This window comes from Pseudomonas amygdali (assembly GCF_002699855.1).
Lineage (GTDB): Bacteria > Pseudomonadota > Gammaproteobacteria > Pseudomonadales > Pseudomonadaceae > Aquipseudomonas > Aquipseudomonas amygdali.
The window spans coordinates 1-57,671 of the sequence record NZ_LKBW01000057.1; the positions used below are offsets into that span (position 1 = coordinate 1).

At 59.6% G+C, this 57,671-nt stretch carries 45 protein-coding genes, 1 tRNA gene, 8 pseudogenes and 1 riboswitch (1 of these 55 running past the window's edge); of the genes and pseudogenes, 28 read left to right on the forward strand and 26 right to left on the reverse strand.

The features are described 5' to 3' along the window. Positions 1 to 104: 104 nt before the first annotated feature. Together AO277_RS06110 and AO277_RS06115 are read left to right on the forward strand one after the other, a co-directional pair. A complete protein-coding gene (locus tag AO277_RS06110) occupies positions 105 to 794 on the forward strand; it encodes a response regulator (RefSeq protein WP_044317914.1) in 690 nt (229 codons plus the stop codon). Between the two features lie 5 nt (positions 795 to 799). Next, positions 800 to 1,965: pseudogene (locus tag AO277_RS06115) on the forward strand (sensor histidine kinase). Positions 1,966 to 1,988: 23 nt separating this feature from the next. Here the strand turns inward: AO277_RS06115 and AO277_RS06120 are convergent. Beyond that, complete coding sequence (locus AO277_RS06120) at positions 1,989 to 3,476, reverse strand: SulP family inorganic anion transporter (RefSeq protein ID WP_044317915.1); 1,488 nt, start codon at positions 3,474 to 3,476, stop codon at positions 1,989 to 1,991. 391 nt (positions 3,477 to 3,867) lie between these two features. Between AO277_RS06120 and mapR the strand changes: the two are divergent. Together mapR and AO277_RS29600 are read left to right on the forward strand one after the other, a co-directional pair. Further along, positions 3,868 to 5,277 (forward strand): annotated as a pseudogene (gene mapR, locus AO277_RS06125) (GntR family transcriptional regulator MpaR). Positions 5,278 to 5,843: 566 nt separating this feature from the next. Continuing rightward, positions 5,844 to 6,107, forward strand: coding sequence for a helix-turn-helix domain-containing protein (locus AO277_RS29600; RefSeq protein WP_371411868.1), 264 nt, complete (start codon positions 5,844 to 5,846; stop codon positions 6,105 to 6,107). A gap of 167 nt (positions 6,108 to 6,274) precedes the next feature. Here the strand turns inward: AO277_RS29600 and AO277_RS06140 are convergent. Next, positions 6,275 to 6,350, reverse strand: a tRNA-Asn gene (locus AO277_RS06140). Positions 6,351 to 6,862: 512 nt separating this feature from the next. Here AO277_RS06140 and AO277_RS29605 point away from each other — a divergent pair. Together AO277_RS29605 and AO277_RS29610 are read left to right on the forward strand one after the other, a co-directional pair. Further along, positions 6,863 to 7,732, forward strand: a pseudogene (locus tag AO277_RS29605) (HAMP domain-containing protein); the annotation flags it as partial. Between the two features lie 318 nt (positions 7,733 to 8,050). Next, positions 8,051 to 8,593: pseudogene (locus AO277_RS29610) on the forward strand (methyl-accepting chemotaxis protein); the annotation flags it as partial. 41 nt (positions 8,594 to 8,634) lie between these two features. Here AO277_RS29610 and AO277_RS06150 read toward each other — a convergent pair. From AO277_RS06150 to AO277_RS06170, 5 genes are read right to left on the reverse strand one after another with little or no spacing between them, the layout of a single operon-like run. Further along, positions 8,635 to 9,477 (reverse strand): energy transducer TonB, encoded by an 843-nt coding sequence (locus AO277_RS06150; protein WP_044317917.1) that lies wholly within the window; start codon positions 9,475 to 9,477, stop codon positions 8,635 to 8,637. After that, positions 9,474 to 9,920 carry a protein TolR gene (gene tolR, locus AO277_RS06155; protein WP_044317918.1) on the reverse strand — a complete coding sequence of 149 codons (447 nt, stop codon included), beginning with the start codon at positions 9,918 to 9,920 and terminating at the stop codon, positions 9,474 to 9,476. Before tolR ends, AO277_RS06150 begins: the two co-directional genes overlap by 4 nt. Before the next feature lie 9 nt (positions 9,921 to 9,929). Then, positions 9,930 to 10,640, reverse strand: coding sequence for a protein TolQ (tolQ, locus tag AO277_RS06160; RefSeq protein WP_044317919.1), 711 nt, complete (start codon positions 10,638 to 10,640; stop codon positions 9,930 to 9,932). A 55-nt stretch (positions 10,641 to 10,695) separates the two neighbouring features. After that, on the reverse strand, positions 10,696 to 12,624 hold the full coding sequence (locus tag AO277_RS06165) for a phytase (protein WP_044317920.1): 1,929 nt from the start codon (positions 12,622 to 12,624) through the stop codon (positions 10,696 to 10,698). Between the two features lie 37 nt (positions 12,625 to 12,661). After that, the gene (locus AO277_RS06170) at positions 12,662 to 15,178 is read right to left on the reverse strand and encodes a TonB-dependent receptor (protein WP_044317921.1); all 2,517 of its coding nucleotides are present in this window, start codon (positions 15,176 to 15,178) and stop codon (positions 12,662 to 12,664) included. A 523-nt stretch (positions 15,179 to 15,701) separates the two neighbouring features. On the opposite strand from AO277_RS06170, the gene AO277_RS06175 reads away from it, so the two are divergent. Continuing rightward, positions 15,702 to 16,616 carry a GGDEF domain-containing protein gene (locus AO277_RS06175; RefSeq protein WP_044317922.1) on the forward strand — a complete coding sequence of 305 codons (915 nt, stop codon included), beginning with the start codon at positions 15,702 to 15,704 and terminating at the stop codon, positions 16,614 to 16,616. 9 nt (positions 16,617 to 16,625) lie between these two features. After that, entirely contained in the window at positions 16,626 to 17,663 is a 1,038-nt protein-coding gene (locus AO277_RS06180; protein WP_031596678.1) for an AraC family transcriptional regulator, read from the forward strand. A gap of 7 nt (positions 17,664 to 17,670) precedes the next feature. Here AO277_RS06180 and AO277_RS06185 read toward each other — a convergent pair whose 3' ends face one another. Genes AO277_RS06185 through pmrG form a run of 3 tightly spaced genes read right to left on the reverse strand, consistent with a single transcriptional unit; the run spans position 17,671 to position 19,929 of the window. Then, entirely contained in the window at positions 17,671 to 18,345 is a 675-nt protein-coding gene (locus tag AO277_RS06185; RefSeq protein ID WP_004665622.1) for a response regulator transcription factor, read from the reverse strand. A 19-nt stretch (positions 18,346 to 18,364) separates the two neighbouring features. Beyond that, positions 18,365 to 19,234 carry a phosphatase PAP2 family protein gene (locus AO277_RS06190; protein WP_005731974.1) on the reverse strand — a complete coding sequence of 290 codons (870 nt, stop codon included), beginning with the start codon at positions 19,232 to 19,234 and terminating at the stop codon, positions 18,365 to 18,367. Beyond that, a complete protein-coding gene (gene pmrG, locus AO277_RS06195) occupies positions 19,234 to 19,929 on the reverse strand; it encodes a lipopolysaccharide core heptose(II)-phosphate phosphatase PmrG (RefSeq protein WP_044317923.1) in 696 nt (231 codons plus the stop codon). Before pmrG ends, AO277_RS06190 begins: the two co-directional genes overlap by 1 nt. 519 nt (positions 19,930 to 20,448) lie before the next feature. On the opposite strand from pmrG, the gene AO277_RS06200 reads away from it, so the two are divergent. From AO277_RS06200 to AO277_RS06230, 7 genes are all read left to right on the forward strand, one after another. Continuing rightward, positions 20,449 to 21,603, forward strand: a complete 1,155-nt coding sequence (locus AO277_RS06200; protein ID WP_044317924.1) for a mandelate racemase family protein — start codon at positions 20,449 to 20,451, stop codon at positions 21,601 to 21,603. Positions 21,604 to 21,689: 86 nt separating this feature from the next. Then, positions 21,690 to 23,312: an ABC transporter substrate-binding protein gene (locus tag AO277_RS06205; RefSeq protein ID WP_044317925.1), complete on the forward strand. Its 1,623-nt coding sequence runs from the start codon at positions 21,690 to 21,692 to the stop codon at positions 23,310 to 23,312. A gap of 40 nt (positions 23,313 to 23,352) precedes the next feature. Next, a complete protein-coding gene (locus AO277_RS06210; protein ID WP_044317926.1) occupies positions 23,353 to 24,390 on the forward strand; it encodes an ABC transporter permease in 1,038 nt (345 codons plus the stop codon). Further along, on the forward strand, positions 24,390 to 25,295 hold the full coding sequence (locus tag AO277_RS06215; RefSeq protein WP_044317927.1) for an ABC transporter permease: 906 nt from the start codon (positions 24,390 to 24,392) through the stop codon (positions 25,293 to 25,295). The genes AO277_RS06210 and AO277_RS06215 overlap by 1 nt, the downstream gene beginning before the upstream one ends. Positions 25,296 to 25,344: 49 nt before the next feature. Next, positions 25,345 to 26,184: an ABC transporter ATP-binding protein gene (locus AO277_RS06220; RefSeq protein ID WP_044317949.1), complete on the forward strand. Its 840-nt coding sequence runs from the start codon at positions 25,345 to 25,347 to the stop codon at positions 26,182 to 26,184. Positions 26,185 to 26,194: 10 nt separating this feature from the next. After that, positions 26,195 to 26,959: an ABC transporter ATP-binding protein gene (locus tag AO277_RS06225; protein WP_044317928.1), complete on the forward strand. Its 765-nt coding sequence runs from the start codon at positions 26,195 to 26,197 to the stop codon at positions 26,957 to 26,959. Positions 26,960 to 27,094: 135 nt separating this feature from the next. Then, positions 27,095 to 27,817 carry an oligogalacturonate-specific porin KdgM family protein gene (locus AO277_RS06230; protein ID WP_044317929.1) on the forward strand — a complete coding sequence of 241 codons (723 nt, stop codon included), beginning with the start codon at positions 27,095 to 27,097 and terminating at the stop codon, positions 27,815 to 27,817. Between the two features lie 392 nt (positions 27,818 to 28,209). Here the strand turns inward: AO277_RS06230 and AO277_RS06240 are convergent, their stop codons facing one another. After that, positions 28,210 to 28,944 (reverse strand): FadR/GntR family transcriptional regulator, encoded by a 735-nt coding sequence (locus tag AO277_RS06240; protein ID WP_005755744.1) that lies wholly within the window; start codon positions 28,942 to 28,944, stop codon positions 28,210 to 28,212. A 108-nt stretch (positions 28,945 to 29,052) separates the two neighbouring features. Between AO277_RS06240 and AO277_RS06245 the strand changes: the two genes are divergently transcribed. From AO277_RS06245 to AO277_RS06265, 5 genes are all read left to right on the forward strand, one after another. Then, positions 29,053 to 29,769 carry a FadR/GntR family transcriptional regulator gene (locus AO277_RS06245; RefSeq protein ID WP_005731963.1) on the forward strand — a complete coding sequence of 239 codons (717 nt, stop codon included), beginning with the start codon at positions 29,053 to 29,055 and terminating at the stop codon, positions 29,767 to 29,769. 18 nt (positions 29,770 to 29,787) lie between these two features. Then, positions 29,788 to 29,987, forward strand: a riboswitch (cobalamin riboswitch). Between the two features lie 130 nt (positions 29,988 to 30,117). Beyond that, on the forward strand, positions 30,118 to 31,131 hold the full coding sequence (locus AO277_RS06250) for an ABC transporter substrate-binding protein (protein ID WP_044317930.1): 1,014 nt from the start codon (positions 30,118 to 30,120) through the stop codon (positions 31,129 to 31,131). Further along, positions 31,128 to 32,150, forward strand: coding sequence for a FecCD family ABC transporter permease (locus tag AO277_RS06255; protein ID WP_010216912.1), 1,023 nt, complete (start codon positions 31,128 to 31,130; stop codon positions 32,148 to 32,150). Before AO277_RS06250 ends, AO277_RS06255 begins: the two co-directional genes overlap by 4 nt. After that, on the forward strand, positions 32,147 to 32,938 hold the full coding sequence (locus AO277_RS06260; protein ID WP_002553911.1) for an ABC transporter ATP-binding protein: 792 nt from the start codon (positions 32,147 to 32,149) through the stop codon (positions 32,936 to 32,938). The genes AO277_RS06255 and AO277_RS06260 overlap by 4 nt, the downstream gene beginning before the upstream one ends. A gap of 106 nt (positions 32,939 to 33,044) precedes the next feature. Next, on the forward strand, positions 33,045 to 35,051 hold the full coding sequence (locus AO277_RS06265; RefSeq protein ID WP_044317931.1) for a peptidase U32 family protein: 2,007 nt from the start codon (positions 33,045 to 33,047) through the stop codon (positions 35,049 to 35,051). Positions 35,052 to 35,109: 58 nt separating this feature from the next. On the opposite strand, the gene AO277_RS06270 is transcribed toward AO277_RS06265, so the two are convergent. Together AO277_RS06270 and AO277_RS27945 are read right to left on the reverse strand one after the other, a co-directional pair. Continuing rightward, the gene (locus AO277_RS06270) at positions 35,110 to 35,604 is read right to left on the reverse strand and encodes a GNAT family N-acetyltransferase (protein ID WP_044317932.1); all 495 of its coding nucleotides are present in this window, start codon (positions 35,602 to 35,604) and stop codon (positions 35,110 to 35,112) included. A gap of 231 nt (positions 35,605 to 35,835) precedes the next feature. Then, positions 35,836 to 36,066 (reverse strand): hypothetical protein, encoded by a 231-nt coding sequence (locus AO277_RS27945; protein WP_141234608.1) that lies wholly within the window; start codon positions 36,064 to 36,066, stop codon positions 35,836 to 35,838. A 139-nt stretch (positions 36,067 to 36,205) separates the two neighbouring features. Between AO277_RS27945 and nirB the strand changes: the two are divergent. Together nirB and nirD are read left to right on the forward strand one after the other, a co-directional pair. After that, positions 36,206 to 38,765, forward strand: a pseudogene (gene nirB / locus AO277_RS06275) (nitrite reductase large subunit NirB). After that, the gene (gene nirD / locus AO277_RS06280) at positions 38,765 to 39,151 is read left to right on the forward strand and encodes a nitrite reductase small subunit NirD (protein ID WP_002553915.1); all 387 of its coding nucleotides are present in this window, start codon (positions 38,765 to 38,767) and stop codon (positions 39,149 to 39,151) included. Before nirB ends, nirD begins: the two are co-directional and overlap by 1 nt. A gap of 68 nt (positions 39,152 to 39,219) precedes the next feature. On the opposite strand, the gene AO277_RS06285 is transcribed toward nirD, so the two are convergent. Further along, positions 39,220 to 40,218 (reverse strand): alpha/beta fold hydrolase, encoded by a 999-nt coding sequence (locus AO277_RS06285; protein WP_044317933.1) that lies wholly within the window; start codon positions 40,216 to 40,218, stop codon positions 39,220 to 39,222. A 151-nt stretch (positions 40,219 to 40,369) separates the two neighbouring features. Here AO277_RS06285 and AO277_RS06290 point away from each other — a divergent pair. Continuing rightward, positions 40,370 to 40,819: pseudogene (locus AO277_RS06290) on the forward strand (LysR substrate-binding domain-containing protein); the annotation flags it as partial. On the opposite strand, the gene pstB reads toward AO277_RS06290, so the two are convergent. From pstB to pstS, 4 genes are all read right to left on the reverse strand, one after another. Then, on the reverse strand, positions 40,820 to 41,599 hold the full coding sequence (gene pstB, locus AO277_RS06295; RefSeq protein ID WP_044317934.1) for a phosphate ABC transporter ATP-binding protein PstB: 780 nt from the start codon (positions 41,597 to 41,599) through the stop codon (positions 40,820 to 40,822). Beyond that, a complete protein-coding gene (gene pstA, locus AO277_RS06300; protein WP_002553919.1) occupies positions 41,599 to 42,483 on the reverse strand; it encodes a phosphate ABC transporter permease PstA in 885 nt (294 codons plus the stop codon). The genes pstB and pstA overlap by 1 nt, the downstream gene beginning before the upstream one ends. Then, positions 42,480 to 43,475 (reverse strand): phosphate ABC transporter permease subunit PstC, encoded by a 996-nt coding sequence (gene pstC / locus AO277_RS06305; protein ID WP_044317935.1) that lies wholly within the window; start codon positions 43,473 to 43,475, stop codon positions 42,480 to 42,482. Before pstC ends, pstA begins: the two co-directional genes overlap by 4 nt. An 81-nt stretch (positions 43,476 to 43,556) precedes the next feature. Further along, a complete protein-coding gene (gene pstS, locus AO277_RS06310; RefSeq protein WP_044317936.1) occupies positions 43,557 to 44,576 on the reverse strand; it encodes a phosphate ABC transporter substrate-binding protein PstS in 1,020 nt (339 codons plus the stop codon). Between the two features lie 531 nt (positions 44,577 to 45,107). Between pstS and AO277_RS06315 the strand changes: the two genes are divergently transcribed. Together AO277_RS06315 and AO277_RS06320 are read left to right on the forward strand one after the other, a co-directional pair. Then, entirely contained in the window at positions 45,108 to 45,392 is a 285-nt protein-coding gene (locus tag AO277_RS06315; RefSeq protein WP_044317937.1) for a hypothetical protein, read from the forward strand. Between the two features lie 99 nt (positions 45,393 to 45,491). Then, entirely contained in the window at positions 45,492 to 45,794 is a 303-nt protein-coding gene (locus AO277_RS06320; RefSeq protein ID WP_031594938.1) for a hypothetical protein, read from the forward strand. Here AO277_RS06320 and AO277_RS06325 read toward each other — a convergent pair. Further along, complete coding sequence (locus AO277_RS06325; protein WP_044317938.1) at positions 45,770 to 47,473, reverse strand: VRR-NUC domain-containing protein; 1,704 nt, start codon at positions 47,471 to 47,473, stop codon at positions 45,770 to 45,772. The genes AO277_RS06320 and AO277_RS06325 overlap by 25 nt on opposite strands. Positions 47,474 to 47,641: 168 nt before the next feature. On the opposite strand from AO277_RS06325, the gene AO277_RS06330 reads away from it, so the two are divergent. Continuing rightward, positions 47,642 to 48,157 carry a nucleoside 2-deoxyribosyltransferase gene (locus AO277_RS06330; RefSeq protein WP_044317939.1) on the forward strand — a complete coding sequence of 172 codons (516 nt, stop codon included), beginning with the start codon at positions 47,642 to 47,644 and terminating at the stop codon, positions 48,155 to 48,157. Positions 48,158 to 48,171: 14 nt separating this feature from the next. Here the strand turns inward: AO277_RS06330 and AO277_RS06335 are convergent, their stop codons facing one another. Continuing rightward, positions 48,172 to 49,074 (reverse strand): LysR family transcriptional regulator, encoded by a 903-nt coding sequence (locus tag AO277_RS06335; RefSeq protein ID WP_002553925.1) that lies wholly within the window; start codon positions 49,072 to 49,074, stop codon positions 48,172 to 48,174. 106 nt (positions 49,075 to 49,180) lie between these two features. On the opposite strand from AO277_RS06335, the gene AO277_RS06340 reads away from it, so the two are divergent. Continuing rightward, positions 49,181 to 50,269 carry an AbrB family transcriptional regulator gene (locus tag AO277_RS06340; RefSeq protein ID WP_044317940.1) on the forward strand — a complete coding sequence of 363 codons (1,089 nt, stop codon included), beginning with the start codon at positions 49,181 to 49,183 and terminating at the stop codon, positions 50,267 to 50,269. A gap of 23 nt (positions 50,270 to 50,292) precedes the next feature. Here AO277_RS06340 and AO277_RS06345 read toward each other — a convergent pair whose 3' ends face one another. The 5 genes and pseudogenes from AO277_RS06345 to AO277_RS06360 form a co-directional block, all read right to left on the reverse strand. Continuing rightward, the gene (locus AO277_RS06345; protein ID WP_002553927.1) at positions 50,293 to 51,537 is read right to left on the reverse strand and encodes a D-mannose isomerase; all 1,245 of its coding nucleotides are present in this window, start codon (positions 51,535 to 51,537) and stop codon (positions 50,293 to 50,295) included. Positions 51,538 to 51,662: 125 nt separating this feature from the next. Next, positions 51,663 to 52,532, reverse strand: a complete 870-nt coding sequence (locus AO277_RS29615; protein ID WP_371411869.1) for a methyl-accepting chemotaxis protein — start codon at positions 52,530 to 52,532, stop codon at positions 51,663 to 51,665. Then, a pseudogene (locus tag AO277_RS29620) lies at positions 52,521 to 53,291 on the reverse strand (MCP four helix bundle domain-containing protein); the annotation flags it as partial. The gene AO277_RS29615 and the pseudogene AO277_RS29620, both read right to left, overlap by 12 nt. A 180-nt stretch (positions 53,292 to 53,471) precedes the next feature. Further along, complete coding sequence (locus AO277_RS06355) at positions 53,472 to 54,611, reverse strand: glycerate kinase (protein ID WP_044317942.1); 1,140 nt, start codon at positions 54,609 to 54,611, stop codon at positions 53,472 to 53,474. Positions 54,612 to 54,722: 111 nt separating this feature from the next. Continuing rightward, positions 54,723 to 55,674 (reverse strand): annotated as a pseudogene (locus tag AO277_RS06360) (sugar diacid recognition domain-containing protein). A 227-nt stretch (positions 55,675 to 55,901) separates the two neighbouring features. On the opposite strand from AO277_RS06360, the gene AO277_RS06365 reads away from it, so the two are divergent. Further along, on the forward strand, positions 55,902 to 56,993 hold the full coding sequence (locus AO277_RS06365; RefSeq protein WP_044317943.1) for an alpha/beta hydrolase: 1,092 nt from the start codon (positions 55,902 to 55,904) through the stop codon (positions 56,991 to 56,993). Positions 56,994 to 57,006: 13 nt separating this feature from the next. Here AO277_RS06365 and AO277_RS06370 read toward each other — a convergent pair whose 3' ends face one another. Further along, positions 57,007 to 57,671, reverse strand: the 3' portion of a protein-coding gene (locus AO277_RS06370) for a FadR/GntR family transcriptional regulator (RefSeq protein ID WP_044317944.1). It continues 49 nt past the right edge of the window; the window shows 665 of its 714 coding nt (coding positions 50–714); its start codon lies off the right edge, out of view — the gene reads right to left on this strand; the stop codon is at positions 57,007 to 57,009.

A 57,671-nucleotide genomic window follows, 5' to 3' on the forward strand; every position in this document is an offset into this window, starting at 1 on the left:
TCGGCGAAGGTCATTTGATTCATCATCGAAAAGCTCGGCGATTGGTGCCCGGAGATTTTGCCAAATCAGGAAGTCTTTTTCAGGATTTCCCAAGAGGCATTCTTGTGTCAGGAAAACGCATTCTGATCGTCGAAGACGATGCCGACAGCGCCAGCATTCTCGAGGCTTATCTGCGTCGTGACGGGTTCAGCGTAGGGCTGGCCGAAAACGGGCAGCGCGGTATCGACATGCATCGCCAGTGGAAACCCGACCTGATTCTGCTGGACGTCATGCTGCCGCTGGTCAGTGGTACGGACGTGCTGTCGGCGGTGCGCCGTTGCAGCGACACACCGGTGATCATGGTCACGGCCATGGGCGACGAACCGGAAAAGCTCGGCGCATTGCGCTACGGGGCTGACGATTACGTGGTCAAACCCTACAACCCCAAGGAAGTGGTGGCCCGTGTGCACGCGGTGCTGCGGCGCTCCCAGCAGAACGCCAGTAATGACCGCCATTTGCGTTACCAGAACCTGCTGGTGGACCTGAATGCAGTCACCGCCATCATTGAAGGACACGACGGCACAGACACACTGCTCGACCTGACACCCACCGAGTTCAAGATCCTTTCGACCTTGCTGAAAACACCCTACAAAGCCTTCACCCGCGAAGAATTGCTGGAAATCTGCCTGCCCGACAGCGAGGCGCTGGCCAGGGTTGTCGATGCGCACGTGCACAATCTGCGTCGCAAACTCGAAATTCACGGCGTGGATAATGTGCTGGTGACTGTCCGCTCTGTCGGCTATCGATTCAGGTGAGCCTCATGCGACGTTTCTTCAGACACCGGCAGAAACCTTTATGGCACTGGGTCGGCATGCGCATGAGCATGCTGGCCGTCGGCGCAGTCATCGTGATCGCGTTCTGCATGTGGCTGCACGTCACGGTGTCTGACTGGCTCACATTGCAGGCAATGCCAGCCGATGTGCGCACGGAGTTCATACGATTGCAGGCCGAACCTGCCATGGACATGGTCAAGCTTCGCGAGCTGTTCTTCGAGTATTACCCGATCGAAAACCTGCTGCCGGGCATCGCCAACAAGGAATGGTGGGTATTGGCAGCGCTGGTGATGATGGCCATCCCTATCATCATCTTTTTCGGCTTTTTGTTCTCCCGCCCGCTTTCCAGCCAGTTCTCTTCGATTGCCAGAGGCGCACGTCAGGTCGCCCAGGGCGACTTCAAGACGCGCCTGCCAATGAGCGACAAAGACCCGGACGAGCTACAGGCGCTGGTCAGCGACTTCAATACCATGACCACCCAGCTGGGCCGTTACGAACTGGAGGTCAGCGAGTCCAGCGCTATGATCGCCCATGAACTGCGCACGCCACTGAACGCGGCCATGGGGCGCATTCAGGGCATGATCGACGAAGTGTTCCCCCGCGATCTGGCACAACTGGAAATGGTCCACCGCCAGCTCAACCAGTTGAACAAACTGGTGAGCGATCTGCACCTTCTCTCGCTGGCCAGCTCACCCTGGACAAGACGGTATTTTCCCTTGAGAAACTGGTGGCCGAACGCCTGAGCTGGTTTGCCGCACAGCTCGATGAAGCGGGCGTTGTCGTGACGATCGACATCCCTCAACAACTGACCGTCAACGCCGACCGTGACCGGATCGGCCAGGTAGTCAATATTCTCGTCGATAATGTGCTGCGCTACTCGGCGATGGGCGGTGAACTGCTGATTGTCGGCAGGGCCCACGCACGGAGCATGGAACTGACCGTCTCCGACCGCGGGCCCGGCTTCGGCTCGGAAAACCTTGAGCAGGTGTTCGACCGTTTCTGGCGCGCCGAACGTTCGCGGGCGCGCTATTCGGGAGGCAGCGGCCTTGGCCTGTCCATCGCCCGGGCTATTTGCCTCGAGCATGACGGCACTATCGGGGTGCACAACAGGCCTGGCGGCAGGTCGGTGATCCGCCTGGAAATCCCGGCCTGATCCTGCTGACCCGAACCTGCGGATCAATGCCCCATCAACGAATCGATAGCGTCCGGTTTGTCGTGCACGCCAAACCGATCCACCAGCGTGGCCGTCGCCCGGTTCATACCTACAACGTCCACACTGATACCCGCCCTCCTCAGCTTGAGCACCACCTTGTCCAGCGCGGCAACCGCAGTGATGTCCCAGAAATGCGCCTCGCGCAGATCAATGGCGAGTGTTTCGACGTTTTCGCGCAGGTCGAAGGACGCCATGAAGCGCTCGGCAGAAGCAAAAAACACCTGACCGGTCACGTAATAAGTGCGGTGGCTGTGCTCGGGGTCGCGTTGCGAAGTGACGTCGAGATAACGGGCGATCTTGCTGGCAAAGAACATCGCGGCCAGCAGGGACCCCACCAGCACGCCATAGGCGAGGTTATGGGTGGCTACCACCATGATCACCGTCACGACCATCACGATATTGGTCGAGAGCGGGTACTGTTTAAGGTTGCGGATCGACTCCCAGCTGAACGTACTTATCGACACCATGATCATCACCGCCACCAGCGCCGCCATCGGAATACGCGCCAGCCAGTCGCCCAGAAACAGCATCATGATCAACAGCAGCAAGCCCGCGCTGAGGGTCGAGAGTCGTGTTCTGCCCCCCGACTTCACGTTGATCATTGATTGGCCGATCATCGCGCAACCGGCCATGCCACCGATCAGGCCACTGGCAATATTGGCAATGCCCTGCCCTCTGCACTCACGATTCCTGTCGCTGGTGGTATCGGTCAGATCGTCGACAATGGTTGCGGTCATCATCGACTCAAGCAGGCCCACCACCGCCAAAGCCGCGGAGTACGGCAGGATGATCAACAGCGTGTCGAGATTCAGCGCAACGTCCGGCCACATGAACACCGGCAGACTGTCAGGCATCGCGCCCATATCACCAACTGTTCGTACATCAAGGCCCATGTAAATGGACATTGCCGTGAGCAGCAGAATGCACACCAGCGGCGACGGCAGCAGCTTGCGCAGCAACGGCACGCACGGGAACAGATAGATAATTGCCAGGCCCGCCGCCGTCATGGCATAGACCGGCCAGGTCGCATGGGTCAGTTCTGGCAGTTGGGCCATGAAAATCAGAATCGCCAGCGCGTTCACAAAGCCGGTCACCACTGATCGCGAAACAAAGCGCATCAGCTCTCCGAGGCGCAAGTACCCGGCGATGATCTGCAACACGCCGCACAACAAAGTGGCCGCCAGCAAATACTGAAGACCGTGCTCTTTCACCAGGTTCACCATCAGCAGTGCCATCGCACCTGTGGCGGCGGAAATCATCGCCGGGCGGCCGCCCACGAAAGCAATGACCACACAGATACAGAACGAGGCGTAAAGCCCGACTTTCGGGTCTACCCCCGTGATGATGGAGAACGCAATGGCCTCTGGAATCAGAGCCAATGCAACGACAAGCCCGGCCAGAACATCGGCCCGGACGCTGGAAAACCACGTAGCTTTTATTTTTTCGAGCATGGAAATACCTGTATCGAACACAGCGGGACGCGCAGCAGCGAATGCCGGACGTACGTGTGCATCGGTTTTCGAATGAGTAGTGATGGAGGTGGCGGCGACCGTCAAACGGACACAGCGACAGGCGACCGCAGTCAGTGGCAGTCAGGGTGTGGCGAGGGGGCGAAGCGCTAAGGCGGCGTAGGCAGCCAGCTGGAACGGGACAAAAGTGATTCCTTCGATGGGCCGCAGGACGTGAGCATCATAGACCCATACGTTTGAGGGGTTCAAGACGCAGAGGCTAGCCCGACAGCGACACAGCGCAGCTGATATGCTTTTTCCAGGATAACTTGCCCCTGTTTGCAAGGGCGGTTTTAACTCATGATGCAGGCATCATTTGCCCCCGATGCCTTCTATGAAACGCTACGAAAAATTCGCCGCCGACATTTCGGAAATGATTCGCAGCGGCGTGTTGCCAGCAGGCGAGAAAGTCCCCTCCGTCAGGGTTGCCAGTCGCACCTATTCGGTGAGCCCCGCCACCGTCTTCAAGGCGTATTACCTGCTGGAAGACAAAGGCCTGATTCAGGCTCGTGCACGCTCCGGGTATTACGTGCGCGAGCATGCTGCCAATGCGCTGACCGAGCCTGAACTGGTCAGGCACATCAGCGAAGGCACCGAGCTGGGCGTCAGCGACCTGATTTTTTCCGTGCTTGGCTCGCTCAAGAACCCGGACACCGTTCCTTTCGGCTCGGCATTTCCCAGCCCGCACCTTTACCCATTGCCGCGCCTGGCCAAGTCGATGTCTTCAGCGGTGCGGGCGATGACGCCAGCGGGCATTGTCAGCGACATGACCACCGGGAACTCCGAACTGCGCCGCCAGATTGCTCTGCGCTACATGATCAGCGGCGTGCGCCTGCCCGCCGATGAACTGGTAATCACCAACGGCGCGATGGAAGCCCTGAATCTGTGCCTGCAATGCGTTACCGAGCCCGGCGACCTGGTCGCCATCGAAGCACCTGCGTTCTATGCCTGCCTTCAGGTGCTGGAGCGGCTCAAGCTAAAAGCCGTCGAAATCCCCGTGCATCCGCGTGACGGCGTGGACCTGGACTCTTTGCAGGACAGCCTGACACGCCTGCCGATCAAAGCCTGCTGGTTCATGAGCAGCTTCCAGAACCCGCTGGGCGCGAGCATGACCCAGGCGAAAAAACTCAAGCTCTACAACCTGCTGGAACGACAGCAGATCCCGCTGATCGAGGACGATGTGTACGCCGAGCTGTATTACGGCGCCAATGCACCCCATCCGGTCAAAAGCCTGGATCACAGCGGGCTGGTGATGCACTGCAGCTCGTTTTCCAAGACCCTGGCCCCCGGCTACCGTGTCGGCTGGGTGGCAGGCGGGCGTTATACCGAACAGATCAATCGGCTGAAACTGATGACCACCATTTCACCCTCTGTCCCCGCCCAGGCAGCGATTGCCGACTACCTCAAACATGGCGGCTACGACCGGCACCTGCGCAAATTGCGCGACACCCTCGAACTGCAACAGGGCGCGATGCTGGCCGCTGCCGCTCGTTATTTCCCGGCAGCGACACGCGTCACCCGCCCCGCTGGCGGGTACTTTCTGTGGTTCGAATTCCCCGAGCAAGTGGACTCGCTGCAGGTGTTCCAGATGGCCCTGGCCCAAGGCATCAGCCTGGCACCCGGCCCGATCTTCTCGGCCTCGTAGCGCTTCAAGAATTGCGCACGCCTGAACTACGGCACGCCCTGGGATGAACGCAGCGAGCAGGCCATGGCGATGCTTGGACGAATCATCGCGTCGTTCTGAAGTGTTTACGTTCGGCCCACGTACAACTGATCCGTATTTTTAAGCTATTTCTGAATCTGTACCAGAATCTGCCTGCGCAGGATAATGGCCACGCATTAAAACGCGCAGGACAACCGTCATAGACCGGAACCTGCGACTCGTTACAGACAGATCGATCAGCAGGAGACGCTCATGGGCAAGCTCGGACTTTCATTGATAGGTTTTTTGTTGCTGGCGATAGCGGTGGGTTTGCTGGGGACTATTTCGCCGTATTGAGCATTGATTATCGCCGTGATACTCATCGCTCACGGTTATACACACGTCCTGATGACTATCGCGCCCATGCTGCGCATTGGCGCGATAGTCTGCTCCAGACTCGTTCAGCAGCCGATTAATTAGTTTTCTTCGTATACCCTCGCCGATTTACCCGTCTAGTCTTGCCACTGCCTCAACTGGTTTATGCACCCCGCGGTTTTATAAATAGTGCTGATCCGCTGCTTCTGGAAACCGAGCAAATCATTCGCCATGCCAGACCCGGGCTGACGGCTGAAGAGCTCGCCAAAATGTTGAATCTGAGCGAGCGGACAATGCATCGACGATTCAAGAAATTACCCAATGAGTCGCCTGAAGAGCTCATTACCCGAGTGAGGATAGAAACGGCTTGCGTCCTCCTCCAGACACCGGGAGCCAGCATTAAACAAGTGGCACTCAAGTGCGGCTACAACGAGGATACCTCGTTCCGACGGGCTTTCATTCAACTTACCGGGATGACGCCTGCGGATTACAAGCGCAGGTCTAAAGCGCAGTCCTCCGATGCGAGCGGATCAACGACGCGTTCGGTGCAGACGTAAGATTCATTTCTGGTACTGGAGGCGATTTAAAAACTACTCAAGGTGTTTTCTCTGCCAAGTCCATGAATTGTCGCGTTGCCAGTGCTCGGCGCCAAAACTAAAAAACCCGCCAGAAGGCGGGTTTTCGGTGTTTCAAAGATTTTTAAAGTCTTCTCTGAAACCTTGTCTGGCTCCACGACCTGGACTCGAACCAGGGACCCAGTGATTAACAGTCACTTGCTCTACCAACTGAGCTATCGCGGAATGAGCGCTATGTTACTGATTAGGAAAAGGAAGTCAAGCGAGGGACTGAAAAATTTTCTGCGTTGCGGCTTGCGCGATATCGGTTGTTCCTGATGACCCACGGGAGAATACCTCTAGTGCCTTGTGCGACGCTGGACGCAGCCGATCGTACTGAAGTTGGCACTTTTGTCACATCAAGAAATATCTATCCCGGTCGACACCTGAGTCAGGTAATTCCTTTCCTACGGATCAGGTATAACAAAAAAATGGCCTCGCTCAAGACAGTACAAGCTCGCTACACCGCAACCTTCGTAGGATTCATGGCGCTGGTCGTTGTTCTGACGGTTTATGGCATCGGTCAGTTCGTGTCCCCCAGGCTTACGGCCAACGATGAAAACATGCTGACCGCCAAGGCGGCAGACATCAGCGATGAGATCAAGACCGAGTTGGCGCGCGTACAGGCGCAGGCGCGGGTGATCACCGAGCTGGTGCCGCAGCTGTCCAGTGACGATATCGACCGCTTGCTGCCGTTCATGGTCAACCAGTACGGCGAAGCCAAGGTATTCGGCGGCGGGATCTGGCCTTTGCCGAACGTGCGCACGCCCGGTCGTGCCAAGCACAGCACCTTCTACCACCGCGATGCGTCGGGAAAATTGATCGTCAACACCCATTGGAACTCGCCTGAGTCGCTCAACTATTTCGAACAGGGCTGGCACAAAGGCGGCTTGAACTCCCCTGCTGGCCAATGCGCCTGGGCGCCCGCCTATCAGGATGCCGCCAGCCCGGAACCGCGCACCAACTGCGCCATGGCCATTACCAAGGACGGACAGCCTTGGGGCGTGTCGACCATCGACGTGACGCTGGGCTTCTTCAACAAGCTGGTTGAAGCCAAAGAGCAGGAAGTCCATGGCCGGATCATGATCATTGAGGCCGATGGCAAGATTCTGTCCAACGTGCCGGGCAGCAGCGACAAGATCGTGCTGCGCAACGTCTCCGAACTGGCGGCGCAATCGCCGTTCATCAATGGCATCAAGTCGGCACTCGCCGTCAAAGGTACTGGCACCTCGCGTCTGACTTACCAGAACAGCGATGGCGAGGAGTCAACCCTGTTTCTGATGCCGGTTGCTGGAACGCCCTGGTTGCTGGCCGTTTCGCAAAACACCGATCTGCTGAAAAGCCAGAGCGAAACCGTCCTAAAGACCCTGGCCTGGCTGCAGATCCCGATGGTTCTGGTGCTGCTGGTGCTGATGATCGTTGCGTTGCGCACGCTGATGAACCGTCTGGGCGTGCTCAAAACCAACATCGACACGCTGTCGGCCGGTGACGCCGATCTCACCCGGCGCATTGCCGTCAAAGGGCACGATGAAGTGGATCAGGTGGGTGAGTCGGTCAACAACTTCATTGCCTACCTGCAACGCATGATGCTCGACGTCAGCAGTTCCACCAGCGAGATTGCCAGCGGTATCGAACAACTGCGCAGTCAGGCGGGCGTTACCAGTGCCATTCTGATCCGTCACGCCAACGAAACCGATCAGGCCGTTACTGCGATCACCGAGATGTCCTCCACCGCGGACGAAGTGGCCCGCAGCGCGGCGCAGACCGCAAGCTTCACGCAGTCGGCCAACGAGAACGCTCAGGTATCGAAAACCGTTGTTGCGGACGCTTCTGACAGCGTGAATGCACTGATCAGCGAGGTCGATTCGGCCACCAGCAAAGTGCAGTCGATGGAGCAGGACGCCAAGCGCATCAACGCGGTGCTGGCGGTGATTGGCGAAATCGCCGGGCAGACCAACCTGCTCGCACTTAACGCCGCCATTGAAGCCGCGCGCGCCGGCGAACAGGGTCGTGGCTTTGCGGTCGTGGCCGATGAGGTGCGCGCCCTCGCCGCTCGCACCCAGGCCAGCACGTCGGAGATCAACGAAATGCTCGGCAGCCTGCAACAAGGCGTCAGCGCAGCAGTAGCCGCGATGGAAAAAACCCGCCAGAGTTGCCAGACCACGGCAGGCAAAACCACTGCCGTAACAAGCGGCCTGGACGACATGACTCGCTCGGTTCTGCAGATCAACGACCTGAGCACGCAAATCGCCACAGCGGCCGAGGAGCAAAGCGCGGTGTCAGAGGAAATCAGCCGTAACATCATTGCCGTTCGGCACATCGTCGAAGAGCTGGTCGAAGGCGGCTCCAGTAACGAACGCAGCACCGCTGCCCTTTCCGAGTCCAACACTCGCCTGATTGCGCTGGTACGGCGCTTCAAGGTCAGTTAAAACCTGTGCGGGCCTGCCGCAGCTTGCGTCAGGCCCGCTGTCTATTTGATCCGGTAGTGGAAAGTATTCTTCACCCCGGACACGGTCACTGCCCTGCCCTCGACAACCCGTGGCTGATAACGAAAGGTTTGCGCTGCGGCCAGTGACGGACGGATGAACAATGGATGGCACGCACCCTGCACTTGCGGGTTGACCACCGTGCCTTGCGGCGACACGTCGTAGACCACCGTGCAATCACCCTCGATGCCTTTGTCCAGAGCCCGTTCGGGATAGTCCGGAGCCTCCTTGCTGAGTGGCTGATACTGGCTGCTGTCAGCGGCGGCCTGCTGTTGTGCTGATTGCTGCGCCTGGCGGGCGCGCTCGGCAGACTGACGCGCCTGTTCGGCCTGACGTTGTTGCTCAACCTGCTGAAGTTGCTGCTCGGCCAGCCGCTGCTGTTCCTGGCGCTTTTGCTGCTCGGCTTCGTGCAGGCGCTGAACGCTCTGTTGCTGTTCACGCTCGCGCTTTTGCTCGTCAACGCGCTTGCGTGCCAACGCCGCCTGTTCGACCTGGCGCTGCGGCTCTGCCTGCGGTTTTGCAGCTTCTACCGGCTGGGTGATCGGCAGCGAGGCCGGTGCAGGTGGCGGCAGCTGAAAAGGCTCGACAACCGGCGCAGCGGCGACTGGAACCGGCTCAGGCGCTGGCGGCAAAATCACTAATTGCGTGGTCAGGGTTCTGCTCTGTGCGGGCGGTGCTTCGTGCGGGCTCCAGCCGAACATAAGACCGCCCAGCAGCACGCCATGCAATGCCAGCGCGATGGCAGCGGCCAGGCCATTGCTGCGCAGCCAGGGCCCATTCACCCATTCGCGGCGCGGCGGGTGGTAATCGAGGGCCAGGGTGTTCATTGCGGGGCCTCGGTCACCAAGCCCAATTGCGTTACGCCACTGCGTTGCAGCGCCGCCATGGCGGCGACTACCCGGCCATAATCAGCCTTGTCATCGGCACGGATGAACACTTGCGTGTCCTTGCGCTCGGCAACCAGTCGGGCGATGCGCTCCTGCATGTCTTCAAGGCTCGCAGCCTGATCGGTCTGCGTTTGAGTATCGACCGTGTCGCCCAGGTTCCAGTAGTAGCCGCCCTGCGCCTTGACGGACAGGGTCACGATGCGCTGCCGGGTATCGCTGGCGAGTGCTTCGCTGGCCACTTTGGGTAACTCGATTTTCACCCCTTGGGTCAGCATCGGTGCCGTGACCATGAAAATCACCAGCAGCACCAGCATCACGTCGATGTAGGGCACGACATTCATTTCGGCTTTCGGGCCATGTTTGCGTTGTGGTTTGACCAGCATGACAAGTCCTCAGGCCGCAGCGGCCATGTTGCGGGTCAGGCCTTGCAGGGTGCGGTTCAGGCGCACCTGCAGTTCATTGCCGAAGCTGTAGTAACGGGCCGTGAGCGTCTGGCCACGCGCGGCAAAACGGTTGTAGGCGATAACGGCAGGAATGGCGGCGAACAGGCCGATGGCCGTGGCAATCAAGGCTTCGGCAATACCCGGCGCGACCGTCGACAGTGTGGCCTGCTGCACTTGAGACAGGCCGATGAAGGAATTCATGATCCCCCAGACCGTGCCGAACAGGCCGATGTAGGGGCTGACCGAGCCGACCGTAGCGAGAAACTGCAGGCCTTTTTCCAGTTGCAGCTCCTGCTCGCTGATCGCGACCTGCAATGCGCGTTCGACGCCTGACAGCACTACGTCAGGCTCGATGCCGGGACGTGGCTTGAGTTGCACGTACTCGGCATAACCGGCGTTGAAGACGCGCTCGATACCGTCAGCGCCCTCTTGAGCCGAACGGCTGTCGGAGTACAGCGGTGCCAGCTCGGCTTCACCGCGAAAGCGCTGCTGAAACGCATCCAGTGTCCGCTCGTAATGGCCCAGCGCAAGACTGCGCTGGATGATCAGGTACCAGCTGACCAGCGAAGCGAGTAACAGAATCAGCATCACGGCCTTGACCAGCAGGCTGGCATCGCTGATCAGGCCCCAGATAGTCATGTGTTCGAGGGTGGCGTGCATCGTGGTAGTCCTCTGTAATGGAACGAATGATTAGCACCGCTTGATGACAAACGACTTACGGCAGCTTCAAGGTTTTCATCACCTCGGCCCACGGCACGAACTTGAAGTTCTGCGCCTGCTCGGGCATGCGTTTGCGCCCGTCCTGCACCACCAGCATGCCTTTGCTCCAGGGACCGCCGAGGTTCATGGAGGTCACTTCGATGCCGTCGGTTTCCGAGGTACCGTCAATCCCCGCGTTCGCGTTGAGACCGACCCGAAAAGCGCCGCGCAGTGCGTAAGGCGGCTCGGCATCGACCACCACGTAGCTGTCGTTGCCCTGACTGGAGATCACCAGATAGTCGTGCTTGTCACTCTGATACAGCGCCAGCCCCTCGACATCGGCATGCACCGCCTCGCCCACCTTGATCACACTGGAAAGCGTCGCAGGCTGATCCGCCCGCGCATCGACTTCCCAGACGCCAACGTCCTCTTCACCGAGAAACAGGCGTTGACGCTGGTCATCGGCCACGCAGCCTTCCGGCTGGGTGTCGACCTTGAAGCGGCGTACCAGCTCGCCTTTTGCCTTACCGTCGGACGCGCTGAGCCGATACTGGAGAAAGCTGCCGTCTTTACCGTTGGCGAAGGCGTACAGCTCGCCACTGGCAGGTTTGAACAGGCAGACGCCATAGATTTCCGCCAATGGTGTGGGGATCTCTCCCGCTTCACGAATGACGCCGCTGGTCCGGTCGATGCTGAACAGGCTCAGGCTGTTGTGATCCCGGTTACTGGCTACCGCCAGGTCGACAGTCTTCTTGCCGAGCATGAAGCCTGGGCGTAGATCGACGTTGTTCAGGCGGCCTACCGGTAATTCCTGCAGCTGCTTGCCAGTCAGGTCATAAGCCAGCAGGCCCTGCTTTTTGTTGGTGCCCAACACGCGACTGAGCGCCGGATTTTTCGGGTGGACCCAAATGGCCGGGTCGTCGGCGGCGTCACCCTGACGCCCGACCGGCTGGCTCTGACTCGCCGCCATGACAGTCGGCAACGGCTTGGCGTTATTCACCGGTTTGGGCGACCAGCTCAGTTCCCCCTGATACAGGCGCTCGCCGTCATTGTCGTTAACCAACACCTGCAAGCTGTTCTTGCTCTCACGCACAGAAAGCCCTTCCGGCTTTTTCAGGCTCATCAGCGACAGATCGGCCACCGGCGTCCAGTTCTCCAGCGATTCCTGCTGCTGATAGAGATGCAACGCCTTGCCTTTCGGGTCCAGCGCCAGCAAACCGCCCGGAACAATGGCCATTGCCCCCGCCGCCTGTTTCAAATCGCCAAACGGTTCGCGCAGAGCCACAGGCTGACGCGCGACCTCAGCCTCGGGGTGCGCCGGATAAGCCCACCAACCGATGTTTTGTTCATTGACGAACAACCTGTGCGCAGCGTCATCGACCTGACAAAACTCGGCTTTGGGTGGTAGCGGCAGGTTGCGCACCAGGCGTGGCGCGTCGTTCAGTCGATTATCTGCGCCAATCAGCCATTGTTCGCCCTTGCCCTCCTCGCCCACCAGAAACACAAACAGGTTGCTGGCGTCATCGCGGTACAGGCACAGACCGGCCACTGAATAATCGCGTGCGGGCAGATAAACCGGCTTTGACCAGTGTGCTCCGGTCGGATCGAGCTGGGTCAGCATGGCCTGCTGGCGGGCATTATCCAGCGTTGCAATGAGCACACTTGAGCCTGTAGTAAGGCTGTCGACCCCTTGGAACGACCCCGGCATTTTCGCCAGCTCGCGGCCCTGCTCATCCAGCAGCAACAGACCGGCCTTGACGCTCGCGGCCAGGCGGCGGGTGCCGTCACTGCCCGGCAGAAAGCTCGCCGATTGAGCCTTGAACGAAGCATTTTCAGCCCAGCGTGTCAGGTTCAGGTCCATCGGCGGCGAAGCGTGCGCAGCCCCGGCCGCAAGACAAAGCAGTAGCGCCAGGCACGCTGGCTTGGGTGATAACGAAATGATCATGAACGGTTGAATCCTTTGAATGAGCGCGTCAGGTAGATCAGAAGTGAGTGAAGGTCAGGCCGACTTTGTAGGTCGGGCCGTATTCTTCGTACTGGCCGTTGTAGGCGCGATGACCGCTGTAGACGAAATACGGCTGATCGGTGAGGTTCTGCGCCTCGAAGCTGACCTTGAGGTTCTTGGTCAGTGAATAGCGGGCGCTGAAATCGACGAAAGTCTGCGCATCCACGTACTGGTCGTGGTCCTTGTCGCCGATCGACGCCAACTCGTAGAGATAGGCCGATTTGTAGTTGGCGGACAGACGCAGACTCAGCTTGTCGTTCTCCCAGCCGAGCATGACGTTACCGACGGTTTTCGACTGGCTGGGCAGGTCGATGTCGCGCTTGCGGTTGGTGCCGGTGCTCTGGTCGAAACCGTTGATGCTCGCGTCGGAACGGCTCAACGTGGCGTTGGCGCCCAGCAGCAGACCGTTCCATGGCGATGGCAGCCAGTCGAGCTTTTGCGAATAGGCCAGTTCCAGGCCATAGAGCTTGGCCTTGTCGCCGTTGGCGTAGGTGTTGGCTTCGGAGAAGTTCGCCCACTGCCCGGTGCCCGCCAGGTCGGTGTTGTAGACGAAATTCTGGATGTCCTTGTAGAACACGAACGCCGACACCGTCCCCGCTCGGCCCATGAAGTGTTCGATGCCCAGGTCAAGGTTGCTCGACTCCAGCGGCTTCAGATTCGGGTTACCGAAAGAGGCTTCGTCATCGTCGATCACAAAGCCCGGCGCCAGTTGCCCGAACGTCGGGCGCACCACGGTTTTGGTCCAGGCGGCGCGTAACTGGGTGCTCTTGTCGATCTGATAACGGGCATGCAGACCTGGTAACCAGTGGTGATAGCGGCGGTTGGTGGTACTGGACTCGAATGCCCCATCGCGCACGCCAGTTCCTTTGGCGTCCATCTCCGTGCCCTCGTAACGCAGACCGGCGATGAAGCGCCATTTATCGACATCCAGCGTATTCATGAAGTAACCGGCATTGATGTCTTCGTTGATCTTGAAGTCATTGGCCCGGCTTTCCGACGCGTCGTAGGCGTCGGCGGCGTTCAGGCCGCCGATCAGGCCCTTGACCGCAGTGGGACTGATACCGCTGCCGAAATTGCCCAGTCGATAGTCGATGGTGCCTTTCTGGAACTGTGTCAGGTTGAGTTGCTGATCGCTGAAACCCTGATCATCGAAATCGTCGTATTTCCAGACTTCCAGATCGTTGCTTTTGTCGCGTCGGCTGACCTTGCCGCCAAACTTGAACTGCGAGGCATAGCCCTTGAAGTCGTAATCGCGGGCCAGGTCGAGGCGCACGTTCTTCTCGGTGTCTTTGGTGTACTGCTTTTCCCGGTCGACCTTGTCCAGAGTAAAGTTCGAATTGTCGTAGAACGAGGGATCGATGATGGGCCTTGGCTTGTCGCGGTCGTAGAAACCGGTGTCGGCAAAATCATCGTTGCCCACGAATGTGGCCCCGGCAATATGGCTAGGGCTGTCTTCACTGGACTCGCTGTAACCGGCCTGGCCGCTGAGCGTCCACAGGCCGACCATACGTTCGCCACCGAACACGTAGGACTGGATTTCCTGAGTTTCGGTGCGCGCCTTGAGCTTGCGCGTGCCCTCGGCATCGCCGGTCTGCCCTGCGCTCTGGGCATTGGCAAATTCGAAACCGTTGGTGGTGCGCACCTCATCATCCTTGAAACGGCTGTACAGGGTGCGCAGGTAGTATTTGCTGAGGTCATCGGGTTTGTAATCGAAGTTAAGACCACCCCCGGTGCGCTCGCGGCTGATGTCGTAGTCGCGTTGTTCAAACGATTGCAGTCGCGAGCCGTCCCAGTCTCCGCCGGTCTCGACGTTGTCGGAGCCGAAATCACGCTTCTGCCAGCTCAGTGCTGCCGCCACACCGAAGTTGTCGATGCCGTCGCCAAGGCTGAAACGATTGCTCGCCGCGCCAGAAAACTTGGGGCTGGTCTGGTGGGTGTTCTTGTCGTAGCTGGCTTCGCTGCTGCCGGTGTAGAACAGCCCTTTGTGGTTGAAGGCAGAGAGACTTTCGACATCGACTGTACCGCCCAGCGAGTTGGCGTCCATGTCCGGGGTCAGGGTTTTGATCACTGACAGTGACTGCACCAGTTCGGCAGGCAGCACATCCAGCGCTACGGCGCGTCGGCCACTTTCCGGGGCAGGCACCAGCGTGCCGTTGATGGTCACGCTGTTGAGGTCAGGCGCCAGTCCCCTGACGGTGACAAAGCGCCCCTCGCCCTGATCGCGCTCGACGCTGACGCCCGGCATGCGTTGCACTGCTTCGGCGACGTTCTGGTCCGGTAACTGCGCAACACCGTCGGCATGCACCACGCTCTTGATGCTGTCGGAGCTGCGTTGCTCCTTGAGCGCGTTGTCGATACTCGCCGCCTGCCCGACCACTTGCACGTGCTCGGTGGTATCGGCTTCGGCCGCCTGTAAACGTTCGCTGGCAATGGCAAATGCCAGCGCGCTGAGTGTGAAGCCGACCAGTTGAGCCCTGCTGCGACGCCTGTGCATGTTAAGTCCTCCCCCATAATCCCGACAGGCCAGGCAAATGACCCGGCAACTGGAGGCGCAAGCTAGAGCCGCGCAGTGACGGTTCTGTGACAGGTAACGGGCGCAGGGGCTGGAAACAGCGGGTTTGAGGGTGATTTGGCAGGCAAATGAGCTGATTTGACTTTCAGGCGGGGCTGGCCGGAATCAAAAGCCGATGTGCGTATGACTCTCGTACCAACGCTCCGCGTTGGAACGCAGTTCGTGACGCTCTGCGTCGCCAGTGCCACCGTGATCGAGAAGCACGTATGGCGACCTCCTGCAGACGCATCATGACATTGTGCTGCTCCGGAGACTTGTGACGCAAAGCGTCACGAACCGCATGCATTCGGCAGGCGAACCAGCCGGGTGGCGGTCAGGCGCGTAGAAAAAACCTGCAACACACGTGAGCTGATTCGACCTTTCGCGGTCCGCGTTACCCGTCACCGAAGTGTCATGTACATCTGTTCTGCTGGCCGATAACCAGCAGCTCGGGAGCCGTCTTTTCATGTTCAGGATCATCCAACCCCATCGCTGGAAACTCGCTGCGTTGATGGTCGCTTCCAACCTGGGCCTGCTGGCCTTTCTGGCATTTGGCAACGTCAAACAGGTCAGCGAATGGCAATGGCTGGACATCGTCGGCGAAGGCGGCTCCGCGCTGCTGTCGCTGGTCTGGCTGTTTCTGGTGTTCAAGAGCCGACCAGCCGGTCGGGTCACCAATTACCTGTCGACAGGCCTCAGCTGTGTGTTCTTTTCCTGGTGGATCGACGCGCTGGATGAGTTCATTCGCCTGCCCAGCCACATCCAGTGGGGTCACTGGCTGGAATCCGGACCGATGCCAATCGGCCTTATCCTGCTGACCCTCGGTATCTATCACTGGCATCGCGAGCAACTGGCGATCAGCGCGCAGATGGAAAAGCGCGAGCGTGGCTTTCGTGAGCATCGGCTTTACGACAAGCTCACACCGCTGGGCAGCGCCGACTATCTGAAACGCCAACTGGTTGTCAGCCTTGAAGAAAGCCTCTGCCAGCAGCAACCGTTGTCGCTGGTGGTACTGGATGTGGATGACTTCAGCGCGATCAATAACGCATTCGGTCATGCCGAGGGCGATGAGGTTCTATCGGCGCTCAGCCATCTGTTGGTACTCAATTTGCGCCGCCAGGACCTGCTCTGCCGTCTGGCGGGCGACCGGTTTGTGTTGTTGTTGCCCAATACCGGAGAGAGTCAGGCGAAACTGCTGGCGCTGGAGCTGCAACAGGCGGTTGCCAGCCTGGCGCACAAGACTCGGCAACAAGGTGAACGCATTCAACTGTCGGCCAGCGTGGCGGTGGTCATGGCCCTCAATGAAACGCCGGACAACCTGCTGCGTCGCCTCAACCTGTCGCTGGCCCGCGCCCGACGTCCCCTGACCCGTACTGCCTGAGCGACTGCCGTGACTCTCAAAAGTGACTGGTACGAAGCCGACAGCCGCTTCATCCCCGGCCATTACCAGCCGGCTACGCTGATTGATCTGGCCTTGTCGCGCGGGATCGACAGCCATCGCCTGCTCAAAGGCACAGGCCTGTTCTACGAAGACATCGTTGCGGGCAAGACGCGGCTCAGTGCGCAGCAATTCTTCGTTCTGATCGGTAACGCGCAACGCCAGATGGAAGCCGACGACACCAGTTTCCTGTTCGGCCAGCGACTGTTTCCCGGCCATTACGGCGCCGCAAGCCATGCGCTGCGTCATGCGCAAAACCTGCATCAGGCGCTGGAAATCCTCATCCACCAGCATGCGCTGCTCAGCCCGCTGCTGACGCCGCGTCTGGAGCTGGATGAGCATTTTGCCTACCTTTACTGGCTGGACAGTTGCGGCGCTGGCGAACAGCAACGCTTCCTGCTGGAGGCCGGTATGACTGCACTGGTCGCGATGAGTCAGTTGCTCAGCGGGGAACGGCTGCCGTGGGAATGCAGTTTCTGTCACGAGGAACCGCGCTACATCGAACAATACTGGGTGCATCTGGGCGAGAACACGGCATTTCGCCGCCCGCTGGACATGATGCGCCTGCCCCGGCATTACCTCACCCGCGCGTGGCCAGGCGCATCACCCATCGCCGTGCAGGTCGCACAACAGGAAGCCGCCGGGCAACTCGCTGCGCTGGGTATGCCATTCAGCCTGCTGGACCGGTTACACCAGCACCTGCGTGACAACGTGCGCCAGGCTACCAGCCTGGAACAGGTTGCAAATGCCTTCGCCATGAGCCCGGCTACGCTGAAGCGCAAGCTACACAAACACGGCACCAGCTTTCAGGCCCAGCACGACCTGGCGCGCAAGCATGTCGCGCTGTACCTGTATCAGATCAAGGGGCTGAGCAACGAGGCTGTGGCGGACTACCTGAACTTCAACGATCCGGCCAACTTCCGCCGCTCGTTCAAACGCTGGACCGGCAGTACACCGACCTTGATCCAGCGCCTGTTCAATTTCGACTGAGCAGGCTTCAGCGCTGTACACACAACTTGTAACCCAGGCCATGAGCGGTATGCAGCAACGGCGTCTCGTGGTCGCCGTCCAGCACCCGCCTAAGGATATGAATGTTGCTGCGCAGGCTACTGCTGTTCGGGGCATCACGCCCCCAAAGCACTTCTTCCAGCTCGGATCGCTTCACGATATGGGGACTTTTGCGCATCAACAATTCCAACAGCTTCATGTTGGTCGGGTTGAGCTTCAAAGGCACACCGTTGCGGGTTATCTCAAGGGTATCCAGATCGAAGTGCAGGTCAGCGACCACCATCACCCGGTTATCCTTGCGCTGGCGTCGGCCCACCACCGCTTCGACCCGGGCGAGCACCTCGGACATTGCAAACGGTTTGGTGATGTAATCATCGGCACCCACCTTGAAGCCGGTAAGACGGTCATCCAGCTCATCCCGCGCACTGAGCATCACAATGGCGACTTCGGACTTCGAATACTGGCGCAGACTGCGGCAAATCTGGTTGCCGTCAATGCCCGGCAACATGATGTCGAGGATGATCGCGTCGAAGCGCTTCGAGGCCGCCAGGTGCAGCCCGCTCAGGCCGTCCAGCGCACCTTCTACCGCGTGCCCCCTGAGTTCGAAGAATTCCAGCAGGTTATCGTGAATGTCACGGTGGTCTTCAATAACCAGAATGTTCATTGCAGCGCCTTCTTGTTTTCTACCCGGCCGAGCGGGACCCTGTTGCCATTGAATCGGCAGGTTGAGTAAAAAATTCATCACGCCGACCGGAAACCGCAGCGTTACGAATTGGCTGTTGCAACCTGGATCGTCCATAAAAGCACAGTGCGACCAGCAGCGTGCTCAGCCACACCACGATACCCGCCCAGAACGTGTGCGACATAAAGTGCCAGCCTTGCAGCACCCGCGTAGTGCCGTAGATCATGCCAAGTACGAGAATGCCCGCCAGCAGGATGTTGGAATGATGCCAGCAGTAGCGCCGAGCCACAAAGTACAAGGCCAGCAGACTGAATGCGCTTGACGCATGACCGCCCGGCCAGCAACGCCCGGCACCGGCTTCATGCAGAAAATTGAAGTTTCGGAACCACTCGATGTGCGCCTCGCTGCCACCGTACAAGGTGGTTTCAACGGGACAGTACACACTAGTGTGGCTTTTCAGGTAATGGATCATGCCGGTGCTTAGCGCAAAGGCAACGATCACGAAAAAGAAGTCCAGCCGATGCCTGCGCGTAAAGCGCAGAAGCGCCTCTGTCCGGGAACCCGACAGGCGCCTCATGAAGCGCGAACCGGCCTTTTTTTCCAGTAAAGGCCAGACGAACGACAGCATCGCACCGATGATCGCCAACTCTCCGGTCCAGTCCGGGATGATTCGCGCCCACTTGTGCGTGATGGTCTCGAACAGGTGCATCTGCCCGATGGGAAATACTCCGGCTGCCGAATCAAAAAACAGGTCACTCAACTGTCGGTCAATACTGGTCAGGTCGAATGTCACGAAGACCAGTAGAGCGAAAAACACGGGCACACCCAGATTGACGGCGTAAAACCGCAGCCTGGGGCTGGAAGATGTCATCAATTGAATTGCTCGCTGTTGAGGTTTGCCCATTGCCCGGAGGTCAGGGAGCCGAGAATTTTAGGACGGTGGGTACCATCCATCTGCACGAAAAATGCCTGAGCGTATTCACTTGAACGCTCGCCACCGATCACGCCGACCTTGCGTTCGAACTGGTCGATACAGCCACTGTGCGTCACCAGCACCAGATTTTCGCCACTGACCTTGTGGTCTTCCACGACCTTCATGAAACCGCCGTCACAGTCGTTGATCCAGTCCTGAGCGGCCACGGAATGGCCTGCCAGAAGTTGTGCAGTCTGCTGAGTGCGGGTCTTGGGGCTGGCGATCATGCGCACATGGTCCATGCCCATTTTCTGCAGACCGGCGCCCACGGCCAGTGCCGCATCCCGCCCGTTGGAGGTAATGCCGTCAGCATCACCCATGCAAGGGTTGGTCGAGCGGTCGCAGCGTTCGGCGTGCCGAACCATCACCACCACATCACCTTGCCGCCAATGCTCGCGAAGACCGGAAACCTTCAGGTTGCTGCCAACGCCCAGATCCACTACATGCACGCTTGAGAACGCCGTATAAAACCAGGCGCAGATCGCCAGTAATACGACAGTCACCGTTATCGAGACGATGTGCTGATGCACTTTGTGGCGCTGCTGAATGCCCGAATCGGCAAGCACATTCTTGTTTATTGTCGTGTCAGCCAAGTGACCACTCCTGCCATGAACCTATGTGTGGTGTTGACTCGGGAGGTGCCCGATGTCTTCACCGCTCCCGTGCAGGCAAGATAGGTTCAGCATCGTGCTGACGCAGTGAAGAGGATGTGAAAAACATGTTGTGGCCCAGCGCCATGTTTTTTACGAAAGCCCTGAAAACGGGGCCTTGCGGCTTTTCTGACTTGAACATGAAGATAATTTAAGCGTTTTGCGGAAAATTCAGCGCGCCGCCCTGCCCTGCACGGGGCGTTCCTGGCGCGACGGCAGGTTGCGTGCAGCACTTAATGCTATTCAGAGGCCAAAGGTATAACGACTTAAACGCTGCCATCCCGCTCAAACACCCCGCGCCACTCCCCGCGATTCGCTCATAACCGCCTATAACGCCCATCAATACAGGAAATAGTCGTCATACGACTATTGACATCGCCCTACAAGACTGCAAATAATCACCCCGATGTTGTATGACGACATACTAATAACCTGATAACAACAATATCCATGAAGGTCCTCATGAAAATCACCTCGGTCAGTGTCGACGTTTTTTCCTTCCCTTCACGCCGCGCTGTAGACAGCGCAGGTCATGCCCATCCAGGCGAAGAAAAACCGGTCAGAATGGCCATGCTGCGTATCGCCTGCGACGAGGGCAGCGAAGGATTTTCCTTTGGCCCGCCCGAACTGATCCGCCCGCACATCATCGAGTCATTCGTGAAAAAGGTGCTGATCGGCCAGAACCCGATGAATCGTGAAAAAATCTGGCAGGAACTGGCCCACTGGCAACGCGGCAGCGCCAGCCAGTTCACCGACCGTGCGCTGGCACTGGTAGAGCAGGCGCTGTGGGACCTTGCCGGACGCGCCTTGAAACTGCCCGTGCACAAACTGTTGGGCGGCTATCGCGACAAGGTACTGGCCTACGGCTCGACCATGTGCGGTGACGACTTGCCCGGCGGCCTGTCCACTCCGGACGAATACGGCCAGTTTGCCGAAAAGCTGGTAAAGCGCGGTTACAAAGGCATCAAACTGCACACCTGGATGCCGCCGATCTCGTTCGCGCCTGACCCGCGTATGGATGTACAAGCCTGCGCTGCGGTTCGTGAAGCGGTCGGCCCGGACGTTGCCCTGATGCTCGACGGGTATCACTGGTATAGCCGCACCGACGCGCTATACATCGGGCGTGAACTGCAAAAGCTCGACTTTTCCTGGTTCGAAGAGCCGATGATGGAAGACTCTGCCGAATCCTACGCTTGGCTGGCGGCCAACCTGGACATTCCGGTGCTTGGCCCGGAAAGCATTGCCGGCAAGTACCACAGCCGCGCCAGCTGGGTGACCAACAAGGCCTGCGACATCCTCCGCGCTGGCGTGGCTGGCGTCGGCGGCATCGGGCCGTGCCTGAAAGTCGCGCATCTGGCCGAGTCGTTCGGCATGGACTGCGAAGTGCATGGCAACGGCGCTGCCAACCTCGCCGTGGTCGGCGCGATCAGCAACTGCCGCTGGTATGAACGCGGCCTGCTGCACCCGTTTCTTGAATACGACGATGTACCGGCCTACCTCAACACGTTGGTCGACCCAATGGACAGCGACGGTTTCGTGCACCTTTCCGGGCAACCGGGACTGGGCGAATACATCAACTTCAGCTATATCGAGACACACACCGAACAGCGTTACTGACTGGCAGCATCGCGAAGGGCACGCCGAGCGCCCTTCGCTCGACATCCCGACACAGCGTCTTATAAATATAAAAAAGGACTGCCCCCATGAAGCTCTGGCTCAAGCGCCTGCCCTGGCTGCTATGCCTCGCCCTGACGGCGACACTCGTGCACACCCCGCCCGCTCTGGCGCGCGGTGAAACACCGGTCGATCAACTGGTGGTCGGCATGAGCATGATCAACCTGCTGTCCCTGGACCCGGCAGGTGCCACCGGCCTTGAGGTGTCCGAGGTCAACGCCAATGTCTATGACATGCTGCTGGAACAGGACGCTGCCCGCCCCGACCAGCTGATTCCGGCACTGGCCGAGCGCTGGGAAATCAGCCCCGACCGCATGCGCCTTACCTTCCACCTACGCCCGGGCGTGACATTTCACTCCGGCAACCCGCTTACTGCCCAGGACGTTGCCTGGTCGCTGCAACGTGTGGTCACACTCAACAAGGCCCTGGCTTCCACCTGGAAAGCCTACGGTTACACCGCTGACAACGTCAGCAAACTGATGCGCGCCGAAGGACCATCGACCTTCGTGCTTGACCTGCCCAAAGCCACCGACCCCATGCTGGTGCTCAACACGCTGGCAACCTCGCCCAGCGCCTTCGTCATTGATCGGCTGACCGCGTTGCAACATGCCAAGGGTGATGATCTAGGCGCCGCCTGGCTGACCACCAACACAGCGGGCTCCGGCGCATTCAAGCTGGACATCTGGCGTGCCAACGACGTGATTCTGATGAGCCGCTTCGAGCAATACTGGCGCGGCCCGGCCAGACTGCGCCGGGTGATCATGCGCAACATGACCGAATCCCAGGCGCTGCGCCTGATGGTGGAGCGCGGAGACCTGGACGTGGCGCGCGGTATGGCGGCCACCGATATAAAGGCACTGACCCGCTCGAAAGACGTCAATGTGCAGACCATCCCGCGCGGCACTCTGTACTACATCGCACTGAGCATGGAGCAGCCACTGTTTCAGGATATCCGGGTGCGCCAGGCGATTCGTGCGCTGATCGACTATCAAGGCATCAACTCCGTGGTCATGCCGCATTACGGGCTGATCAACCAGCGCCCGCTGCAACTGGGGCTGGCGGCCAGACTGGATGATCCGGGCTATGCACTCAACGTCGCCGAGGCCAAGCGCCTGCTCGCCGAAGCCGGGCACCCGAATGGCTTCAAGATCACCATTCGTTCGCTGACCGATTCGCCCTTCATCAACATCGCCACCAGCCTGCAATCGACCCTCGCCCAGGCAGGTATTCAGGCGTCGATCATTACCGGCACCGGCAATCAGATCTACGGCGCAATGCGCGACCGGCGCTTCGACATTCTGGTCGGGCGTGGCGGTGGCGGTGCCGAGCGCCATCCGCACTCCAGCCTGCGAGCGCTCATTTACAACCCGGACAACCGCGAAGAAGCCAGGTTGAGCAACTTTCAGGGCTGGCGTACCTCGTTCTACAACGCCGAGATCAACCAGTTGATCGAGCAGGCCGAACGCGAGCGTGACGCCAGCAAGCAACTGGCCGACTACCAACGCATCCAGACCCTGTATGACCAGAAAGCCGGGCCGATCATGCCGATTTCGCAGATGACCGATGAAGTGGTCATTCACGCTGACGTCCGGGATTACCTGGGTCACAGCGCCGCGACCACGCGCCTGCGTGACGTCTACAAGCAACGCTGAACCCATGCGTTCAATCGCTCAAGCCAAGGCAGGAATAACCATGTCGAGTGCATCGATTTCAATTTGGAGCAGTCGGGTTGCCCACGGCACCCGTCGCAGCGGATCAGTGGCGGCGCCCCTGTTCGGCCTGTTGTTGCTCACTTTCTTCATTGGCCGGGTCATGCCGCTGGACCCGGTACTGGCCATCGTTGGCCCTGACGCAGATGCGACCGCCTACGCTCAGGCGTATCAGGAACTGGGCCTGGACAAGCCGCTGACCACCCAGTTCGTCATGTACCTCAGTGACCTGCTGCACGGTGATCTGGGCAAAGCCCTGCTGACCGGCCACCCGGTGATAGACGACATCGCGCGGGTCTTCCCGGCCACGCTGGAGCTGGCCACCCTGGCAATCCTGTTCGGCGTGCTGCTGGGCTTGCCATTGGGGGTGTATGCCGCCACCCATCAGGGCCGCAGCGGCGACCATATTGCCCGGGTCATTACCCTGTTTGGCTATTCCACACCGATCTTCTGGCTGGGCATGATGGCTTTTCTGGTGTTCTACGCCTGGCTGGGCTGGGCCGGAGGGGTTGGACGCATCGGTCTGGCCTATGACGGCCTGATCGAAACCCGCACCGGCCTGTTGCTGATCGATACCGCGCTGTCCGGCGACTGGGAGGCCTCTCGCAGCGCACTGCGCCACATCCTCCTGCCTGCGGTAATCCTCAGTTTCAATTCGGTGGCGTATATCAGCCGCATGACCCGCAGCTTCATGCTCGAACAGCTCTCGCAGGAATACATCATCACCGCCCGGGTCAAGGGCCTGTCGCAGCGACGCATCGTCTGGGGCCATGCGTTCCGCAACATCCGCGTGCAACTGCTGACCATCGTCGCCCTTGCCTACGGCGGCCTGCTGGAGGGCGCGGTGCTCATAGAAACCGTGTTCGCCTGGCCCGGTTTTGGCCAGTACCTGACCAGCAGCCTGCTGCTGGGCGACATGAATGCCGTGATGGCCTGCGTCCTGCTGATCGGGTTGATCTTCGTGATCCTCAATCAGATCAGTGACGCCCTTTATAAAGTCTTCGACCCGAGAACCCGCTGATGACGACTTCCATTGCAAGCAGCGCCACGCCCATGGTTCAGGCGCCAACCTCCAGCCTCGCAGCATTGGCCGCCAGCAGTGCGCGCCTGATGCGTTTTCTGTTGCGCAACCCGATGACGCTGGCGGGGCTGATCGTCATAGGCACGCTGATGATCGTCGCGCTGTTCGCGCCATGGATCGCAGCTCATGACCCGCTGGCTCAGGACCTGTCGGCCGCGCTGCGCATGCCCGGTGCACAGAACTGGTTCGGCACCGATGAATACGGCCGCGACGTGTTCAGCCGATTGGTCTACGGCTCGCGCATCACGCTGTACATCGTGATGCTGGTGACGGTGATCGTCGGCCCGATCGGCCTGCTGATCGGCACTGTGTCCGGTTATTTCGGCGGCTGGGTCGACAGCCTGTTCATGCGCATCACCGACATCTTCATCTCGTTCCCCAGCCTGGTGCTGGCACTGGCCTTCATCGCCGCCCTGGGCCCTGGCCTGGAACACGCAGTCATCGCCATCGCCCTGACGGCCTGGCCACCGATCGCCCGCCTGGCGCGGGCCGAAACCCTGTCGCTGCGCAACGCCGACTTCGTTGTCGCGGTGAAGCTACAAGGTGCCTCGGCAGTGCGCGTGATCGGCCGTCACATCATTCCGATGTGCCTGTCTTCGGTGATCATCCGCCTGACCATGAACATGGCCAGCATCATTCTCACCGCTGCTGCACTGGGCTTTCTCGGCCTCGGCGCACAGGCGCCGTTGCCGGAATGGGGTGCGATGATCTCCAGCGGCCGTCGTTACATGCTGGAAAGCTGGTGGCTGGTGGCCGCACCCGGCGCCACCATCATGCTGGTCAGTCTGGCGTTCAACCTGTTGGGCGACGGATTACGCGATGTACTTGACCCACGCAGCGAATGACACGCATCGAACAATAATAAAAGGGGCTAACACCATGTCACACACAGCCATGCCACAGATAAAGCTTGCAGTAGAAGATTTACGCGTCGAGTTCAGTCATGCGGGCAAGGTAACGGCAGCCGTTCGCGACGTGTCATTCAGCCTTGGCCGGGAAAAGCTGGCGATTGTTGGCGAATCGGGATCGGGCAAATCCACGGTCGGTCGCAGCCTGCTGCGTCTGCATCCGGCAACGGCCAGGGTCACGGCGAAAACCCTGCGTTTCGGCGATATCGATTTACTTGAATGCAGCGAAAAACAGATGCAAAGCATTCGCGGGCGGCGCATGTCGATGATCATGCAGGACCCGAAATACTCGCTGAACCCGGTGATCAAGGTAGGCGAACAGATCGCTGAGGCCTATCTGGCGCATCACAGGGTTTCGAAAAAGGAAGCCCGCGAACGCACGCTGGACATGCTGGCCAAGGTGCACATCCGCGAACCGGCGCGAGTCTACGAACTGTATCCCCATGAAGTTTCGGGCGGTATGGGCCAGCGGATCATGATCGCGATGATGGTGATCACCGACCCGCAAGTGATCATCGCCGACGAGCCGACTTCTGCACTGGATGTGTCGGTGCGCCGTCAGGTGCTCAACGTGCTGGAAGAGCTGGTCAGCGAGCGCGATCTGGGCCTGATCTTTATCAGCCACGACCTGAATATGGTCCGTCACTTCTGCGACCGGGTGCTGGTGATGTACGCCGGTCGGGTCGTGGAATCGCTGAACGCCAGCGAGCTGGATCAGGCGCGTCATCCCTACACGCAAGGCCTGTTGGCCGCCCTGCCCAGCCTGGATCATCCGCGTGTCAGCCTGCCGGTTCTGCAACGCGATCCCCTTTGGCTCACTCACTGAGAATGCTCCCATGGCAATGATCACAGTCGATTCACTGAACCTGAGCTTCGGCACTGGCCCAGCGCTGAATCAGGTGCTGCGTGACGTCAACCTGCAGGTCGAGCAAGGCCAGTCGTTCGGCCTGGTCGGCGAATCCGGCTCGGGCAAGACCACCGTGCTGCGCTGCCTGGCAGGACAATATCATCACTGGAGCGGCGCACTGAGCGTGGCCGGCCAGACCGTGCAGCGCAAGCTCGATGCCAGTCACTACCGCACCGTGCAGATGGTCTTTCAGGACCCCTATGCCTCGCTGCATCCGCGCCATACCATTGACGCAGCGCTCAAGGAGCCCTTGAGCATCCACCGGATCGGTGAACGTGACCGTCGCGTCTGTGAAGTGCTGAACAAGGTCGGTCTCAACGAGAGCTTTCGCTTCCGTTACCCGCATCAGCTGTCCGGCGGCCAGCGCCAGCGCGTCGCTATTGCAAGGGCGCTGATTCTCGAACCGCGCGTACTACTGCTCGACGAACCCACCTCGGCACTGGACGTTTCGGTGCAGGCCGAAATTCTCAACCTGCTGGCCGACTTGCGTCATCAGCAAGGCCTGACCTACCTCATGGTGACCCACGACCTCGGCGTAGTGGCGCACTTGTGTGACCAGGTTGCGGTCATGCAGCAAGGCCAGGTGCTGGAAACCCTCGATAGCAGCCAGTTGATCAACAACCAGGCTCGGCACGAGTATTCGCGACTGCTGATTCAGGCCAGCCGCGACATGGACCTGCGCCCGACGGGATGACCCGCCGCCGGGCTCACGAGCGCTGAACCCGTAAACCTGCCGACACTGTGATCCCCGGCCCTCTCGGCCAAGGGATCCGGCTGCCTGCGATTTACCTGAACACACCCAAAACAGCCATCAAACAAGAATAAAAAAATGAAAAAAACACTCGCACTGATCTCTCTGACTGCTCTGTTCCCCGGCGCCTGGGCGCATGCCGACAGCGCGTACATCAACTACCGTCACCAATATGCAGAAAGCACGCGCATGCATGCCGACCGGGTCAAATTCGGCAGCCGGCTGGACAGCGGCTGGGGCTTCGAAGGTGAACTCAAATACAAGACCGCAGGCGACCGCCAGGACGTAGCGTTCGACAACACCGTCGGCAACGGCCACGAATTGACGGTCAGCTATCAATACCGGCTTGACGAAAAATGGCTGCTGACGCCTTCGTTTGCACTGGAAAGCATCGAGAAATCGACGGCCTATAAAATGGGCCTCAAGCTGGGCTACAAAGTAAACGATCAGTTGAGCGTGTCAGGCCGCTATCGCTACGACTCGATCAAGCTGGACAGGGACAAGGTCAACCACGAAATGCCTGACAACCAGATGGACGATCAGTCGATCAATCGTTACGACGTCTGGGTCAACTACGCCAGCAAAGGCCCGTGGGCGTACGAGTATCAGTTCACCTACTTCGATGCCGACTACATTCGCTATGACAACGGCAAGACCGACTACGAACAGAATGCGGCCTTCAAATACAAATGGGACAAGCACTGGGTGCAGTTCTTTGAAGTCGGCGACATCAAGGTCGATTCCGAAGATGACAAGCGCCAGCTGAGATTGCGCGTAGGCGTGCAGTACAACTTCCTGTAGCGCATCCCACTGGAGCACACCATCGTGCGACGCTCCGCGTCGCATGCATTGTCTGGCTTCTGATTATCGTGCCGACGCTCCGCGTCGCATGCCGTTCTGGACGCTCTGCGTCCTCTTTCGAGCATGCGGTGCGGCGCAGATTTGTGACGCGGAGCGTCACCCAAGGCATTCCTACGCTGGAGCGTAAGGAACGAGAGGTGTCTGGCAGAAACTCCGCAGATTATCGTGCCGACGCTCCGCGTCGACATGCAGCTCTGGACGCTCTGCGTCCTCTTTCGAGCATGCGGTGCGGCGCAGATTTGTGCCGCGGAGCGTCACTCAAGGCATCACCACACTGGAGCATGAGGAACGATAGGTGTCTGGCAGAAACTCCGCGTCCGGTCCTGAATCGCTCAGTCGCTGTACAGCGCCTGAGTGCGGCGCAGGCGCATGCGGCTGCCGTTGAGGTGCAGGTACATCGCCGAGCGCGCTGCGTCGACGTTGCCTTCGGCGATCGCGTTGTAGATTTGCCGGTGTTCGGTGTTGATTCCGGCCAGGTAGGCGTTGCGATCGCTCTGCCCTGTGTAGGCCGAGTTCATCCGCGTGCGGGGAATAAGCTTGGTGCCCAGATGTTTCATGATGTCGATCAGGTAGGCATTGCCTGACGCCTTGGCGATCTTGAGGTGAAATTGAAAATCGGCATTGATGGTGGTTCCGGATTTCTGCGGACCTTCGAGCAGCGCATCAAACGCCCGCTTGAGCTCAAGCAACGCTTCAGGGCTGCGTCGTTGCGCAGCCAGCCCTGCTGCCTCGACTTCCAGGCTCAAGCGAAACTCCAGCAGGTTCAGCACATCGGACAAGGTGGCGATGGTCGCAGGCCCTACCGAAAAACCTTCAGGCGGTGGCATATCGAGAACAAAGGTACCGACGCCATGCCGGGTTTCCACCAGCCCCGCGGCCTGCATCCGCGACAGCGCATCGCGCACCACCGTCCGGCTGACACCCTCGGCTTCCATGATGTGGATCTCGGAAGGCAGTTTCTCGCCGCGCACCAGCACACCGTCACGCATGCGCTGGGCGAAGCGGTCGACCAGGGTTTCTGCCAGGCGTCGATGGTTCTTTTGCGAGGAAAGCGCGTTGTCCGACATTGCAGCCTCAGTTCTGTCCGATACGCGAGTATAGGCTGCGATCCCCACACAAAACACGCCTTGAGTACGGTTATACTCAGCCACCCGACACGGACCCGATCACCCGCCATGGAACAACCTTCCACATCAAAAGGCCGTCGCTCCAGCCTGACTCAGCAACTGGTCGCCGAGTTTTCGCGCAGAATTCGCGAAGGCGAGATCCAGAGCGGTGAAAAGCTTCCTACCGAACAGGTGATCATCCGTGAAACCGGGGTCAGCCGCACTGTGGTTCGTGAAGCGATGTCGCGTCTGCAAGCCGAAGGTCTGGTCGAAACCCGGCATGGCATCGGCACCTTCGTGGTCGATGCAGCGCAGCCAGGGAATTTCCAGCAGGTTGAACCGCCAATCGGTACACCCGGCGACGCGGTATCCATCATCGAGCTGCGCCTGAGCATCGAGCCGGAATCTGCCGCGCTCGCGGCTCAACGCCGCACGCCCGAGCAACTGGATGCCATCCGTCAGGCACTCGATGAGCTGCATCGCTGTGCGCGCCTGGGGCACGACACCATGAAAGCCGATTTCGAGTTTCACCGGCAGATATCACTGTGCACAGCCAATAGCTTCTTTACCGATGTGATGAGCCAGCTCGGCAGTAGCATCCTGCCCCGCACCCGCAGCGGCTTCGGCAATATCACGTCGTTGCACGCAGAGGACGACCCAGGCATCCAGCAACGCGAACAGGAGACCATCTTCGACGCCATTGTCCATCAGGATCGGGATGCCGCCCGAGCCGCGATGCGTCTGCATCTGATCAACAGTCTGCTGCGCCTGCGCGCAAAGGATTAGCCACTAAAACGCTTATCGTTTACCATGCCGCCCGTCGGTTTCCGAGAGGAACTAACAGGGAATTCGCACGCTTTGTCTGCACAAGGCCAAAACGAAACTGCCCCCGCAACTGTAGGCATCGAGCCTGCTCCATGACTGCCACTGGATTCAGCTCCGGGAAGGCCGGAGCCTGGCGATGACATGCCAGTCAGGAGACCTGCCGACCTGCTTCAATCCACTAACCGGCGGGGTGTCCGGGAAGGACATCCGCACGCGGCGGCATTTCCCGTCGTGCCCGGTCATTTGCCGGGGATGTGTTTCCTGATGTGCATTGCGCCTTGGCACCTGCTCCAACGGAGACCGCATTTCATGTCGCTGCCCCGCCTTGCCGTATTTGCCGCCAGCCTGACGCTGTCCACCCTGACCCTCGCCGCGCCTACTCAGTATCCGCTGACCCTCGAAAACTGTGGTTCGACCCTGACGTTCGCGCATGCGCCGACCAAGGCAGTGACCATTGGCCAGGCCGGCACTGAAATGCTCTACGAACTAGGCCTGGGCGACCGGCTGGTGGGCACTTCGCTATGGTTCAACAACGTTTTGCCACGCTTCAAGGCGCAGAACGACAAGGTAGAACGTCTGGCCGACAACGACCCAAGCTTTGAAGCGGTGATTGGCAAACGTCCGGAACTGGTGGCGGTGCAGCTGGAGTGGATGGTCGGCAAACAGGGCGTGGTCGGCACACGCGAGCAGTTCCATGACCTGAAAATACCCACTTACATTCTGCCGTCCGATTGCGAAGGCAAAGACAATCTGGTCGGTGCCGACGGCACACGCCTGGAGCCGTTCCGCATCGAGACCATCTACAAGAGCATCGAGCAACTGGCGCAGATTTTCGATGTACAGGACCGCGGTGACACGCTGGTCGCCGACCTCAAAGCCCGCCTGAGCGCCGCGATTGCCAACGTCAAACAGAACAAGGCGAACGACGTCTCGGCGCTGTTCTGGTTTTCCAGTTCCGACCTCGCCAGCGACCCGTTCGTGGCAGGCCGCAAAGGCATCCCGGACTTCATGCTCAACAGCCTGGGCATGCGTAATATCGTCAAGTCCGACGAGGAATGGCCGACAGTGGGCTGGGAGACCATTGCCAAGGCCAATCCAAGCATTCTGGTGATTGCACGCATGGATCGCCGCCGCTTCCCGGCCGACGACTACCTGAAAAAGATCGAATTCCTCAAGAGCGACCCGGTGACGCGCAACATGGACGCAGTCAAGCATGACCGGATCGTGATCATCGACGCCGAAGGCATGCAGGCTGGCCTGCGCCTGTTTACCGGGTTCGAGGAACTGGCTGACGCCGCCAACCGTTTCAACGCTGCACAATGAGATTACAGGCAGCACTGGGCCATGTGCTCTGGGTCTCGGCAGTTCTGGTGCTGGCAATCATGGTCGGTGCAGCGATTGGCGAAACCTCGATCAGCCTGAAGGTGGTTTTTCAGGTGCTGGCCAACAAACTCTGGGCTGCCGGTTATGTGCTCGACCCTATCGACGAAGGCATCGTCTGGAACTACCGGCTGACCCGCGCCATTGTCGCGGCAGCCTGCGGGGCCGGGCTGGCGATCTGTGGCGTGGTGTTGCAATCCTTGTTGCGCAACCCGCTGGCAGACCCCTATTTGCTGGGAATTTCCGCCGGGGCCTCGACCGGCGCGGTGCTGGTCGCCATTCTGGGCTTTGGTGCGGGTGCCATTTCGATGTCGGCAGGCGCTTTTGCCGGGGCCGTGGCGGCGTTTTCGCTGGTCGCCCTGCTGGCGCACTCGTCGCGAGGCACCACAGCAGCCGGGCAGATCATTCTGGCCGGAATCGCCGGTTCACAGCTGTTCAATGCCCTGACGTCGTTTCTGATCACCAAATCCGCCAGCTCCGAACAGGCACGCGGCATCATGTTCTGGCTGCTGGGCAACCTCAGCGGCGTACGCTGGCACTCGGTCTGGCTGGCAGTGCCGACGGTGCTGGTCGGTCTGCTGGTGTGCCTCTGGCACCGGCGAGCGCTGGACGCGTTCACTTTCGGCAGCGACTCGGCGGCGTCACTGGGGATTGCCGTGCGGCGCGTGCAGATCATCCTGATCGCGACCGCAGCCCTGGTCACCGCAGTGATGGTATCGATCGTCGGCTCCATCGGTTTTGTCGGGCTGGTGATCCCGCACGCGGTGCGTATGCTGATCGGTGTGCGCCACGCACGGCTGGTGCCGTTGAGTGCATTGAGCGGCGCGCTGTTTCTGATCGCTGCCGACATCCTCTCGCGCACGCTGATCAAGGGCCAGGCGCTGCCGATTGGCGTCATTACCGCACTGATCGGCGCACCGGTCTTCGCTTTGATTCTTATCCGGGGAAATAGCACGCGATGAACGCCTTTCCTCATCTGGTCAACGCACCGGTGCTGGGCTGCTCCGGGCTGGGTTATTCGGTTCGTGGCACTGCGTTGCTGCGCGACGTCGACTTGAGCATCGCAGCCGGCGAGACACTGGCCGTGGTCGGCCCTAACGGTTCGGGAAAATCCACCCTGCTGAAACTATTGGCCGGTATTCAGAAACCGGTCTGCGGCACGGTCAGACTGGGCGGGCAACCACTTGAGGCAATGAGCCGCAGAGACGTGGCGCGCTTGCTGGCGGTGGTCGAACAACAAGCGGAAACCAGCGATGCCGTGACGGTTCTGGATGCCGTCGAGCTAGGCCGCACGCCCTGGCTGTCGGCACTCGAGCCGTGGAGTGCGAACGATGACGCAATCGTTCGCCAGGCGTTGCAGAATGTGGACATGCTGCATATGCAGAAACGTGCCTGGCACACCTTGTCCGGTGGCGAGCGGCAGCGCGTGCACATCGCCAGGGCGCTGGCGCAACGACCCAGGATCCTTCTGCTGGACGAACCGACCAATCACCTGGATATCCAGCACCAACTGACCATTCTCGGTCTGGTCAGGGCTTTGCCGGTAACCACTGTGATAGCCCTGCACGATCTGAATCAGGCGCTGGATTGCGACCGCGTGGCGGTCATGGAGAAAGGCCGGCTGGTCGCACTGGGGGCGCCGGTCGAGGTGCTGACCCCGGAACGCCTGCTGAGCACCTTCGGCGTCGTGGCGCACTGGCTGACCGACCCTTTCGACGGTGCGAAAATCCTGCGTTTGCGCTCACACTGAAGACTCGCCGATGGTCAGCCGGTCGCCTGACGCATGCTTCAACAGGTGCGCCGCGCGGCCTGTAGCACTACAATGCGCGCTTTGCCCGCCGCAGGATCCCGTTGCCATGTCGTTACCCAAGCACCACCTGGAATTGCTCAGCCCTGCGCGGGATGTAACCATCGCCCGTGAAGCCATCCTGCATGGTGCCGATGCGGTGTACATCGGCGGGCCGAGCTTTGGTGCGCGACACAACGCCTGCAACGAGGTCAGCGACATTGCCGAGCTGGTCAAATTCGCTCATCGCTATCACGCGCGGATCTTCACCACGATCAACACCATCCTGCATGACGACGAACTGGAACCAGCCCGCAAGCTGATTCACCAGCTCTACGACGCAGGCGTGGACGCATTGATCGTGCAGGACCTCGGGGTGATGGAGCTGGACATTCCGCCCATCGAGCTGCATGCCAGCACCCAGACCGACATCCGCACCCTGGGCCGGGCGAAGTTTCTCGATCAGGCCGGTTTCTCGCAGTTGGTGCTGGCCCGGGAACTGAATCTGCAGGAAATCCGCGCAATCGCCGATGAAACCGATGCGGCCATCGAATTCTTCATCCACGGCGCCCTGTGCGTGGCGTTCTCCGGGCAGTGCAATATTTCCCACGCGCAAAACGGTCGCAGCGCCAACCGTGGCGACTGCTCGCAGGCCTGCCGCCTGCCGTACACCCTCAAGGATGATCAGGGTCGCGTTGTGGCCTTCGAAAAGCACCTGTTGTCGATGAAAGACAACAATCAGAGCGCCAACCTGCGTGCTTTGGTGGACGCCGGCGTGCGCTCGTTCAAGATCGAAGGGCGCTACAAGGATGCGGGCTACGTGAAAAACATCACGGCCTATTATCGCCAGCGTCTGGACGAGATTCTCGAAGACCGCACGGACCTCGCACCCGCTTCCAGCGGCCGTACCGCGCACTTTTTCGTGCCGGACCCGGAAAAGACCTTTCATCGCGGCAGCACCGATTATTTCGTCAGCGACCGCAAGATCGACATCGGTGCTTTCGATACGCCGACGTTTACCGGTCTGGCAGTCGGCACCGTCGAAAAACTCGGCAAGCGTGACCTGATCGCTGTGACCCATGAGCCGCTGTCCAACGGTGACGGTCTTAACGTGCAGATCAAGCGTGAAGTGGTGGGCTTCCGTGCCAATATCGCCGAGCTCAAAGGCGAGTTCGAAGAAGACGGCCAGAAGCGCTGGCGCTACCGTGTAGAACCCAACGAGATGCCTGCGGCCCTTTCCCGTGTGCGCCCCAACCATCCGTTGAATCGCAACCTGGACCACAACTGGCAGCAGGCGCTGCTCAAGACCTCGGCCGAGCGCCGCATCGGCATTCAGTGGCAGGTTACCCTTCGTGAAGACCACCTGCGCCTGGAAGCCATCAGTGAAGAAGGTGTGAGCGTCGCGGTAAACCTTGACGGCCCGTTCGGCGCAGCCAACAAGCCCGAGCAGGCGCTGGATCAACTGCGTGACCTGCTCACTCAGCTGGGCACCACGATCTACCATGCTCAGAATGTCAGGCTCGACGCGCCACAGGCGTTCTTCGTGCCCAACTCGCAGCTCAAGACCCTGCGTCGCGATGCCATCGAGGCGCTGACCGAAGCGCGCATCGAGGCGCATCCACGCGGTGGCCGCAAGGCGGAGACGACCCCGCCACCGGTGTACCCGGAGTCGCATCTGTCTTTTCTGGCCAACGTCTACAACCAGAAGGCTCGCGACTTCTATCATCGCCACGGCGTACAGCTGATCGACGCGGCCTACGAGGCCCACGAAGAGACCGGCGAAGTGCCCGTGATGATCACCAAGCATTGCCTGCGCTTCTCGTTCAACCTGTGCCCGAAACAGGCCAAAGGTGTGACGGGCGTGCGCACCAAGGTCGCGCCGATGCAACTGGTGCACGGTGATGAAGTGTTGACCCTCAAGTTCGATTGCAAGCCTTGCGAAATGCACGTGATCGGCAAGATGAAAGGTCACATTCTCGACTTGCCGCTCCCCGGCAGCGCGGCGGCCAAATCGGTGGTCGGCCATATCACACCGGAAGACCTGCTCAAGACTGCGCGTCAGCGTTCTCCGCACTGATCGGTACAAAGGGGGTTGGCGCCCTGCCAGCCCCCTTTCGTCTTCTGACAAAGCTCTCTTAAAGAACGCGCTCCATATGGGTCGTGTTCCACACCGGATCACTCTCCACATCGGTCACGGCAAAGCCCTGTTTCTCCCAGAAACGGATCGCACCGGGCAGAAACGGATGGGTATGCAGGTACAAAACCTCTATGCCACCTGCCTCGGCATGCGCCCAGAGCGCCTGACATAAACGGCTGGCCAGCCCGTCGCCGCGAAACTCCGGCGCGACGAACAGGCGCACGATCTCAACGGTTCTGCGCCCGCGATAATCGAGCTGCGGGAAACGATGATCAAACGGCAGGTAGCCCACAGCCGCGATGATCTGCCCTTCACTGCGGGCGATCAGAAACTTGCCGTCCTCCCCGTCCAGATACACCTGCTCGAAACCGGCCAGATCGGGCGGAACGGTGACAGTGTCGAGCAAGGGAAAGATTCCGGCACGCGCACGCATGACGAAATCGACGGTGTGCGGGATCTCGGAGGGGTGTACCTCAGTAATAGTGATGTTCATGAGCACGGACTTATTGGGGGAATTGCAGGGTGATACAAATGTTACGCCAGAGATGGGCCTTTGGACGCACGGCTTGACTATAGAGCAGGCGGCGCGGCGCAGAATTGTGACGCGGAGCGTCACGACAGGCATTCCCACGCGGAGCGTGAGGAACGATATGTGCCTGGAGCGACTGGGGCGCCCGGAGGTAAAAACGCCGATTATCGTGAGCGGGCAATGCGGCGCACAGCTTTACAGCGCAAACCCTTCGATGCGCACCAATGCAAGGCAGGAAAAATCATGCGCCGGACGCCGTTGTAAACGCTGCGCAGCCTTGCGGGCATTGCCAATTCGGGCCTGGAGCACTGCCGACGCAAGCTGGCACAGCCCCTGCATAATCTTGAACAACCCCACCATGAATGTGGTCGGGCCGCCCCGGTTGATCGACGTTGATCGCCAGTCTCGAAGAGACCAGAGGGCCACATGGGTGCATCCGGCAACGTGGCTTGATGGCATCCCCGAACACCCAATAAGAGAACAGGCAAAGGCGCCTGGAACCGAAAGGTTCCGGGCGCTTTTTTTTTGCTTCAAAAAACCTGATTGGCCTCGGCCGGGACTTGCTATGAACACCACAGTCTTCCCCATGAACGATGTAAAAACCCTGATCGTCGTCGGTAATGGCATGGTCGGGCACCATTGCGTCGAGCAGTTGATCGCAGGCGGCGCACTGGAGCGTTATCGCATCCATGTATTTGGCGAAGAAGCACAGCGTGCCTACGACCGCGTGCATTTGTCCGAATACTTTACCGGCCGCGATGCCGAGTCGCTGGCCATGAGTGAAATGTCTGTCTACGAACAACCTGGCCTGACGCTGCACCTGGGCGTACCGGTGCTGGAGATTGATCGTGATCGTCATGAAATCATCACCGCCGAAGGCTGCTTCAGCTACGACAAGCTGATCCTGGCCACAGGCTCCTTCCCGTTCGTACCGCCGATCGAGGGCGCACAGGGCAACTCGCGGCTGGTCTATCGCACGCTTGAGGACCTGGACACCATTCGCTACGCCGCCTCGAAAGCTCGCCGTGGCGTGGTAGTCGGCGGTGGTCTGCTCGGGCTTGAAGCGGCCAATGCACTGAAATCGCTTGGCCTGGAAGCCCATGTTGTCGAGTTCGCCCCGCGCTTGATGCCGGTGCAACTGGACGAGCACGGCGGGGCCGCCTTGAAAGCGCGTATTGAAGCGCTGGGCGTCGGCGTACACCTGTCGCGCGCCACACAATCGATCAGCGACGGCAAGCAATACCGCTATCGCATGAACTTCGCCAACGACGAATTTCTGGAAACCGATCTGATCGTGTTCTCTGCCGGTATCCGCCCGCAGGACGCTCTGGCTCGCCAGTGTGAACTGGAACTCGGCCCGCGTGGCGGTATTGCAATCGACGAGCACTGTCGCACCAGTGACGCCGATATCTATGCAATCGGCGAGTGCGCGGCCTGGAACGGCAGCGTATTCGGCCTGGTAGCACCCGGTTATCAGATGGCCCGTGGCGTAGCTGCACAGTTGTGCGAAAAGGACACTGAGCCGTTCTTCGGTGCCGACATGTCCACCAAGCTCAAGCTGCTGGGCGTGGATGTCGGCTCCATTGGTGACGCGCACGGTGCGCTGGCCGGGGCTGTCAGTTATCGTTTCATTGACGAAGCCACCGCCAGCTACCGTCGCTTGGTGGTGTCGGCCGATGGCAAACAGGTACTCGGCGCTGTGCTGGTCGGCGACAACAGTTACTACGACACCCTGCTGCAATATGCGCAGAACGGCATCCCGCTGCCCGCCGATCCGTCGAGCCTGATTCTGCCGCGTGGCGAAGGCGCGCCGACGCTGGGTGCCGATGCCCTGCCCGCCACCGCGACCATCTGTTCCTGCCATAACGTCAGCAAGGGCTCTATCTGTTCGGCAATCGACAATGGCTGCACCGACCTCGCCGGGATCAAGGCCTGCACCAAAGCGGCCACCGGCTGTGGCGGCTGCACCGCGCTGCTCAAGCAGGTTCGAGCATGAGTTGATGGCGCGCGGTGTGGCGGTCGACAAAAGCCTCTGCGAGCACTTCGCCTACACCCGCCAGGAGTTGTACTCGATGGTCCGCGTCGAAGGTATCGAGACCTTTGACGAGCTGCTGACTCGCCATGGCAAAGGCGCGCATGGCTGCGACATCTGCAAGCCTGCGGTCGGCTCGATTCTCGCTTCGTGCTGGAACCGCCCCATCACCGAACCTTCGCTGGTGCCACTGCAGGACACCAACGACACCTTCATGGCCAACATGCAGAAAAACGGCACCTACTCGGTCGTACCGCGTATTCCGGGCGGCGAAATCACCCCCGACGGGCTGATCGCGATTGGTGCCGTGGCCAAGAAGTACGACTTGTACACCAAGATCACCGGCGGCCAGCGCATCGACCTGTTCGGCGCGCAACTGCATGAACTGCCGGACATCTGGAGTGAGTTGATTGAGGCGGGTTTCGAGACCGGGCATGCCTACGGCAAATCGACCCGGACGGTTAAGTCCTGCGTCGGCAGTACCTGGTGCCGCTATGGCGTGCAGGACAGCGTCGCCATGGCACTGCGCATCGAGGACCGTTACAAGGGGCTGCGCTCACCCCACAAACTCAAGTTCGCCGTATCCGGCTGCACCCGCGAGTGCGCCGAAGCGCAGAGCAAGGATGTGGGTGTAATTGCCACCGAGAACGGCTGGAACCTGTACCTGTGCGGCAACGGCGGCATGCGTCCGCGCCACGCCGAGCTGTTCGCCACCGACCTGGATGACGAAACCCTGATTCGCTACATCGACCGTTTCCTGATGCTCTACATCCGCACTGCCGACAAGCTGCAACGCACCTCGGTCTGGCGTGAATCGCTGGAAGGCGGCCTCGACTATCTCAAGGCGGTGATTGTCGATGACAGCCTGGGGCTGGCCGCAGAGCTGGAGTCGCAGATGCAACTGGTGGTCGACCGCTATGAATGCGAATGGGCCAATGCCCTCAAGGACCCGGAGAAGCTCAAGCGCTTCCGCACCTTCGTCAACGACGGACGTGGCGACCCGGACGTGCATTTCGTCAAGGAGCGCGCCCAGCGTCGTCCGGCAAAACCCGAAGAGCTGGCCCTTATCCCGCTGTTCAAGGAGGTGGTGTAATGAATTCGTCCAACACCGTATTGGCGGGCGAAAACGCCCATTCTGCACTGCAACTGCACTGGCATGCCCTGTGCGGACGCAAGGATCTGGTCGCCAACTCCGGCGTGGTAGCGTGGCTGGACGGCGCGCAGGTAGCGCTGTTCTACCTGCCTGAAACCCCTGAGGGCGAACAGCTTTTTGCCATCGACAACCGCGACCCCAAGTCCGGTGCCAATGTGATCGGTCGCGGACTGATTGGCCATATCGCTGGCGAGCTGGTGATTGCCTCGCCGTTGTACAAGCAGCATTTTCGTCTGCACGACGGTAGTTGCATCGAGTACCCGGAACAACGTCTGGAGGTCTGGCCGGTACGGCTTAACGGAGATCAGGTAGAGATTGCCGTCTAGCTGATAACAATAGGGCCAGACAACCTGATCGCTGGCCGACCAGGCTGTTGCGTGGGATGAATGACCGACTATTGCAGCTCGGACAACAGCGCTTTGTTGAAGCCCTGCGGATCTTCCATCTGCGGGGCATGCCCCTTGCCCTTGAACTCCACCAGTCTGGCACCAGGGATCATCTGCGCCACCTGCTTGCCCAATACCTTGTAATTGCCGATCTTGGCCTTGACCTCGGGCGGTGCGATATCGCTGCCGATGGCAGTGGTATCGGCATCGCCGATCATCAACACGGTCGGCACCTGCAGCCTGGGAAACTCGTAGAACACTGGTTGGGTAAAAATCATGTCGTAGATCAGCGCCGAGTTCCAGGCAACGATCTTATGGCCCGGCCCCTTGTTCAGGCCCGCCAGCATGTCGACCCACTTGTCGTATTCAGGCTTCCAGCGCCCGTCGTAGTAGGTCTTCTGCTCGTAGGCGCGAATGCCTTCGGCGGTGGTTTTCAGTACGCGCTCATACCACTGATCGACGCTGCGGTAAGGCACGCCAAGGGCCTTCCAGTCTTCCAGACCGATCGGGTTGACCATCACCAGTTTCTCGGTCTGTTTCGGGTACATCAGCGCGTAACGCGTGGCCAGCATGCCGCCGGTGGAATGGCCGACGACCGACGCCTTGTCGATACCCAGTTTTTCCAGCAGCGCGTGGGTGTTCATCGACAACTGCTGGAAGCTGTATTGATAGTGCGCAGGTTTGGTCGAGGTGCAAAAACCGATCTGGTCAGGCGCAACAACGCGATAGCCCGCAGCACTCAGCCCCTCGATAGTGTCTTCCCAGGTCGCGGCGCAGAAATTCTTGCCATGCATCAGCACCGCGGTGCGGCCATTGGCCTTGCCGGTGGGTGCGACATCCATGTAACCCATTTCCAGCGTCTGGCCCTGAGACTGAAAACTGAATTTGTGCAGCGCGTGGGGGTAAGTGAAACCTTCCAGTTGCTGGCCATAACCGGGCGTTTCAGCCAGTGCTGCGCCTGACAGCGTCAACGACATCAACATGCCGGCAATCTTTGCAGCCCGCATAAGGGGCACCTCCTGTAGCCTGTGGATAGGGGTCGAAATCTGCAGCCGCTTCCACGTTAAACCGCAGACCAGCAAGTAGACCTTGTTTCCCACTACAGATTCGCCCCTTTCCTACCTGCAGAACCGTAAGCAGACGTTTCATCATGCCAGCCCGACGGCGGCAAAACGCTGGACGCTGCGCAACGTGCAGCCACGGCTGGTACGCGCCGACAAACCACGCGGCCCGATGAGCATCGACGAATATTGTTCACGACCTCATGTGGTGGTGTCGCACGTGGCCAGCATCAGCAGCTTTGCCGATGAGTGGCTGACCGCACTGGGTCGCAAGCGTCAGGTCGTGTTGTCAGTGCCGCAGTTCGCCACCCTGCCCGCACTGATGGCTGGCACCGACATGATTTCGGGCCTGTCCGACTACGCGGCCAAGGCCATGAGCGCATTGGGTTTGCTGTATGACGAGCCGTTGCCCTTCCCCACGCCGGGGCTGGACCTGTCGATGACGTGGCTGAGTGTGATGGACAGCGACCCTGCCGAGCGTTGGCTGCGCAGCAGGGTCGAGGAATTCATGGGCGAGCGCCAGGAAGCGCCCGCCCTGGCCGGCTGATCAGCCGAAACGACCGGTAATGTAGTCTTCGGTCTGGGTCTTGGAAGGTTTGGTGAAGATGGTGTCGGTGTCGCCGTGCTCGATCAGTTCACCCATGAACATGAAGGCGGTGTAGTCGGAGCAACGCGCCGCCTGCTGCATGTTGTGGGTCACGATGATCACGGTGAACTGCTCCTTGAGTTCAGTGATCAGCTGTTCGATACGCCCGGTCGAAATCGGGTCAAGTGCCGAGGTGGGCTCATCGAGCAGCAACACCTGAGGGCGCAGCGCGATGGTGCGGGCGATGCACAGACGCTGCTGCTGACCACCGGACAGACCGGTTGCGCTCTGCTTGATCTTGTCCTTGACCTCATCCCACAACGCCGCACCACGCAGTGCCTGCTCGACGCGATCTTCCATTTCCCGACGCGACAGCTTTTCGTGGTGCTTGATGGCATAGGAAATGTTGTCGTAGATCGACATCGGGAACGGCACCGGCTTCTGGAACACCATGCCCACATGACTGCGCAGGCGGTTCATCGAGTAGCCAGGCGCCAGGATGTTTTCGCCATTGAGCAGCACTTCGCCGCGCGCTTCCTGTTTCGGGTACATCGCGTAGATACGGTTGAAAACGCGCAGCAGGGTCGATTTACCGCAACCCGACGGGCCGATGATCGCAGTGATGCGCTTCTCGGGGATGGTCATGTCGATGGACTTCAACGACTTCTGGTTGTTGTAGAAAAACTCCAGACCGCGCACTTGGATCTTGGTCTTTTCGTTGGCCAGGGAAAGGTTGTTCATCAGGACGCCCTATTGCGCAGAAGAATTAAGCGAGACAGCAGACTCAGTATCAGTACGAACAACGTCATGACCAGCGCACCGGCCCATGCCAGAGAGTGCCAGTCATCGAACGGGCTCATGGCGTACTGGAAAACCACCACTGGAACACTGGCGATTGGTTTGAGCAGATCGCTGCTCCAGAACTGGTTGCCGAAAGCGGTGAACAGCAGCGGCGCGGTTTCGCCGGTGATACGTGCCAATGCCAGCAATACGCCGGTAACCACACCCGCCTTGGCAGCGCGCAAGACGATTTGCAGAGTCAGCTTCCATTGCGGCACACCCAGCGCCAGTGCGGCTTCACGCATGGTCGAGGGTTGCAGTTGCATCATTTCGTCAGTGGTACGCACCACCACCGGGATCACCAGCAATGCCAGAGCCAGCGCACCGGCAATCGCCGAAAAGCCCACTTGGTGGCCTGTCACTGCGTTGAGCGGCAGTACCACAACGGTGTAAACGAACAGGCCGAGCACGATGGAAGGTGCCGACAGCAGGATGTCGTTAATAAAGCGTACTGCGTTACCCAGCTTGGTGTAGCGAGCAAACTCGGCCAGCCAGATACCGGCCATCAAGCCGATTGGTGTACCGATCAACAGGCCTATGCCGGACATCAGCACGCTGCCGTAGAACGCGTTGGCCAGGCCACCCTCGGTGCCAGGTGGCGGGGTCATGCCGGTGAACAACTGCAGGTTTAGCGCGTCGATACCCTTGATGATAGTGGTCAGCAGAATCCACACCAGCCACAGCAGGCCGAAGGCAGTGGCACCACAGCTGAGCACCATCGCAATCTTGTTCTTGATGCTGCGAACCCGATACAGGCTCTCGCTGCCTGTCACATCCTTACTCATAACCCCTCCTTACGCGAAAGGCGCGACAGCATCAGACGTGCAAGGGCCAGCACGATGAAGGTGACCACAAACAACAGGAAGCCAAGGGCGATCAGTGCCGAACGGTGCAAGTCGGTATAGGCTTCGTTGAACTCGTTGGCGATCACCGAAGCAATGGAACTGCTCGGCATCATCAGCGATGCAGAGAACTGATGGGCGTTGCCCAGTACAAAGGTGACCGCCATGGTTTCACCCAGCGCGCGTCCCAAGCCGAGGAACACACCGCCGACCACTGCCGAACGGGTGTAAGGCAGCACGATGTCCCAGACCACTTCCCAGGTGGTGCCACCCAGTGCGTAGGCCGACTCTTTGAGGGCTACGGGTACAGTGCGGAAGACTTCCTGCATGACCGAGGTAATGAACGGCGTGATCATGATCGCCAGCACGATACCGGCGGTCAGCATGCCGATACCCAGCGGCGGGCCTTGAAACATCGGACCGATCAGCGGCAGTGCGCCGAGGTTTTCGGTGATCCAGGGTGACAGGTGTTCAGCCATGAACGGGCCAAAGACAAACAGCCCCCACATGCCGTAGATGATCGACGGGATACCTGCCAGCAGCTCGATGGCCGAGGCAATCGGCATGCGCAGCCAAGGCGGAGCTACTTCGGTCAGAAAGATTGCAATGCCGAAACTCACCGAGACGGCGATCAGCAAAGCCAGAAAAGAGGTAACCAGGGTGCCGTAGATCGGAACCAGCGCGCCGAACTTGCCGGCGTTCACGTCCCACTCGGTGCTGGTCAGAAAGCCAAACCCGAAAGTCTGGAATGCCAGACTGCCGCCCCACAGGGTCGACAAGGCAATACAACCCAGCAAAGCAAGCACCAGCATTGCTGCGGCCTGCAATGAACGCTTGAACCACAGGTCATGACGATGATCCCGTTTGGCGCGCTTCTCGCCCTCGGACTCACCAGCGGAGACGTTAGCGGACAGGTATTGGGGGTTTTCAGTCATGTTGAGGCCACTCGCAAGGAAAAGCCCCTGTCACCGAGCCTATATCGCGGCTGATGACAGGGGTGGTACGGGTTGAATCACTTACTTGGTGAATTCCGTTTTCCAGTAGCTTTCCACGCGTTCAACCAGCGATTTCGGCAATGCTAAGTATTCCAGCTTCTCGTCCTGTTTCTGGCCGTTTTCCAGGGACCATTTGAAGAAGTCGAAAGCGGCTGCGCTTTTCTCTTCGTTCTTGGCTTTCTTGTACATGATGATCCAGGTGGTCGCGGTGATCGGCCATGCAGCCTCACCCGGCGCGTTGGTCATGATCAGGTTGAAGTCTTTGGCGCTCGCCCAGTCGGCAGTGTCAGCAGCGGCAGCAAAAGCCTTGGCGTCTGGCTTGATGAATTTGCCGGCAGCGTTTTTCAACTGGGTGTAAGACAACTTGTTGGTCGTCGCGTAGGAGTACTCAACGTAACCGATCGAACCCTTGATCTGTTTCACGTAGGCAGAAACACCTTCGTTACCCTTGCCGCCCACACCGGCTGGCCACTGCACGGTCGAACCGAACTTCAGCTTCTCGTTCCACTCCGGGCTGACTTTGCTCAGGTAGTTGGTGAAGTTGTAAGTGGTACCCGAACCGTCCGAGCGGTGAACAACGGTGATCGCAGTATCAGGCAGCTTCACGCCCGAGTTCAGGGCAGTGATTGCCGGGTCGTTCCACTTCTTGATGTCGCCCATGAAGATCTTGGCGATAGTTGGGCCGTCCAGCTTCAGCTCGCCACTTTCAACGCCTTCGACGTTGACGATCGGCACGATACCGCCGATGACGCTTGGGAACTGACCCAGGCCGCCAGCCTGCAGGTCCTCAGCGGACATAGGGGCGTCGGATGCACCGAAGTCAACAGTCGCTGCCTTGATCTGGGCAATACCGCCGCCCGAACCGATGGACTGATAGTTGATACGGTTATCCTTGGTTTTGCTGTAGTCCTGGGACCACGCTGAAATAACCGGGTAGACGAAACTCGAACCAGCACCTGTGACATCAGTCGCATGGGCCACACCGCTGAGGCACAGCGAAGCGATCAGAAGCGACAAGCGTTTTTTAGTCAGCAGTATCACGGTAATACCTCAGTCCAGGAGATTGTGTGGTGGCCCAGTTAAGGAGGCCCGAGGCGGATTTAAAACCTGAAATGTTGCTGTTTCATGACAATCCAACGAATCGTGTCGGTGAGGGAACTTTTTTGTAGGCGATTTCCTACGCTGCCGACGCTGAAAAACCCTGTAGAGCCCAATGTTTACGGCGAAATCATGCCCCACAGCGCAAAATAGCTTTTTGCCACCCTTAGATAGATAGCCAAACGCCATCTGCGTTATAAAAATGTAAGAAAGTATGATTTTAAGAATCGTTGGGGATGACCAGACGGTCACGTTATAGCTAAATCAACTTAAAACTGTTCCAAACACGCTGATCAAGCCTATGTAATCAGACGAACGCGAAAGGTTTGAAACCGCCGAATCAAAGAGTCGGTATCAAGTGCGCGCGCGTGGCACACAGCTACTGTTCGTCGGGTTAAAGGGCACCTATGGCCACTGGCCAATGACCAATATACGTACGTTAAAGAACTACTTTAAAACAACGGAGTAAGCATCATGATCAAGACCAAACTGACTGCCCTCACCCTGGCAGGCCTGATAGCCGTCGCTTCGGGTGCAGCCTTTGCTGAATCGACGACCAGCTCTGAAACGCCAATCAACAAGAATGCGACCAAGCTGCCGGGCACTAACACCCAGCCGATGGACCGCACCTCTTCCGAAACTCCTGGCGCGCAAACAGACAGCAAAAAAGCGGCTGCCGAAAAGTCGATGAATCATGACAAGGGTGCACATGGCACGCACGACAAGAGCAACGTTACTGAAAAAACCAAGACTCAGTAATTATGCTTCTGACGCGGGCAGGACAACATGTTTTGCTCGCGGGTCAGTGGCAGATCCCGTAACACCGTTCTACCCCATTGCACTCACGGAGGTTGCAGCATGATCAGGAATAGATTGGGGGCATTAGGCCTTGCAGCACTGCTGGCGCTCTCGTGCGCAAGCGCATTCGCAGGCTCTACAGGCCCGACGAACCCGGTAGGCGACGGTCCGAAAGTACCCGGCACCGGAACGGAAAAGAACGTGGACGGAACCAGTCCCGGCGCGCCAGGCACAAGCCCCGGCACCAAAGGCATGGACCCGCTGCCCGGAAAGAACGGCAGTGCGGCTGACAAGCCTCATGACTCGAAACAACCGCATGACGCCAATCACCAAGACAGTCAGGATGAACACAAAGCGCCTTGATGGCAGGCCAGCTCTTCAATGACGTCGGCAGCATGTTCAGTTGCCCACTGCACATAACACACCTCCACCGGCATACCATGCTCGGCGCAGAAATCCAGCCAGCGCAGTTGGTTGTCCTGGAGACGATCCCCTGGTCCTTTGACCTCTATCATTCGATAACGCCGCTGCTCCGGGAAGAACTGGATCAAGTCCGGCATTCCGGTCCGGTTGGCTTTTACATCCTGCAACAGACGACGAAACCAGTGACGCAGGTGCTCAGCGGGCAGGCAATACAGTGCCTGCTCCAATAGCTGCGGCGTCAATGCAGCCCAGAATACGAAGGGTGATTGCAGGCCGAATTTGCTTTGAAAATGCTCGCGAATGGTCGTCAGATATTCACCTGACTCCAGTTGCATCAGGCAGGCATCGAACAATGCCACCCTGTTTTGATAGAAATCCGGGCTGTACAGATCGCTGGGTGCACTGTGAAACGGGTGAAAGAATGCGCCAGGCAAGGGCGCGAAAATGGCCTTCCAGCACAGCAGACCAAACAGGGAATTGATCAGCGCATTCTCGACGTAATGCACTTCCCCACCCTGCTCTTGTTCAAGGTGCTGGCGTATCAGACGTTCGACACTCACCCCCGCCAATGGCGCAACCTGCACGTCCAGCCGCGAGACGATACGCGCCGCGCGCCTGCGCTCGACCGTCAGGCCGAGCTTGCGTTGCAGTCGTGGCAACACGCGCGACAAATGCTGAACCTCGGCATCACTTTCCGGGGCACTCCGCGCCTGCTGCACAAGCGTCATGGCGGCTGCGTATTCGGCGTTGCGTTCCAGCACCCGGATCTGCCGCGAACGCGCGCCGGGGTAGCTGGACTGACGGTACACCGCCATCGCCAGAGGCCAGTCCTGCAGGCGCTCGGCCTGTTGCCCGATGCGAAACAACAGTTTGGCGCGGCGCATATGCAACCACGCATTGCCGCACTGGACCGCGATGACCTGTTCGGCCAGCGCATGCAGATCGATGCAGGCTTCCAGCGCTTCTCGACAGGCATGCAATTGCAGGCACACATCGATGTCGGCGCGCTGATTGATGACGCGCGACTGCACCGAAAATTCGACCTTTTCGTAGCGGTAGATACCCAGATCAGCCAGCACGAACTCCGACCACTCCTGATACAGATTGCCGAAGTACAACAATCGCAGGCGGTCACAGAGCGGCATGATGTTCAGGCCGAACACGGCGTCAGACAACGTCGGGTGCCATTGCTCAAGTGCCTGTGGCGCTTCATACAACGGCTGCAAGCGCTCCAGCCATGCCTGCTTGCGCTCTGGCCCCTTGACTGCATGGGCTTTGAAGCACTGGGTCAGCTCGTCGCGGCGCAGCAACTGGAACAGTTCGCTCAAACCCAGTGGCGGGCTGGTGACGACCCAGCCGCGATCCAGCAGCGGCTGCACTGCCTCAAGAGGGTCGCCGATTTCGACGTAACTCAGTTTGCTGGCCCGAAACAATACGCCCTTGCGCATCACCATGCGTACCAGCAGACCCTGGGCACGCACGGGCGCCTCGGCAAACTCGCTGATGAAACGGCGCTCGGCTGCGTCGAGCAGGTCGTCGTAGCGCAGGGCAATCCAGGCAAGGACCTGCCGGAAGTTTTCCAGGTAATAGAACGGATTGTCGAGAGGAGCAGTATTCAAGGCCAGCGTTCACATGAAAATGATCAGACTGGACAAGAATACTGGTTACCCGTACAGATTCCAGCTCAAATACCTGCTGAGCGCCGGTCGGCCGATCAATGGCACGTATCGCGGCCAGACAGTCGGCCTTAGAATCAGTGGGATAACCTCTGTAGCCAAGAGTCGGATATGCAAACGCCACTGGTTTATCTCGCAGGCTTCGACGTGTTCCGGCCAGACGCCGTCGAGTACGGACGCTACCTCAAGGCGTTATGCTCGGCACACGGGCTTGAAGGTTTGTACCCCTTCGACAATGAAGTGACGCTCGGGCGCACGCCGCACGAAACTGCGCAGCAGATTTACTCGATGAATGTCGCAATGATTCACCGCTGCGCTGCCGTGCTGGTCAACCTGAATGTGTTTCGCGGTCTGGAGCCGGATTCGGGCAGCGCATTTGAAGTCGGTATGGCGGTGGCATTGAACAAGCCCGTTTGGGCGTACTTCGAGCCGGTGACCTCGTTGCGCGAACTGGTTTCTCATGATGAACACGGGTTTGATCGCGACGGCTTTATGGTTGAGGACTTCGACTTGCCCCGCAACCTGATGCTCGCCTGTAGCTGGGCGGGTACCAGCTCTACAGTGGAGCTGGGTGCCGAGGCACTGGCAAGGTACCTGAATGGCTTAAAGGTCATGCCCGGCGAGTAGCTGAACGCACGCGCTCACCCCCAACCCAGAAAGTCCCCGCCGTTGTCACGCAGCATCTGCAACATGCCCTCTGCCGCTGGCGACAGGTAGCCGCCCTTGCGCAGGGTCACGCCGATGGTGCGTTTGAGCGTGGTCTGTTCCAGTGGCACTTCACGCAGGTGTTGCATGGTCTTGCCAAACTCCAGCGACTCGCGGGCGATGAAGCTCAGCAGGTTGCTTTGAGCAATCAAGCCTGGCAACAGGGAGATCGAGTTCGCCTCGATCTGCACTGTCGGCAGCGGCAGGCCGTTGGCAGCAAAGGTCGCGTCCAGCCACTTGCGTGATGAAACGCTGACTGGCGGAAGTACCCAGCGATACGCGCAGAGGTCACTCATCTTCAATGAGGTCTTGAAGATCGGGTGGTGTTTGCTGGCGACCACCACGGCTTCGTCCCTGAGTATGGCGAAGCTGGTGACGTCTTCGCTGTCGGGTGCCAGTGCGCAGATGATCATGTCCAGCTGCCCTGAACGCAGCGACTCACGCAACAGGTCATCCTGGCCTATCACCAGCTTGAAAGTGACATCCGGCGTACGCTGTAACAGGGCCGAGGTCAGTTTCGGCATCAGGTATTCCGCCATCGTCGCGGCGCAGCCGACGCGAATGTTGCCCACCATGCCACTGGCGAAATCCCTTACTTCCCGCTGGGTCTGGGCAATGCTCTGCTGCAGTTCCTTGCCGCGTGCCTGCAACAGCTCACCCACCGGGGTCAGTTTGATGCGTCGGCCGTCACGCTGAAACAGCCGCGTTCCGAATGATTCCTCCAGCCGCTGAATGCTTTTTGTCAGCGCGGGCTGACTGCGATTGAGCTTTTCCGCGGCTCGCCCGAGGTGGCCCAGTTCGGCAATGGTTTCAAAATAAGTGAGATCGCGCAGGTCCATATCTATCAACCAAAGTTATCAATTCATGATTATTAGAAAATAGACTTGATCGGTTGCCAAGTCGATACTGTTTGCATGTGATCCACCCGATTCAAGGAGAACGTCCTTGTCACACGCTTCACGCTTTTCACTTTCCACCCTTGCCCCGTCGACTCAATGGACGGGCCTGATCCTGATGGCCGGTGCTGCCGGTCAACTGCTCAAACTGTTCAATATGCCTGCTGCGATGTTCCTCGGCCCCATGCTGGTTGCTATCGGCTTTGGCGTGTCGGGCGCCACCATCCGCATGCCCAAGCGGGCGTTTCAACTCGGCCAGGGCACCGTTGGTGTGCTGATTGCGCATGCCATGTCAGTCAGCGTATTGCTCACGGCGCTACAGTCCTGGCACGTCATGCTCCTGGCCACGATCCTGACTGTGGTGCTGAGCGCGGCGGTGGGTCTGGTACTGGTGCGCTTTGGCGGAATCCCGAGTAACACTGCCGCCTGGGGCACGTCGCCCGGCGCGGCTTCGGCGATGGTCGCCATGTCCGAGGATTACGGCGCAGACTCGCGAGTCGTTGCCACCATGCAATATGTGCGCGTGGTCTGCGTGGTCACCATCGGCGCGCTGGTCAGCCATTTCATCGGCGCACCGGATTCCGGGGCTGACCTGCACAGCACCGCAGCCGCCTTACATAGCCTGAACCTGATCGACCTCGCCCTGAGTCTGGCAGTGATCGTAACGGGCGTAGCACTGGGCTCGCGCCTGCCAGCGGGTGCCTTACTGGTGCCGTTGATGCTGGGCGGCGCGCTGCAACTGAGCGGCGTCATGCAGATCAGCATTCCTGACTGGCTGCTGCCAATTGGCTATGGTGCTATCGGCTGTTATGTAGGGCTGCGTTTCGACCGGCCGACAGTGCAATACGTGTGGCGACGACTGCCGATGATGATTCTGGCCTCACTGCTGCTGATCGTTCTGTGCGCCCTGTCGGCCTGGCTGATTGCAGCGATGATGGGCAAGGATTACCTCTCAGTGTACCTGGCAACCAGCCCGGGCGGCCTGGACACCATGGCCATTATTGCCATCGATACTCATGCCGATGTCGGCTTCGTGCTGGCCATGCAGACCCTGCGCCTGTTCGGCGTGATCCTGACCGGCAGCTTCCTGGCCCGGCAGATTATTCGCCTGAGCGACAAACGCATCCCTGCGCTCTGATTGCCGATGCCAGGCTCAGCCGTTCACTCATGCCCCGCCAGAGCACTGGCCAGGCTGGGTGCCAGCGGCAACACCGGCAACAGCGTCGCTTGATAGGCGTGATAAAGGTCCGGCTTGCCCGGCCAGATATCAGCACTTGGTTCGTTGCGCTGGTTCAGCTCATGGCGCCAGCTGCCATGCTCATGATCGATGAACAGGGTCTCGTTGAATTCCCAGAAACGGCGATACCAATCTTCGTACTGTTGCTCGCCGGTACGTTGCAGCAACGCTGCAGCAGCAGCGGCCGCTTCGCAGTGGGTCCAGTGCAGGCGATGACGGACCACTGGCTGGTTCTGCCAGTCAAGGGTGTAGACGATACCCGGCGCACCGTCGACATCCCAGCCGTAGCGGCAGGCATTGGCAAACAGCTGGCGGGCGTCATCCAGTAACCATTCCGGATTTGAACGCCCGGCGTGGCGACGCGCGGCCTCCAGATGCAGCACCAGCCGTGCCCACTCGAAGGCATGCCCCGGCGTGGTGCCGAACGGCCGGAAGCCATCAGCCGGGTTTTCGCGGTTGTAATCGGGCAGCGGTTGCCAGTTTTGTGTGAAGTGCTCGATGACCTGAAAATTGTTGGCCCCGGCATGTTGATGGATCACCCGCTCGACAATGCTCAACGCCCGGTCGAGCCATTGAGCATCGCCGGTCACGTCGGCCAGCGCGAGGAAGGCTTCGGTGCTGTGCATGTTGCTGTTGGCGCCGCGATAGGCCTCTTCGTTGCTCCAGTCCTGCGCAAACGACTCACGCATGGCACCTTCCTGCTCGCTCCAGAAACGGGTCTGGATGATCTGGATGGCCTCGGAAAGCAATGCTTGCGCGCCAGGCCGCCCCGCCACCACGGCAGAACTGGCCGCCAGTGCGACGAAAGCGTGCAGATACGCCTGTTTGTCGGTTTTGCCGCCGTCTTCGAGCGCGGCACTGAACCAGCCATCGTGTTCGGCATCGCGCAACGGGCCACGCAATGCGGCGATGCCATGATCGACCAGTGCGGCACAGCCGGGTATGCCTTGCGCATGGGCCATGGCAAAACAGTGGGTCATACGTGCGGTATTCATGGTTTCGGCCGTGGCGCCGACCATCAGACGGCCGTAGTCATCCAGACTGCCAAAACCGTTGTCGAGTCGGGAAGCCTTGGCGAAGGTCAACAGACGGTTGCCTTCCAGTGCCAGCCATTGATGATGGGCTGGCGAGCGCAGCCAACTGCTGAAGGTGTGATTATTATTATCCATGACGCGATGCCGCCCCCTTCGATAAGGTTGTGCCCAGACTGTACCGGAGGTCATTTCGACCGAGGGCATAATGCGCGTCCGGTCGATCGTCGGCAAGCGGACACAACCTGTATCAATGTAGGGTTTTACACCTTGAAGCGTGAGACCACCTGATTCAGGTCAGCAGCAAGACGCGACAATTCATGACTCGACGCACTGATCTGGTTGGCACCCTGAGACGACTGCATGGACAGATCGCGAATGTTGACGATGTTGCGGTCGACTTCACGCGACACTTGCGCCTGTTCTTCCGCAGCGCTGGCAATCACCAGATTACGCTCGGAAATCTGATTGATCGACGATGTGATCTCACTCAACGACTCGCCCGCGCCCTTGGCCAGCGCCAACGTCGAATCGGCCCGGTCGTCGCGGCTGGTGTTCATCGAGTCGAGCGCCTGCGCAGAAACGCTGCGCATGGCATTGACCATCGAGTCGATTTCCAGCGTCGACTGCTGGGTGCGATGCGCCAACGCACGGACTTCATCCGCCACTACCGCGAAACCACGGCCCGACTCGCCCGCGCGCGCCGCCTCGATGGCCGCGTTGAGCGCCAGCAGGTTGGTCTGTTCGGCAATCGAGCGGATCACGTCCAGCACCTTGCCGATATCCTGAGACTGATTGGCAAGGTTCTGCACCAGTGTCGAGGTGGCCTGCACGTTGTCGGTCAGTGTCTGGATCGACTGCACCGTCTCGATCACCCGCGTCTGGCCTGCCAGTGCCGAGGTACTGGACTGGGTGGAGGCGTCCGACGTGGACACGGCGTTACGCGCGACTTCTTCTACCGCCGAGGTCATTTCGTTGATCGCCGTGGCGGCCTGATCGATCTCTGCATTCTGCTGGTTCAATCCGCGATAGCTGTCCTCGGTGACCGAGTTTAGCTCGGTGGCCGCCGACGCCAGCTGGGTAGCCGAGCTGCCGATGTGGCGCATGGCTTCACGCAGATTGACCTGCATCATTGCCAGCGCACGCAGCAGTCGGGTGACTTCGTCTTCGCCGTCGACCTCGATGGTATGGGTCAGGTCGCCGTTGGCAACCTGCTCGGCAGCAGTGACGGCACGTTGCAACGGCCCCACGATACTGCGGGTCAGCCAGAGCGCCAGACCGATGGTGCACAATGCGGCGATAACGACAAAGACAATGACGATGTCACGCGATTTGTCGTACTGGGCTTCGGCCGACTTGCCTTCGGCATCCACCTTGGTGACATAGAAATCAGCCAGATCATTGAGCTGTTTGCCGGAGCCATCGACGATCTGCTTCATATCGACCAGCAGCAGCTTGTTCAGACCGGTGCTGTCGCCCTGCCCGGCGAGAACAAAAGAGCGATCCAGCGCGCTGCGGTATTGACCCATGGTGACCATGAACTGGTCAGTCAGGGTCTTCTCTTCAGGGGTGTCGACGAACGTCTTGAGAATGCCCAGCTTCTTGTCCAGATCACCCAGACGTACGTCGAGCTGCCCGCGATAGGTCGGAATGCTTGCAGGGTCGGTGTCCAGCGCCATGCGCAAGGAGATGGTCCGGATACGCAGCATGATTTCCCGGATATCGTTGACCACTCGCATGCTGGGCAGCCAATTGGTCTCCACTGCCACTTCGCTCTGGCGAATGGTCGACATCTGTACCAGCGCGAACCAGCCAAGTAAAGCCACCAACAGGGAAATCAGGGTAAAACCCAGACCGGCACGACGAGCGATTGTGAGTGTGCGTAGATTCATGACCAGTGCTCTTTTGTATTTGGAGGGCAGTATCTGACGCCAAGTTGTCAGACAACCGAGAGCGTATCGTCCTTGTCCGACAATTCTTTAGGATTGCTGGTGATAATCAGGTTTTTTACTCAAAATGCCGATCGGCCAACTGGACCGAGCCTGTGCAAGGCGCTGCCCGAAGGGCAGCCTTCAGCGTCCTGCCGCCATTTGCCAGAGCCGCGCCAGGTCACGCGCGCGGTCGTGCAGCAGGCGACTGGCATCGCGACAGTCCTGCTCAAGGCTCATCGGCCCGCTGGCCAGCGCGAAGGCCGCGCCAATGCCGTGCGGGTAAAGCTGTTCGTAACCTTCGCCCAGCGTTCCAGCCAGCACGATCACTGGCACTTGCTGGCGTTGCGCGACTCGTGCGACGCCAAGCGGCGTCTTGCCGCGCAAGGTCTGCGCATCAAAACGGCCTTCGCCGGTGATAACCAGGTCGGCCCCGGTCAACGCCTGCTCCAGCCCGGTCAGCTCGGCAACCACCTCAACGCCTGCGCGAAACGAGGCATTCAGATACGCCTTGGCAGCAAAGCCCATTCCGCCTGCCGCGCCGCTGCCAGGGCTGTTGCGCTGGTCCAGACCGAGGATCCGCGCCGAATGGTCGGCGAAACACCCAAGTGCGGCATCCAGCGCCACAACCTGCTCGGGCGATGCGCCTTTTTGCGGGCCGAAGATATGCGAGGCGCCATTCGGTCCACACAGAGGATTATCGACGTCGGCGGCAATCTCGACGCACACGTCAGACAAGCGCGGATCAAAGCCGCTCAGGTCGATACGGGCCAGATCGGCAAGCGCGAGACCGCCCGGTGGCAAGGGCTGATCGTCGGCATCGAGAAAGCGTGCGCCCAATGCCGAGAGCATGCCGCTGCCGCCGTCGTTGGTTGCGCTGCCACCGATGGCCAGAATCACGCGACGGGCACCCGCATCCAGTGCCGCCGAGATCAACTGGCCCGTACCTGCTGTGCTGGTCACACAGGCATCGCGCTGTGCCAGCGTCAGTAATTGCAAGCCACTGGCCATGGCCATTTCGATGATTGCCGTTCTGCTCTCGGCCAGCCAGCCCCAATGAGCCTGGACCGGATCGCCCAGCGGTCCGCTGACCCGGGCGCTCATCAGTTCACCATTGCAGGCTGCCAGCAACGCTTCGATGGTGCCCTCCCCGCCATCTGCCATCGGGCATTTGATCAGTTGGGCATGCGGCCAGACCTCGGCCAGACCACTGGCGATGGCGTCGGCAACGGCCTGTGCACTGAGGCTGTCCTTGAACGAGTCGGGGGCGATGACTATTTTCATTGTTGTTCTCCATATCCGATGCTCGCATGCTCTCATCCGCCACCGGGTTTGCCGCCAGCCCTTCGCACAACGATCGGCAACCGTTATCGGGCATTTGAACAAAAACCGTGTTCAGTCGTGACGAGTGATCATCTGCGTGCCCAGATACAGACGCAGCAGGTCATTGGTCTTGTAAGGATCGCAGCCGGTCAGCTCGCCGATCTTCTCCAGCCGGTAACGCAGGCTGTTGCGATGGATGCCCAGGGCTTCGGCGCAGGCCTGGCTTTCGCCGCTGTACTCGAACCATTTGCACAGGGTGTCAAGCAGTTGTACGTGGTTATGCAAACGGCCAATCGGCTCGGCGACGTCTTCAGCCAGCCAGTCGTGGCGGTAGCGCCAGAACAGCACCGGCAAACGGTACGCCTCAAGACGCAGCAAGCGTTGCCCCGGCAGAGCCTGACTGGCGTAATCGAGCAGATCCCGCGCCGCCGCACAGGCATGACGCAAGGCAGGCAGGTCAGCAGACTGAGCCACGGTGGCCATGCGCAGCACCGGCCAGCGGTGCTCATCGAACTGCTTGAGCAGCAGCGCATCGTCACGTTCCTTGCCAGTGGCGCGGCACCAGTACAACAAGGTGGGCTCGCGCAGCACGCACCAGCTGTCGGCGTAACGCGTGCCAAGCCAGCAGGTCTTCGCTGCGCTGTGCCCGCCATTGCAGGTCAGCCTGCTGACGACGGTGTTCCATAAGCATCTCGGCGGTCATCTTCACCAGCTCGCCGTACACCCGGACCTCGTCGGGCTCGCCGGTGATGCCGAGCACGCCGACCAATTGATGGTCAAGCATCAGCGGCAGATTGACCCCCGGCTTGACGCCACCGAGCTGCAACGCCGCCTGCGAATCAATTTCCACCACCTGCCGGTTGGCCAGCACCCGCTGCGCGCCCTCATGACGGGTACACAAGCGCTCGGGGTCGCCACTGCCGATGATGATACCCAGGTAGTCCATGACATTGACGTTGTAGGGCAGAATGGCCATGGCCCGGTCGACGATGTCCTGGGCCAGCGCCCGATCAAGGGCGAACATGAAAAGCTCCAGACGCGTGGCAAGGCTTGCAATGGTTAGGCATATGGATACATTTTGTTGAAGTTATAGAACGCCCGAGTGTGCCTGAAAGTGGTCACCGGCGCGACGTACATGGCAGAGTGCCCGCGTCGACCTTTTGAATTTCCACACACGTGCACAGGCCCCTTTTGATCAAATCCCGACTCGCCAGTCTGCTCTCGCTATTGACCCTGCAAGCCTGCACCTCAATGGCGGAAAGCGAAGCACCGACGCAGCGTTTTGAAGACTACCGTCAACAAACCATTGAACTGATCCGCAAGCAACGCAACTTCCAGACCGCCGACCATGAGGCCGAACTGGGCTGGAACGCGCCGCGCCAATGGACCCCGACTGGAACGCCTAAAGGCTGCGTTCTGCTGGTGCACGGGCTGGGTGACTCAGCGTGGTCATTCAATGACGTGGCACAGAAACTCGCCGATCAGGGCTATCTGGTCAGGACTGTGCTGCTGCCGGGGCATGGCACTAGGCCCGAAGACATGCTCGAAGTGCGTCTGGAGCAGTGGCAGCAGGTGGTGCGAGAGCAGACGCAACAGCTAAGCCGCGAGGTGCCGAAAGTCTATCTGGGGGGCTTTTCAACCGGGGCCAATCTGGTGCTCGATTACGCCTATGACCACGAAGAAATTGCCGGGCTGGTGTTGTTCTCGCCGGCATTTCGTTCCAACAGCGGCTATGCCTGGCTGACCCCGTGGATCGGCTGGGCCAGGCCGTGGCTTGCCGCCCCCAACGACGGCCTGCGCCCGATGCAGACGCCGGTTCGTTACATGAACATGCCCACCAACGGTTTCGCCCAGTTCTATCGCAGCAGCGCGCTGGTTCAGGACCGCCTGCATCAACGTCGCTATGACAAGCCGGTGTTCATCGCCATCGCCGAGCACGACTCGGTACTCGACACTGATTACGTGCTGGACAATTTCAGCCAGCGCTTCAGTAACCCCGCCAGTCGCCTGATCTGGTACGGCGACCTGCCCGCCCGCGCTGCCAATACGCCGCGCGTCGAGGTGCGCAAGGACTACCTGCCGGAATACCGCATCAGCCGCTTTTCCCACATGGGCCTGCTTTTTTCAGCGGATAACCCGCTTTATGGCGTATCCGGTAGCCAGCGCATCTGCTGGAACGGCCAGAGCACACCGGACACCGCGAAATGCATGGCGGGCGAGCCGGTGTGGTATTCGGACTGGGGCTATACCGAACCGGGCAAGATCCACGCACGCCTGACCTTCAACCCGTATTTCGAGTGGCAAACCCAAGTGATGCTCGGCGTGCTGAATGCAACACAGTAAAACTCAAAGGCTCTTACTCCAGCGGCACCAGTCGCTCACGGCTGTTGCTCAGGTGCGTCCACATCGCCGCACGCGCTGCATCCGGGTCCTTGCGGCGAATAGCGCTGAGCAGTGCTTCGTGTTCAAGGTTGGCCAGATAGCCTTGATGCGCGAGGTTATTGCCCGCCCGCTCGCTTGACGCAATGCGGCTACGCGGAATGATCGCGCTGCCCAGGTGCTGCATGATTTCCATGAAATACGGGTTACCGGTGGCTTCGGCGATGAGCATGTGAAAGCGTTTGTCGGCCTCCACACAACTGTCGTCATTGGCCAGCAGGTCCTGATAATCATCCAGTGCCTGACGCATGGCCGCCAGTTGCTCATCGGTGCGGCGCACAGCCGCCAGCGCGACGGCCTGGGTTTCCATGCCAATACGCAGTTCGATGATATCGCGCACCCGTGAAACGGTTTCAACCTTCAGACGCAGGCCGGTCTGGTCACTGCGCTCCAGCACAAACGTACCGATACCGTGGTGGGTCACCACCAGCCCTGACGCCTGCAACTTGGAAATGGCCTCGCGCACGACAGTGCGACTGACGCCGTGCTCACGAACGATCTGGTTTTCGGAAGGCAGCTTCTGACCGGGTGCGATTTTGCCCAGCAAAATACGCTGGCTCAGTTCGGTGACCAGATCGGTGG

Excerpts from the sequence above, each read along its gene's own strand:
- AO277_RS06260 (WP_002553911.1), top strand. The coding sequence starts at position 32,147 with ATGAACGCCTTTCCTCATCTGGTCAACGCACCGGTGCTGGGCTGCTCC.
- AO277_RS06230 (WP_044317929.1), top strand. The coding sequence starts at position 27,095 with ATGAAAAAAACACTCGCACTGATCTCTCTGACTGCTCTGTTCCCCGGC.
- AO277_RS06205 (WP_044317925.1), top strand. The coding sequence starts at position 21,690 with ATGAAGCTCTGGCTCAAGCGCCTGCCCTGGCTGCTATGCCTCGCCCTG.
- AO277_RS06355 (WP_044317942.1), bottom strand. The coding sequence starts at position 54,611 with ATGAAAATAGTCATCGCCCCCGACTCGTTCAAGGACAGCCTCAGTGCA.
- AO277_RS06245 (WP_005731963.1), top strand. The coding sequence starts at position 29,053 with ATGGAACAACCTTCCACATCAAAAGGCCGTCGCTCCAGCCTGACTCAG.
- pstB (WP_044317934.1), bottom strand. The coding sequence starts at position 41,599 with ATGAACAACCTTTCCCTGGCCAACGAAAAGACCAAGATCCAAGTGCGC.
- AO277_RS06335 (WP_002553925.1), bottom strand. The coding sequence starts at position 49,074 with ATGGACCTGCGCGATCTCACTTATTTTGAAACCATTGCCGAACTGGGC.
- tolR (WP_044317918.1), bottom strand. The coding sequence starts at position 9,920 with ATGCTGGTCAAACCACAACGCAAACATGGCCCGAAAGCCGAAATGAAT.
- AO277_RS06285 (WP_044317933.1), bottom strand. The coding sequence starts at position 40,218 with ATGCGGGCTGCAAAGATTGCCGGCATGTTGATGTCGTTGACGCTGTCA.
- AO277_RS06210 (WP_044317926.1), top strand. The coding sequence starts at position 23,353 with ATGTCGAGTGCATCGATTTCAATTTGGAGCAGTCGGGTTGCCCACGGC.
- nirD (WP_002553915.1), top strand. The coding sequence starts at position 38,765 with ATGAATTCGTCCAACACCGTATTGGCGGGCGAAAACGCCCATTCTGCA.
- AO277_RS06200 (WP_044317924.1), top strand. The coding sequence starts at position 20,449 with ATGAAAATCACCTCGGTCAGTGTCGACGTTTTTTCCTTCCCTTCACGC.
- AO277_RS06220 (WP_044317949.1), top strand. The coding sequence starts at position 25,345 with ATGCCACAGATAAAGCTTGCAGTAGAAGATTTACGCGTCGAGTTCAGT.
- AO277_RS06255 (WP_010216912.1), top strand. The coding sequence starts at position 31,128 with ATGAGATTACAGGCAGCACTGGGCCATGTGCTCTGGGTCTCGGCAGTT.
- AO277_RS06345 (WP_002553927.1), bottom strand. The coding sequence starts at position 51,537 with ATGGATAATAATAATCACACCTTCAGCAGTTGGCTGCGCTCGCCAGCC.
- AO277_RS06150 (WP_044317917.1), bottom strand. The coding sequence starts at position 9,477 with ATGAACACCCTGGCCCTCGATTACCACCCGCCGCGCCGCGAATGGGTG.
- AO277_RS06250 (WP_044317930.1), top strand. The coding sequence starts at position 30,118 with ATGTCGCTGCCCCGCCTTGCCGTATTTGCCGCCAGCCTGACGCTGTCC.
- AO277_RS06265 (WP_044317931.1), top strand. The coding sequence starts at position 33,045 with ATGTCGTTACCCAAGCACCACCTGGAATTGCTCAGCCCTGCGCGGGAT.
- tolQ (WP_044317919.1), bottom strand. The coding sequence starts at position 10,640 with ATGCACGCCACCCTCGAACACATGACTATCTGGGGCCTGATCAGCGAT.
- AO277_RS29615 (WP_371411869.1), bottom strand. The coding sequence starts at position 52,532 with ATGATGCAGGTCAATCTGCGTGAAGCCATGCGCCACATCGGCAGCTCG.
- AO277_RS06365 (WP_044317943.1), top strand. The coding sequence starts at position 55,902 with ATGGCGGAAAGCGAAGCACCGACGCAGCGTTTTGAAGACTACCGTCAA.
- AO277_RS06320 (WP_031594938.1), top strand. The coding sequence starts at position 45,492 with ATGATCAGGAATAGATTGGGGGCATTAGGCCTTGCAGCACTGCTGGCG.
- AO277_RS06175 (WP_044317922.1), top strand. The coding sequence starts at position 15,702 with ATGTTCAGGATCATCCAACCCCATCGCTGGAAACTCGCTGCGTTGATG.
- AO277_RS06225 (WP_044317928.1), top strand. The coding sequence starts at position 26,195 with ATGGCAATGATCACAGTCGATTCACTGAACCTGAGCTTCGGCACTGGC.
- AO277_RS06270 (WP_044317932.1), bottom strand. The coding sequence starts at position 35,604 with ATGAACATCACTATTACTGAGGTACACCCCTCCGAGATCCCGCACACC.
- AO277_RS06330 (WP_044317939.1), top strand. The coding sequence starts at position 47,642 with ATGCAAACGCCACTGGTTTATCTCGCAGGCTTCGACGTGTTCCGGCCA.
- pstC (WP_044317935.1), bottom strand. The coding sequence starts at position 43,475 with ATGACTGAAAACCCCCAATACCTGTCCGCTAACGTCTCCGCTGGTGAG.
- AO277_RS06240 (WP_005755744.1), bottom strand. The coding sequence starts at position 28,944 with ATGTCGGACAACGCGCTTTCCTCGCAAAAGAACCATCGACGCCTGGCA.
- AO277_RS06120 (WP_044317915.1), bottom strand. The coding sequence starts at position 3,476 with ATGCTCGAAAAAATAAAAGCTACGTGGTTTTCCAGCGTCCGGGCCGAT.
- AO277_RS06190 (WP_005731974.1), bottom strand. The coding sequence starts at position 19,234 with ATGACATCTTCCAGCCCCAGGCTGCGGTTTTACGCCGTCAATCTGGGT.
- AO277_RS29600 (WP_371411868.1), top strand. The coding sequence starts at position 5,844 with ATGCATCGACGATTCAAGAAATTACCCAATGAGTCGCCTGAAGAGCTC.
- AO277_RS06185 (WP_004665622.1), bottom strand. The coding sequence starts at position 18,345 with ATGAACATTCTGGTTATTGAAGACCACCGTGACATTCACGATAACCTG.
- AO277_RS06315 (WP_044317937.1), top strand. The coding sequence starts at position 45,108 with ATGATCAAGACCAAACTGACTGCCCTCACCCTGGCAGGCCTGATAGCC.
- AO277_RS06165 (WP_044317920.1), bottom strand. The coding sequence starts at position 12,624 with ATGATCATTTCGTTATCACCCAAGCCAGCGTGCCTGGCGCTACTGCTT.
- AO277_RS06215 (WP_044317927.1), top strand. The coding sequence starts at position 24,390 with ATGACGACTTCCATTGCAAGCAGCGCCACGCCCATGGTTCAGGCGCCA.
- AO277_RS06170 (WP_044317921.1), bottom strand. The coding sequence starts at position 15,178 with ATGCACAGGCGTCGCAGCAGGGCTCAACTGGTCGGCTTCACACTCAGC.
- pstA (WP_002553919.1), bottom strand. The coding sequence starts at position 42,483 with ATGAGTAAGGATGTGACAGGCAGCGAGAGCCTGTATCGGGTTCGCAGC.